The sequence below is a fragment of the Pseudomonas sp. TWP3-1 genome (genome assembly GCF_049896625.1).
Classification (GTDB): domain Bacteria; phylum Pseudomonadota; class Gammaproteobacteria; order Pseudomonadales; family Pseudomonadaceae; genus Aquipseudomonas.
In genome coordinates this window covers 1-54,890 of sequence record NZ_JAFCUQ010000027.1, presented here as the reverse complement: position 1 = coordinate 54,890, position 54,890 = coordinate 1, and the positions used below count along the sequence as shown (strand labels likewise).

Genomic DNA, 54,890 nt, shown 5'->3' with positions numbered 1-54,890 from the left:
CGTACCCGTCAGGCGACGGATGAAATCTCCGGCATGATCCAGAGCATTCAGCAGGAAACCGGTAACGCCATCAGCACCATGGAACAAGGCAATTTGCTGATGCAGGAAGGCTTGTCGCGCAACGCCAACGTCGCTTCGGCACTGGCGCGTATCGATGAGCAAAGCCGTTCGGCCGGTGAGCAGTTTGCCGCGATCACCACCGCGACTCAGGAACAGAGCAGCACTGCGACTCTGCTCAGCAGCAACTTGCAGAGCATCGCCCTGGCCAACAGCGAGCAGCGTGAAGTGGTTTCCAATCTGGCGATTACCGCCAAGGAGCTGGAAAAACTGGCAGCAGATCTGCGCTCCGAGGTTGACCGCTTCCGTTGAAGCGGCGCGCCTGCTTACTGGTAGGCAGAGAGGTCTTCGCTGGAGTCGACCTCTCCCCATTCTCCCGTGTAAGGCACAGCTTCGATCGGCACTCGACCGGCATCGATGACCCGTTGCAGGGTGTTGGTCATGTGCATCTGGTCGCACTGGCTCGGGGTCAATTCGCTGCGTAGGCGAACCACTTCTGCCCAGCCCTCGGGCGTGAAGCGCAGCAGACCCATGTACTGGCCTTCGACTTCATCCACCGTTTGCGGTTTGTTGCCGATTTCCGCCAGCGTCTGGTCGCTGTTCAGACGGAACGTTTCGGCGTCCAGCAATGGATCGCCGAAACGTTGTGTCCACAATGCCAACCAGTTCGGGTCATAGGTCACGGCCAGCGATGCCTGGTTGGTCATCAACGACTGCACAGCCGTCGGGCTGTAGAAAATATCCGAATAACTCACGATGCACGGCTGCCCGGCAAGCCAGGCTTCGGCGCATGCCAGAGACGCGACCATGTTGGTTTCAGCCCAGCGTGGGTTATGAAATTCGCTCAGACCTTTGTCGGCCAGCAACGCGCGCTTGTAGCCTGTGACCACAGCGATTTCGCTGATGCCCGCCGCGCGCAGTGACTCCAACTGCCATTCGAGCAATGGTTTGCCGCGCAATTCGACCAGGCATTTCGGGCGTTCATCGGTGAGACTTTTCATGCGACTGCCACGGCCGGCAGCGAGAATAATGGCTTTCACAACAGGTCTGTTCCGTAAGTGATCAAGTGGGGTCGGATTCGCCAAAAAGCTGCTGGATTCGCTGCACGTCGTGCGGGGCAAAATCGGCCTCGCGTTCCGGGTGCCACATCCAGCCTTGCCAAGGCAGGCGTGAGTGGCGGATGGCTTCGATTTCGCCGTCTTCGCTGCGCGCCAGCACTTCAAATTCTGGCGGGCAACTGGCAAGGCACAGGTTATGAAAGCTGTTCACATCTGCTTTGATCTGGCCGGACAACCGGTGCCGCGTGCGCACATGGCCGGTCACCGGCTGCAACTCCCCGCCCGCCCAGTGCGCGAGCATTTGCATGCCTCGGCAAATACCGAGGACGGGCAGACGCCGGGTGCGGGCATGGTCGAGCAGTTGCTGTTCAGTCAGGTCGCGGGACGGGCATTGGCCGATGTCATTGCCGCCGGACAGCACAATGGCATGGGGCGAAACCGCCGCCAGCCACTGCTCAAGGCAGGCATGATCCAGGCCATTGGGCACCGGCACTGGAATAAAACCGGCCGCCAGCAGAAAAGCGCACAAACGCTGATCCAGCGCATCGCGGATCTCGCCGCGCTCCGGGTGGTTGTCGACCCGCTGGCTGATCGCCACGACTTTCACGTCATCATCTCCACCCTGCGCCCCGGGCAATCCAGATGCAGGATGTCCGCTGTCGACCAGCGACGATAGAGCACTTCACCTGCACCGATCACGGCCGGCAAACCGAGTTCACCGGCACGAATCGCCATATGCGAATTGGCCCCGCCCCACGCCGTGATGAGCCCGGCAATCGGGTAAGCAAACAACCAGTCGAAGCCCGGGTCGGCATTGGGAATGCAGACAATTGCTCCGGCGAGTTTTTCCCGGTCATCGCATTGCACCACGGGCGCAGTCACACGCTTTTGGGTGATGAAATTCGGCGCCGTTTCCGGCCACTCGAAGCTCCACACATCCTCGGGGCAGGTGATCATCGGCGGCAGCGATAACTTCAGCGTTTCGGCGTAGCGCGCCTTGCCTTGTTCGATGCTGCGCAACAGCACCTCTTTGGGATCCGCAGCCGCCACATGCAGCTCGGTGAAGGCGCTGATATCGCAGTAGGCCAGGTCTTCACGCCCGATGCCGTGTTCGGCACCGACTTGTGCAATCAGCGCCAGAGCGTCGGACAGGTTGCGTGTGAAGTGGAACTTGGCCAGCTCGCGAAGCTCGATGCCGTTTTGCAGGAAGTCCAGCAAACCCACCGGATCCGGCTGTAAGCCATGGGCTTCGAGCTGCTTCACGATCTCGCGCATCTGCGGCAGCGTCAGCGAAAACGGCTGAACAGGCTCCGGGGCAGACGGACGTTGATTCCAGTCAAAGTACAGTTCTGGCGCTTCATCGTAACGCGGCGACAGAATGTCGTAGGTGCCCGGACGCAAATGCCCGTAGCGCGACAGGAACGTCGCCTTGTCGAGCATCGCCCGATCACGCGCCAACTGACCGCTGACGGTAGAAACACCGGCCATGAACGCATCGTAGTCAGCCTGCGAAAACACTCCGACGGCCACCAGCGACCTGAGCATCTGCACCGCGACAAAACCCGCGCGGGCCAGGCCGGCGAAGGGCAGGGTGCCGTAGCGTTTCGCGTCCTCCAGAAGCCAGTAGATGCGCTCCAGCGGGTCGGCGTCGGAGGCCAGCAACTCTTCGCGGCGAGCGTTGAGAACGTCGAGTTTGTTGGCATCGCTGCGCCACAAACCGTCTTTCGGGTGGACGATGCGGTTGGTCAACTTACGCAAACTGGTGCTGATGGCTTCCAGTTCATGTTGCTGAAAACCGGCACTGGCCAGGCGTTCCAGCTGTTGTGACAAATCCAGGGTGTAGCAGGAGAAGACGATCTCGAACTCCACCTTGTCGTGCAGCGTCGGTTCCGCCAGCAGCCGCTCGATGTAGTAGTCGACCAGGCGCCCGGCCAGATCTTCGTCGAGGTCTGCCGGAATGAAGGAATTGAACGACAGCCGCACGTCAATGTAGGGCAGGCCGAAAAAGTGCGGCATCAGCGGAAAGCTGCGCAGGTTTCGGTAGCCATAGTTGTGACGCTGATACGCCCAGATCGAATCCGTCACCAGATCCCGATACAGCGAAAGCGCCAGCGGTTTCGGACGAATGCCGATGATCTCGGCCGGGTTCCAGTCGGGCATCACGCCATAGACTGTTCGCTGGCCGATCAGGAACGGATGCGGGCGCATGCCGCGCGCCACTTTGCGCTGGATACTCTGCAGCCGCGCAGCTTGCGCAGCATCCGATTCCGGACGCGCAGGCAAAATCAGTGGTCGAGCCTGGAGCAACCAGAGAACCTCGCCTGTGGCTTCGCCGGTTACCGCAAACTCGCAGTCGACAGGCTGGTCGCCGAACAGACCGAGCAATTCTTCAAGCAAGGCCACCACCGGAGCGAGCGATGCGGGCGGCGCCACTGGGCTGTGCGCCGCCTGCTGCCAGAGTCGCCCACCCATGCCGCCGGTGACCGACGCGGTGTCAGTGCCTTCGGACCAGTTCACCACCCGATACGGCGCGCAGGTGTTGGGGTCGTGAGAAAACGCGACACCGGAACGCAGCACGTTGGCCAGCATCGGCTGGATCAGTATCTCGTCGGCCAGATGCACATCGCCGTAACTGGCGATGACCTGTTCGATCGCGTCGGTCAGACCGGGGTCATCGACATTCGCGAGGGACAGGAAGGCGCCAGCGAACGAGGCATCGGCGCTGTCCTCGCGCGCGCAACTGGAGCGCACGATCCACGGGGCCGCAGACAGCCGACCCTGGATGTCCCGAATACAGGCTGGCCGATCCGCTTGCCAGTCGGCCACGCTGAACGCCAGCAGCGGCGCAATGCGCGCCGACGCGAGTCGCCCTTGCAGGCGCGACAGCGTGCCGGCCTTGGTTGAGAAGTGCAGGGCCATCAGGCTTATCTCAGCTGCGCGACCCAAATGTTCGTCGAGTACGGAATCTGGATCGACGGCGTCTGCAGACTTTGCAGGTAGTCGTCGATGGCGCTGATCACTTCATGGAAGTTCGCACCGGCCTGACGCTCCAGGGTGGCGTGCGAGCGCCAGGCTTCCAGGCATTCGGCGATGGTTTGTTGGTGAATCACTCGCGCATCCAGATGAACCACTGCGCCGAACAGCTCGCTGGCATCGATCACTGCGGTCTGATCTTCGCGACGGGTGCCGTAGCCATAACCTGGCACGCGTTCTTTGATGATGGCTTCGATGCGCGCTTGAATCGGGTCTTCAAGGTTGCGGTGGTTCCACATGCAGGCGAACCAGCCACGCGGCTTGAGAATACGCGCGGTTTCCTTGAGCGCCTGCTGGCGGTCGCAGACGTTGAAGGAACTGCCGAAGGTGACCATGTCGAAGGCTTGCGCGGCCTGGCCGGTGACTTCGCCAGTGCCCTCGTGCCATTTGACGTTGCCCAATGCGGCGGTGCGCTTGATGCCGTTGGCGCGCATTGCATCGTTGGGTTCCACCGCGGTGACATCCAGCTCACGCGCAGCAAGCATCAGCGTCAGGTGCGCAACACCCGCGCCGACGTCACAGAACGCGTCGCCTTTTTCGGCACCGGCGATCGACAGCATCGCGTCGATCGCCGCGTCGGCGTAGTCCGGACGTTTCAGGTAAGCATCAGCCAGCGTGGTGTAGTCCCATTCCGTTTTCATAGCAGATTCCTTGTATAAATTTTATTGAATAGATCATCGGCCAGATGTTGGCCGGAACGCAGCGGATTGAACTCGTCTACCCAGTCCGCTGCTTGTGGTTCATCAATGGCCAGATCGAGTCCGGCGACATTGTGCAATTCACCCGCGTGGTAACGACGGTAGATACCCTTGGGATCGCGGCGACTCAGCTCCTCCACCGGGACTTTCAGGTACACCTCGAAATACCCCGGCTGATGGGCGCGGTTCCACTTATGAACTTCATGAAACAGTGAAATCGTCGCGATCACGACGGTGTGCCCTTGTGCGGCAATCATTCGGCACAGGTGGGCGTATTGCATCGCCAGCGCCAGCCGACCTTCACGGCCATGATTTTGCGAGTTGGCTGCGGTTGCGCCGAACACTTCGCGCAATTCATCGCCGTCCAGCAGCACAACCGATTGGCCGTTGCTGCGCAGTCTGGCCGCAAGCTCGCCGGCCAGCGTTGATTTGCCGGCACCTGAGAGGCCTGTAATCCAGATTACCTGTGCGCCAAGATCGCGTTTCATATCGGTCTGATTTTTTGTTCGGTGTGACTGTAACGGCAGGCTTAACCATTTAATGAGCTCAGCCTGCTCCAAGGGTAGTTTTACTCGCCCATTGCCCGTCCAAAAGAGTCGAGTCTGAGCTGGCTGAATCTCGATTCGTGGCGGTGCTCGATCAGGTCTTTGAACACATCCTGAGAGCGGGGCAATTGGCTGTACTGTGCTTCGTAGAACTTCTTGTAAATGTAGTGGCTGTGCTCGGCCGACAGCATGCTGAACCCCAGTGCAATGTCTTTGAGGTCATTGCTGTTCTTGGCGATCGGCAGCAAGTTTTCCATTTGCTCGCGCCAGGCGTCGACTGTAGGGTTTTGTTCTGCAGTGAGCGGCACGTAGTAAATCGGTAATTTGCCGGTATTGAGCATGAACGAAACACCACCCGTTGAAGCATCGGTAACGATGGTGTCGCACAACTGGTAAAAAGCCGAACTGCTTGTTCCCTGCTCGTCGATGGAGATCCAGTCGTGTTGAGAAAGTTGCTGGCACAAGTCTTTCACGCTGGGGTGTGCGAGATCAGCCATGTACGGACGCAATATAAACTTCGCGTGGGGGATGGTGTCTTTTATCGAGTTAATGACGGTTTGCAGGTTTTCATACAGCGACGCGCCACTTGGGCAAATTCCAAGTTGAGTAGGCAAGAGTCCGACAACATATTGCTCAGAGGTTTTATCTGCAGGGCGAGCGGATTCGAAGAACTGCGGGATTTTCAGCGGCAACGTTGGCACTACACTGATCGGGCGAAGATCGGACCGCAGTGCAATTCCGTCGGTTATCAGGGCCTTCAGGGCTTTCCTGTCGTGTCTGTAAAGTTGCAGCCCTGTTTTAAGCAAGTCAAATCCTGACTGCGAAGAGCAAATAATCGCGTCCCAGTAGGAAGTCAGTTCTGAATAGTAGTATTTGTCCTGGGTCGGCATCCCGACGTTGCCATGGCTGATGAAGATGCCGAAGTTTGAATCGTCAAGTACACGGCCAATCCAGGCGTCATTGGAAAGTACAACTTGCGATTGCAAGTTTGAAATGTATTCCACGTCCACTTGTTGCACAGGGTGGTTGAGAAAATCTTCAGTCTCTTCTCTGCTCAGGCCGGTTTTGTCTGTTTGAAGAACAATGCAGTTATACGTGTTCCGCAGTGAGTTGAGCGCAGGCAACAAATACTCAAGATATGTTTTGCCACCTTGCGCAACGTTGCTGATCAAAAAAATATCTTTCATGGTGAGTGATTACTTCTAAAGTTTTATAGAGAAAATAAATCAAGTCAAGCGGACGCGGGATGGTCTGATATTGGCGACTGCACTCATGCGGATGTTTATTTGTTGAACTGCTGCGCCCGGTGGGCAAAAGAAATCTTATCCATGATGAGTACCGCCTCGATATATGCTGTGTGAAAAGTCGATGCTTAATTAAAAACGCATATTTTATACAGAATGTTGCCGTTATATCACATAACGTCTGCGCACTATCAGTGTGCGAAATTTTTATTTGCGCAGGCTTACGCCGCTTGAGAGTGGCGCGTTGCGTCATCCTTCATTGGGTTGCCGGCCGATACTGCAATGCCTCGGCCAGATGCTCACGAGTGATCATGTCAAGTTGCTCGAGGTCCGCCAGTGTTCGCGCAACCTTGAGCAAACGGTGGGCCGAGCGTAGCGACAGGGTCAGGCGCTCGCATGCCGACTCGAGCCAGGTTTCATCGGCTGTGGATAACTTGCAGTGCTTCTTCAATCCCGGCAAATCGAGAAAAGCGTTGGCGCAGCCCTGGCGTTTCTGCTGGCGCTCTCGGGCGTCGGCCACCAGTGCCGCCGCGCTGGCGCTGTCGTCTCCCGGTTTCACTGCCGGGTTCAACGCCGTCGCCTCGCGCGCCACTGTCAGGTGCAGATCGATCCGGTCGAGCAGCGGGCCTGACAGCTTGTTGCGGTAGCGCTGCACCATGTCGGGTGTGCATGAACAACGCCCGGTCGGCTCGCCAAGATATCCACAGGGGCACGGATTCATCGCCGCCACCAGTTGGAACCTTGCGGGAAAGCGCACCCGTTCCTTGGCCCGGGAAATCACGATCCACCCGGATTCAAGCGGCTCGCGCAGAACTTCCAGTACCTTGCGATCAAATTCCGGCAGCTCATCGAGAAACAACACACCGTGATGGGCGAGGGTAATTTCGCCGGGTTGTGGTTTTGAACTGCCGCCGACCAATGCCGGGCCGGACGCCGAGTGATGTGGTTGGCGAAATGGACGCTGCGGCCAGTGGGTCAGCGGCGCGCCACTGGCGACTGACTGAATCGCTGCCACCTCCAGCGCTTCGCTCTCGGCCAGCGGCGGCAGCAACCCCGGTAACCGACTCGCCAACAACGTCTTGCCGGTGCCCGGTGGCCCGCTGAACAGCAAGTTGTGCGCCCCGGCCGCCGCAATCAGCAACGCGCGTTTGGCGGCTAACTGGCCCTGCACCTCACTCAGATCGGGATAGGGTTTACTGGCATGCATCAGCCCGTCCGAGACATACGGCTCAACCGGCGTATGCCCATTGAAATGCGCCACCGCCTCAAGCAGATGATCCACCGCAATCACCTTCAACCCCGACGCCAGACACGCCTCCTCGGCATTCGCGCGCGGCACCACCAGCGTGCGCCCGGCCTTGCGCGCCGCCAGCGCGGCCGGCAACACCCCGCGCACGGCTCGCACCGCGCCGGACAACGCCAGTTCACCCAGACACTCCACATCATCAAGCGTCAACGTCGGCACCTGCACACTTGCCGACAGAATCCCCAGCGCAATCGCCAGATCAAATCGCCCGCCATCCTTGGGCAGATCCGCCGGCGCCAGATTCAGCGTGATGCGCCGCGCCGGAAACTGCAGCCCGGAATTGATGATCGCGCTGCGCACCCGATCCTTGCTCTCCTTCACCGCGGCCTCGGGCAAGCCGACCATGGTCAGCGAGGGCAGACCGTTGGCCAGATGGACTTCGACGGTGACGGCGGGAGCATCCACACCAATCTGGGCGCGGCTGTGGACGATGGCGAGGGACATGGTCGTTCCTTGAGGTAAATCGGGGGCCGCTTCCTGCGGGTTTTTTAAGGGTAGTTGGGAGAATATATTTGGTGGAGCGGCTGCGGAGGTAAACCTTCTCTGGATGTTGCGGATTATGGTTCGTTGAATTAAGGGGTTGAAGACGAGCTAGCAGAGATGTGATTTCGTACGGTTTTAAGCACTTGCTGCTGATACCTGAACAGGTATAGTGCGGGTCGGAAAGAAATTGCTTTGCCGGAAATCAAATGTGGAGCGGAAATCTGAGAGATATTCCGTCCATTTGCGTACTGGAGCCTAGAGGCGTGAACCCTACCGACGACCGGACGATTCAATGCTATGCCGCAAGAGAGGTGGAACTGACAGTTGTCAGAAGCGGAGTTCGCCGCCGCAGAGCATTCAGAGGGAAATGATGAATCACAATGGCAATGCGCAAGCCACCAGTAGCGATCTGACCAAAAATGGCTTGGATGACGTAGAAGAACTGACAATAAAGGTTGCACTCTCGCTGAAGATCAATGAGTTAATCAATCAGCGCGGGCTAAGCCAGAAGGAAGCTGCGGCTATCATGGGTATGACCCAACCGAAAATTTCTCAAATACACCGCTATAAACTTCAAAATATTTCGTTAGAGCGGTTGATGCAGGCTTTGGTGTCTCTGGATCAACGCGTCGAAATTATAGTGCAGCCTGCACACCGTGCGCTTTGTGCCGGTATTACCGTAGCTGCTTGAGTTGCATAATCCAACGATGAGATTTTAGGGATGAAATTTGCGTACGAGGACATGAGCGATGATCAGTTTGAGACATTGGTCGTACTCATATGCCAGCGCCTGCTGGGCATTGCAGTTCAGGGGTTCGCTAAAGGCCCTGACGGGGGGCGCGATGCAAAATTTGTAGGTACCTCTCAAATGCACCCAAGCACATCGGCACCTTGGGTGGGAACGGTTATCATCCAAGCCAAGCACACAAATGGCTACAACCGTAGTTTTTCGGAACTTGATTTCTACAGCACGGCTAGTGAAAGCACGGTGATTGGTAAGGAAATTCCTCGTATTCAGAAATTGCGGAGCGCCAAGCAACTCGATCACTACATGTTGTTCGCGAACCGCCGCCTGACGGGTAATGCGGAAACAGATATACGCAACCACATTGAAACTGAGTGCGAAGTTCCCGCTGCGTCGCTCTACTTATGTGGCGTGGAACAGTTGGAAATTTTTTTAAAGCGTTTTCCTGAAGTAGCTAAGGAAGCGAATCTGGATGCGTTGGATTCTCCGCTGATCGTCAGTTCGGAAGATCTCGCGGCTGTCGTGGAGGCTCTTGCTCGTCAGATAGATGGCATCACGACGTTACTTGACGATCCGCCAACTCAGCGTGTGACCTATGAAGAAAAAAACGTCCTTAACAACATGACGGCGGAATATGCGAAGGTTCTTCGGCGAAAATATTTGAAGGAGACCGCCCCAATACGTACTTTTCTTGCGGCCCCGGAAAATATTGATTTATTGCGATTGTATGAATCGGTGGCGGATGAATTTCAGCTGAAGATCATAGCGCGGCGTAAGAATTACCATACCTTCGACCAAGTCATGGAGTATTTGGTGGATCTTCTGTTTGGTCGAGATGCTGTGTTGCGACAGCTTGGTCACAAGCGACTAACACGTGCGGTGCTTTTCTATATGTATTGGAATTGCGATATCGGGGAGGTGGAAGATGCTTCGTCCGACAAAACACTCACACCCTGACCGAACAGTGATAAATGTGTCGATGCTTTTATTATCCCGATTGAAGAGTCGTCGCGTGGATGAATACGATGTATTGAGAAAATATGCCAAAAAAACCGTTGTCGGCGGTGATGTGCTATTTTTACCAGCACTTAATTTTCTTTATTTGATGGGCTTGATTGAATATCGTCCGAAAACAGATGCTGTCGAATATGTGGGGCCAAATGAAGCTTTCTAAACTTTATTGCGATAATCCCAGTGCGTTTGAACCTGTGGAATTTGTATCCGGGCTAAATGTGGTGATGGCGGAGATTCGCCTGCCAGAGAATCGCAACAAAGACACCCACAATCTTGGCAAGACGACGCTCGGTCGTCTGCTGGATTTTGGTTTTTTAGCTGGAAAGGATTCAAAGTTTTTCTTATTTAAGCACTTAGAGTTGTTCGAGGATTTCGTGTTTTTTCTCGAAGTTGAACTTGAGGACGCATCGTTCGTTACTATTCGGCGCAGTGTAAAGGATGCGACGAAGATCAGTTTCAAAAAACATGAAGCTGGTCATCAAGACTTTTCGAATTTGTCGCTGGCGGACTGGGATCATCAAAACGTGCCGTTTGATCGCGCTCGTGATCTACTTGACGGTTTGCTCGACTGGCGAGCTCTTAAGCCATTTTCCTATCGGAAGGCTTTGGGTTACCTGCTGCGCTCCCAGGAGGACTTTCGAGAAGTATTTCAACTTCGTAAATTTGCCTCTAAGCATGCAGATTGGAAGCCATTTCTTGCTCATATGCTAGGATTCGATGCGAAGATTATTATTGAGCATTATGAGAAAGAACAGGAGTTGAGCAAAAAGCAAGAAGTCGCTCAAACTATCAAAAAAGAATTGGGTGGTTCGGTAGAAGATAGTAGCAAGATTGAGGGCATGTTGCTGCTTAAGCAGAAAGATGCTGAAAAAAAACAGCAGTTGTTAGATTCGTTTGATTTTCGAGAACATGATAAGGATCGTACCAAGTCATTAGTTGACGATGTTGACGAAGGTATTGCAGCTCTTAATGCTAAGCGTTACTCCCTGAGTCAGAGTAAGAAGAAAATTCAAGTTTCCCTTGGGGAAGATCAGATTCTGTTCAATCCAGACGAAGCGGAGCGACTCTTCTTAGAAGCTGGCGTTCTTTTTCAAGGGCAAGTAAAAAAGGATTTTCAACAGTTGATCGCTTTCAATCGTGCGATTACAGAGGAGCGTCGAGGTTATCTTAAAGAAGAGTTTGCTGAAATCGAGCTTGAACTGAAGGAAGTGAATTCGAAGCTCAATGCTTTAGGGGAAAAACGGTCAGGTATGCTCACTTTTTTGAGTGCAACGGATGTATTCAAAAAGTATAAAGAGGTTTCCGATGATATGGTCAGCTTACGAGCGGATATCAGCTTGTTGGAAAGCCAGCGAGGTCATCTGCATCGACTTCAGGAACTGAGATCCCAAATTCGTGGCCTGACGGAAGAGTGCAGCCATCTTCAGGTTCAAATCGAAGCCGATGTCGAGAAACAAAACTCGGATCCGGATAGCCTATTTTCTTCGATACGAGTGTATTTCAGCGAGATTGTCGAGGAGGTTATTGATCGTAAAGCTTTGCTAAGCGTAGCTCCGAATCAACTAGGCCATTTGGAGTTCAAGGCAGAAATTCTTGATGGTTCTGGCAACGCAACTAGTGCTGACCTAGGTCACACCTATCGCAAACTCCTATGTGTCGCTTTCGACCTCGCCGTCGTGAGGGCACATCTGAACGAAAAGTTTCCACTATTTGTGTACCACGACGGCGTGTTTGAATCTTTAGATGATCGGAAGAAAGAGAATCTGCTAGCGGTGATTAGGCGTTACTCTAATTTAGGACTGCAGTCCATTATAACGTTGATCGACTCGGATCTACCCGTACGCACGGAAGATCCGGATCCTATCTTTAGCCCTGATGAAGTTATTGTTTTGTTACACGACGAAGGCGATCAGGGTAGGCTTTTCAAGCTCAGAGGTTGGTAGATTTGGTCGGAGCTCAGTCCATCTCTGAAGTAGTGTTCCTCGGTTTTCTTTCCGGCTAACCTACCACTTGGTTCGAGTTCTTTACCGTACTTGGACGCTACCTCAATAAAACGACGCTGATTGGCTGAAATACCTCCGGCTAACCGAAGTGCTTCGGTGTGATATCCAACAATCTCCTGCAGCCTTGCCCTTCTCTTTTTGTCTTTCATTAAGGCCTCGATTTTTGAGGTGACAGATGCTTCGTTGGCCACCGTAGTACAAGGAGGAAGGGTCGCGTAATCAGGCGTAGACGCTGATTTTTGTAGGGCCATGCCCTAATAGTTGTAGGACGCCGGCGAAACGGTTTTGATCATCTTGTTTCCCTGAACCGGATGCTCCAGTTTGGCCACTCAACGCAGCCTATGGAGGCGAAAAATGGACCGCAATGGTATGCGCCCGATTCATCCGGGCGAGGTTCTGAATAAGGAATTCATGGAGCCGTTTGGCATGACTGTCATGGATCTGGCCATGCCCACGAAATGGCCCGAAAGTGAGATCGAAAAGCTTGTGAAATGCCAGCTCAGGATCTGCTCCGACCTGGCAATCAGCCTTGCCATTCATCTCAACACTACGCCTGAGTTCTGGATGAGTCTCCAATCGACTTACGATTTGCGCAGAGCCCAGCTCCGGCATGCGGGCTTATAGCGATTGCAGCATCCTCGAAGCCCTTTTCCACCATGGCTCCGCCATTGGGCGCTTGGTCTGTTCCCGTTCCACCATCATCTGCGGCACATCCTGCAACCGTATCCACGGCTGGTTATTCCAGTGCAGCAAACTCAGCGACATGTCCGGCCAGTTGAGCAGGCTCAGCAGTGGGCGTTCGGTTGTGGTCGGTTGTTGTGCGTCGCGCAGCGCGGGGACGATTTCGTGGGTGAGCCATTCGCGTAGCGCGCGGTATTCGGGGCAGTAGTGGTAGACGAGGAGGGCATAGACGCCGGATTCGCTGATCAGCAGGGTGGTTTCGACGTGGCCGTGGATCAGGGTTTTTCGGGTCTGGTATTGGTCGGAGTCGAGTTTTCGCAGGATGCGTTCGTTGAGGTAGATGTGCAGGAGTCGGCCGAGGTCGCGGGCGCTGAACCAGGGTTGGTTTTGCAGGAGGAGGGCGTGGAGGTGGAGTTTGTGGCGGATGAAGACGTTGGGAATTAAATGGTTTTCGTCCATTGGTTTAGTTCTCGAATTCACATGAGAGAAAAACTGCCTCTGATCGTCGCCAAACGAAAAGGGTGGCAGCTCTGCGCAGGTTGGCGAACCGGTGAATTCGAAACCGGCAGACCGTGAGGTCTCCCACGCAAAGCCGCCATAACTCGAGAAGCGGAGAACCTCCTCTTCTGATGTGGCCGCATTGCGTCGAATTCGATCCAGGTCGCCAAACCCAGTGCTGAACATTCAGCATGGGGTGAGCTTAGAAACCTGGACTTCACGACGCAATCGGACGGCGGGGGTAAAGCTTGTAGGAAGTTGCCGGGATTGTTGCGGGGCTGAAGATCAAAAGATCGTCCGAACGCGGCCCGAGCCTGCGGCAGCTCCTACAGATGAAGCTGAAGGTCGTTCCGACCTTTGATCGCTAGCAGGCTAGCTCCCACAGGGGGAAAGAGGTGTTATTCCGCTGGCGGAGTCAGCCTGGCTTCCATCTCGGCCACTTTGGCTTCGAGGCTTTCCAGTCGAGCGCGAGTGCGCGCCAAAACCACCATCTGGCTATCAAACTCTTCCCGGCTCACCAGATCGAGTTTGCTGAATGCACTCTGCAGCAGCATCTTGAACTGGCTTTCGATTTCGGCTTTCGGCAGCGGGGTGTCGCCGTTGAACAGGCGGGAGGCGGTGCCGCTCAGGGCGTCGAGGAAGTCTTTGGGCGCGAGCATGGGAAATGTCCTGAAAACAATGGCCGGCAGTGTATCACGCAGTGTCTATAGTCAATCGCGCAGGCACGGATGCACGCTTTTCGCGCAAGCGGCCGGGCGTCGACGCACCGTTGTTGTGCGTATCCGCTCGGCGGATTTCGTGAAGGCGCCTGCGGCAGCGGCCAAGGGATTGAATTCAGAGGTATTTGGCGAGATGGCAAGCTTTCTGCTTAGTCACCTTCGACCCATGCACTGATGCAGTCGCTGTGACGAATGCAGTGCGGCAGACGGAGCGGGGAGTTTCGTCTGGAGCGGTTAGCTGGCGGCGACATCCAAGCGTTACAAAGCCAGGCACTGCGCTTAGACTTGAGTCGGGTTTGTTTTCCTGGGGCAAGTCCACCAATTCGGGAGAGAGTTTTCATGAAGCTAGTCACTGCCATCATCAAGCCGTTCAAGTTGGACGACGTGCGCGAGTCGCTGTCCGAGATCGGCGTGCAGGGCATTACCGTTACTGAAGTCAAAGGCTTCGGACGGCAGAAGGGTCACACCGAGCTGTATCGCGGCGCGGAATATGTGGTCGATTTTCTGCCCAAGGTGAAAATCGACGTTGCAATTGACGACAAGGATCTGGACCGCGTTATCGAGGCGATAACCAAGGCGGCCAACACCGGCAAGATCGGTGACGGCAAGATCTTCGTGGTGAATCTGGAACAGGCGATTCGCATCCGTACCGGCGAAACCGATACCGACGCAATTTAAGCCGCCACAAACCCCAACGCCCCAGGAGAAAACAATATGACTCTGCGTAAATTCGCAGGGCTTGGAGCCCTGTTGTCTATCGTAATGCCCGGCCTGGCCATGGCGGCAGACGAAGTGGCAGCTCCAGTCCTGAACTCCGGCGACACCGCCTGGATGCTTACCGCTACTGCCCTCGTGCTGTTCATGACGATTCCAGGCCTCGCGCTGTTCTACGGCGGCATGGTTCGTTCGAAAAACATTCTTTCCGTGATGATGCAGTGCTTCGCCATTACCGGTCTGATCAGCGTCCTGTGGGTCATTTATGGCTACAGCATCGCGTTCGACACCACCGGCATGGAGCAGGGCGTCGTCAACTTCAACTCCTTCGTCGGCGGCTTTGGCAAGGCGTTCCTTGCCGGCGTTACCCCGGCGAGCATTACCGGTCCTGCGGCGCTGTTCCCCGAGGCGGTCTTCATCACCTTTCAGATGACCTTTGCGATCATCACCCCGGCGCTGATCGTCGGTGCGTTTGCCGAGCGGATGAAGTTTTCGGCGATGCTGATCTTCATGGCCATCTGGTTCACCCTGGTGTATGCGCCGATTGCGCACATGGTCTGGGCCGGCAATGGTGGCCTGATGTGGGACTGGGGCGTGCTCGATTTCGCGGGCGGCACTGTGGTTCATATCAACGCCGGTATCGCGGGACTGGTTGCCTGCCTGGTGCTGGGCAAGCGTAAAGGCTTCCCGACCACCCCGATGGCTCCGCACAATCTTGGTTACACCCTGATGGGCGCCGCCATGCTCTGGGTTGGCTGGTTCGGCTTCAACGCAGGCTCCGCTGTGGCTGCCAACGGCACCGCCGGCATGGCGATGCTGGTGACTCAGATTGCGACCGCCGCTGCGGCACTGGGCTGGATGTTTGCCGAGTGGGTCACTCACGGCAAGCCGAGCGCACTGGGCATTGCCTCGGGTGTGGTTGCCGGTCTGGTGGCGATTACTCCGGCTGCCGGCACCGTGGGCCCGATGGGCGCACTGGTCATCGGTCTGGCGGCGGGCGTGGTGTGCTTCTTCTGCGCCACCACCCTGAAACGCAAAATGGGTTATGACGATTCCCTCGACGCCTTCGGCGTGCACGGCATCGGCGGTATTCTCGGCGCGATCCTCACTGGCGTGTTCGCTGCACCGGCGCTGGGCGGCTTCGGCACCGTCACCGATATCGGTGCGCAAGTCTGGATTCAAATCAAAGGCGTGGGCTTCACGGTGATCTACACCGCGATCGTCACCTTTATCATCCTCAAGGTGCTGGACGCCGTCATGGGTCTGCGTGTGACCGAGGAAGAAGAAGCGGTGGGCCTCGATCTGGCTCAACACAACGAACGCGGCTACAACCTGTAAGACGCGCAGCAAAAAAACTTGCCCGGTTCGCCGGGCATTTTTTTGCGCGCAATTTGTCATCAACTGACAGGCTGAAAGGATTTTTCGTACTGCTTTAGTCGTGTTTACGACGACGGTTTTTCTACGGCGAAAGGCTTACGCAATGGCAGGAATATTAGGGACTTTGTTTTTTCCCAGAGCGCGCTAGAATGCGCCCCGAACGTGCGGAGAACTGTATGTGGCAACAGACTCTGATTACCCTGCGGGCAAGGCCTCGGGGCTTTCATCTGGTAACGGACGAGTTGATCGAAGGCCTGCCTGAACTCAAGGCGTGCCGGGTCGGTCTGTTGCATTTGTGGCTACAGCACACCTCGGCCTCGTTGACCATCAACGAGAACGCCGACCCGGCGGTACGTCGCGACTTCGAACGATTTTTCAATCGTCTGATCCCACAAGGTACAGACGGCTACGAGCATAACGACGAAGGCCTGGACGACCTCCCGGCGCACTTCAAAGCCAGCGTGCTTGGCTGTCAGTTGAGTCTGCCGATATCGGCAGGGCGGCTGGCACTGGGAACCTGGCAAGGCGTTTATCTGGGCGAGCACCGAGATCATGGCGGTGCGCGTAAAGTCCTTGCCACCGTTTACGGTGAACAGGCATAGCCGCTGGTCTGCAGTGGCGAACGATTTTTTCCGGCAACTTTCGACAGTTGTCAAAGCTGGTCTATAACTAATCTGCTTTTCGCAAGTCATGAGGTAGAACATGAGCGACGATGATCTGGAAACCGACGACCTCGAAGTAGGCGACGAAGACGAGGCCGACGAAGGCCTGGAAGCGGCAGCGGATGACGTTGCCGATGAAGACGGTGGCGATACGCCGGTCCCTGTTGCCAAAGGCAAAGCCAAGGCTGCGGTATCAGTCGATGAATTGCCGAGCGTTGAAGCCAAGAACAAAGAGCGCGACGCCCTGGCCAAGGCCATGGAAGAGTTCCTGTCGCGTGGCGGAAAAGTGCAGGAAGTGGAGGCCAATGTGGTCGCCGATCCGCCGAAGAAGCCGGACAACAAGTACGGCAGCCGCCCTATCTGAGGCGTGCCGCTTGCTTGCTGAGAGAGCCCGCCGCTATTGCGGGCTTTTTCATGGGCGAAAGAAAAATGTGAATGCGATACCGATCCTGTGGGAGCTGGCTTGCCAGCGATGGCGGCCTGTCAGACAACATTGATGTTGAATGTGCAAACCTCATCGCTGGCAAGCCAGCTCCCACAGGGAATGATGTAAATTCAGGGTCAGTGTTGGGCATTCCAGCGGGCGAGGACGGCTGGCAGTTCGGTCAGGCTGCGGATCTCGGCATCCGGCAAGCGCTCTGCTTCCCAGACCTTGCCCGCCGGGTTGAACCACACCGCGCGCAGGCCCGCCTGCTGGGCTCCGGCGATGTCATCGCCGGGATGATCGCCGATATGCACCGCCGCATCCGCACTCACGCCGCCGCGCTGCAAGGCTTCGTGAAAAAGCCGCACATCCGGTTTGGCGATGCCGATGTCTTCGGCGCACAGGGCAAACTTGAAATAATCGGCCAGACCCAAACGGCGCACATCGGCATTGCCGTTGGTGACCACGCCGAGGGCGTAGTGATTGGCCAGTGCTTCGAGGGTTGGTACGACCTCGGGGAACACTTCGATCTGATGTCGCGCATGCAGGAACACTTGGAAGCTTTTGTCGGCCAGATCAGAAGCCTCGCCATGACCGTACCCTGCGTCTTCCAGTGCATGAAACAGCACCCGCCGACGCAGCGCGCTGATGCGGTGCTTGAGCCCCGGCTCGCTGGCCAGCACGCGCTCGCGGATTGCCCACAGGTGTTCCACCGGCACTGCACCGAGATTCGGCGCGTGTTCGCTCAGCCATGCACGCAAAACCGCTTCAGCGCTGACGATCACCGGCCCGGTGTCCCACAGGGTGTCGTCAAGGTCGAAAGTGATCAACTGGATGCTCATGAATCATCGCCTTTGCTGCGTTTGGCCCGTGGGTGGGCGCTGTCGTAGACCGCCGCCAGGTGCTGGAAGTCCAGGTGGGTGTAGATCTGGGTGGTCTTGATGTCCGAGTGCCCGAGCAATTCCTGCACCGCGCGCAGGTCCTGCGAGGACTCCAGCAAGTGGCTGGCGAAGGAGTGCCGCAGCATGTGCGGGTGCAGGTTTTGCCCCAGTTCGCGCTCGCCGGCCAGTTTTACTCGTACCTGAATCGCCCGTGGGCCGAGGCGTCGGCCTTGCTGGCTGACGAATACAGCGTCATCTACCGGGTTGGCCATGGCCCGCAGTGGCAGCCAGTGTTCCAGCGCTTCGCGGGCCTTTTTGCCGACCGGCAGCAGGCGCGTCTTGCTGCCTTTGCCGAGCACCTGAACCATGCCGTCGGCCAGATCCAGCTGATCAAGATTAAGTCCGGTCAGCTCCGAAAGACGCAGCCCGGAGGAATAGAACAACTCGAGAATCGCCTGATCACGGCGCGCCAGAAAATCATCCTCGACCGCGCCTTCCAGCAGTTGCAGCGCACGGTCGGCATCGAGGGTTTTCGGCAGTCGGCGTTCACCTTTGGGCGGCGCTAGGCCGGTTGCCGGGTCGTGATCGCAAAGCCCTTCACGGTTCAGATAGTGATAGAGGCCACGGACTGCCGAGAGCAGCCGCGCAAGGCTGCGCGAGGATTGGCCCTGCCCGTGCAGGCGGGCGATCAGGCTGCGCAGACGTTGAATATCCAGCGCCTGCCAGCTGCCGACGTTCTGCTTGACGCACCAGCCGAGGACTTTATCCAGATCGCGGCGATAGGCCGACAGCGTATGTGGCGACACCTGTCGCTCACTGCGCAGGTGTTCGCAGTAAGCGTCCAGTTGCCGTTGCATGCTCAGCGTACCGAGCGCAGCGAGCTATTGACCCGTGGCAGCACGCGGCCCATGACTTCGGCGATGTAACTGAGGAACAGCGTGCCGACCGAACTCTTGTAATGCTGCGGATCGCGACTGGCGATCGCCAGAATCCCGTGAATGCCCTGGTTGCTCACGGCGACCACGGCGGTGGAACCGATCTGCGTGCGCTGTTCTTCGCCGAACAGGAAGTCCAGCTCATGTTCGCGCAAGACACCGCTGACGCTTTTGCCTTCGGTGAGCAGACCGCCGATGGCAACTTGTGCGTCGGCGTGGGTCTCCCAGCGGCCGACCGGCGCGGGATTGTCACCGAGCAGAATCAGGCTCACGAATGGAACCTGAAAGTCCTGGCGCAGACTGTCTTCAACGCCGATCACCACGTCTTCCAGAGTGGCGGCGTCCATCAGCGTAAGGATCAGGCGACGAGTCTTGTCGAACAGGCGATCGTTGTCGCGCGCGACGTCCATCAGGTGCGAGAGGCGGTGGCGCATCTCGATGTTGCGATCGCGCAGAATGCTCATCTGCCGTTCGACCAGCGAGATGGTGTCACCGCGCTGATGGGGAATGCGCATGGCAGGAAGCAGTTCTTCGTGCTCGATGAAGAAGTCCGGATGAGCCTCCAGGTATGCGGCAACCGCTGCCGCCTCCAGGCTCTCGGACGCTGATTCGTCGGACTCTCGGGCGGGTACCTGGGGCTTATCGGTCATGGCTTCTGCTCACTCAAAGACGCACTTGTCCTTCATATACTCGCACTGCCGGGCCGGTCATCAACACCGGTTGGCCGGGGCCTGCCCATTCAATGGACAAGCGCCCGCCCGGCAGGTCGATCAATAGCGGCGAATCCATCCACCCCTGGCTGATTGCAGCGACAGCTGCCGCGCACGCCCCGGTACCGCAGGCCTGGGTTTCCCCGGCCCCGCGCTCCCAGACGCGCAATTGTGCGCGGTTGCGGTCGATGACTTGCAGAAAACCGACATTGACCCGTGCCGGGAAGCGCGGGTGATGTTCGATTTTCGGCCCCAATTCATGCACGGGTGCACTGTTGATGTCCTGCACGCGCAGCACGGCGTGCGGATTGCCCATCGACACGGCGGCGAGTTCGACGCGGGTGCCGTCGACATCGACCTGATAGCTCAGGGCCTGCTCGGGTGCCTGGAACGGAATATCCGCCGGCACCAGACGCGGAGCGCCCATGTTCACGCCGATCTGGCCGTCGTTACGCACGTCCAGTTCGATGATGCCGCCTTTGGTCTCGACGCGGATCTGCCGTTTGGCGGTCAGACGCTTGTCGAGCACGAAGCGCGCGAAGCAGCGCGCACCGTTGCCGCACTGTTCCACTTCGGAACCGTCGGAGTTGAAGATCCGATAGCGGAAATCCACTTCCGGATTGCTCGGCGCTTCGACGATCAGCAACTGGTCGAAACCGATACCGGTGTGCCGGTCGCCCCATTGTTTGGCGTGCTTGGGCTGAATGTGCGCGTGCTGGCTGACCAGGTCGAGGACCATGAAGTCATTGCCCAAGCCGTGCATTTTAGTAAAACGCAGCAGCATGGGTTACTCCGGCAGCAGGCTTTCGCCGGCAAACAGCTCGGCCACGGTTTCGCGGCGACGCACTTCAAAAGCCTGATCGCCATCTACCAGCACCTCGGCCGCACGGCCGCGAGTGTTGTAGTTGGAGCTCATGACAAAACCGTAGGCGCCGGCCGAATGCACAGCCAGCAGGTCGCCTTCTTCCAGCGCCAGCGCACGATCCTTGGCGAGGAAGTCGCCGGTCTCGCAGATCGGGCCGACGATGTCGTAGTTGCGCGCGGCAGTGTCGCGCGGTTTGACCGCGGTGACGTCCATCCACGCCTGATACAGCGCCGGGCGGATCAGGTCGTTCATCGCCGCGTCGACGATGGCGAAATCTTTGTGCTCGGTGTGCTTGAGGTACTCGACCTGCGTCAGCAGCACGCCGGCGTTGGCGACGATGAAACGGCCCGGCTCGAATACCAGCGCCAGATCACGACCGTCGAGACGCTCGCGCACGGCTTTGATGTAGTCGGCAGCCAGTGGCGGCTCTTCATCGCGATAACGCACGCCCAAACCACCACCGAGATCGATGTGGCGCAGGTAGATGCCGCAATCGCTCAGACGGTCGACCAGTGCCAGCAGGCGATCGAGCGCATCGATGAATGGCGGCAGCGTGGTCAGTTGCGAGCCGATGTGGCAGTCAACGCCGACCACTTCCAGGTTCGGCAACTGCGCGGCACGCACGTACACGTCTTCGGCGTCGGCAATGGCGATGCCAAACTTGTTCTCTTTGAGACCGGTGGAAATGTACGGGTGGGTGCCGGCATCGACGTCCGGGTTGACGCGCAGCGAGATCGGCGCGCGCACGCCGAGTTCGGCGGCAACCACTTGCAGGCGTTCCAGCTCATCGGTGGATTCGACGTTGAAGCAATGCACGCCGACTTCGAGGGCGCGACGCATGTCTTCGCGGGTCTTGCCGACACCGGAGAACACGATCTTGTCCGCGCTGCCGCCAGCGGCCAGAACACGTTCCAGCTCGCCACCGGAGACGATGTCAAAACCGGCGCCAATGCGCGCCAGGACGTTCAACACACCGAGGTTGGAGTTGGCCTTGACCGCAAAGCACACCAGATGCGGCATGCCGGCCAGCGCATCGGCGTAAGCCCGATACTGGGCTTCGATGTGCGCGCGGGAGTAGACGTAGGTCGGCGTGCCGAAGCGTTCGGCGATGGCCGACAGCGCCACACCTTCCGCGAACAGCTCCCCGCCACGGTAGTTAAAAGCGTCCATGGCGATCCCTTAGTAAACGTCGTGCTTGTGTGCTTTGGAGGCAGGTTGTTGTTGCGACGACTTGGCTTGCTCGGCCGGATCCTGAGTGTCATCCGGCAGGTACAGCGGGCCTTTTTGACCGCAGGCCGAAATTAAACAGGCAAAAGCGACGAGCGAAGCGAGCGCAGCAAGGGATGAGATCAGGCGCTTCATGGCGAAATCCTTGAAAATGCGTTAATTGCGCCGGAGTATACCGGCCACCCGGCAGCTTGCCTATGCGACCGGGCACCCGTCCGGCGGGGCTTGTCCGATGACCGGTCAGTAATGTGCAATCCGGGCTCGCGCAGGTTGTTATCCTTTGCAATCGGCTGGCAGCGTCCGTATCTTGCGGCGCTTGTGCCTGATCAGACATTTTTTGAGGTTGCCGCAATGAGTTTGTCCGAAGCCCGTTTCCACGATCTGGTCGATGCCACCCAGCAAACGCTGGAGGACATCTTTGATGACAGCGATCTGGACATCGATCTGGAAAGTTCGGCCGGTGTGCTGACCGTCAAGTTCGAAAACGGCAGCCAGCTGATCTTCAGCCGTCAGGAACCGCTGCGTCAGCTGTGGCTGGCTGCGGTATCCGGCGGTTTCCACTTCGACTACGACGAAGACAGCCAGCGCTGGATGTGTGACAAGAGCGACGAGCAACTGGGCGAAATGCTTGAGCGCATCGTCCAGCAGCAGGCCGGCGCCGAGTTCGACTTCGAAGGTCTGTGACAGCGTGACTGATAGCGCTCCAATCCGTCCGCCAAAGCCGCTCTACAGCAATGTCAGCGCGGCCGTGCCTTCGCCGTGCAGCGGTGTGTGTCGGCTGGATGAACAGAAAGTCTGCCTCGGCTGCTTCCGGCATGTCGAAGACATTCGTGAATGGCGCTCGGCGGATGATCAGCGGCGCAGAGTCATCTGTGAGCAGGCTGCCGCACGCAAATCTCAAGCTTGACTAGAACCTGTGGCGAGGGAGCTTGCTCCCGCTGGGGCGCGCAGCGCACCTGAAAATCTTGACGACTGCTGCGCAGCCGAGCGGGAGCAAGCTCCCTCGCCACAAAGGAATTTGGCGCCACAGGGTGTGACTTGTATATTTTTTGAGCTGTGATAGTGTCCGGGAACGCCTCAACTCATCGAGGCCTGGTGAAAACCCCGCCTTTTTTGGCGGGGTTTTTTGCTTTTTTGTGCAGAAGAAAGGAGTCTGCCCGGATCATGACCGCACCTTCCATCACCCTTACCCGTCTGGACGTGCAACGTCTGGAGCGCCTGATCGACAGCCTGGACGACTCGCTGCCGGGCGTTATTGCGCTGCAAACCGAACTCGACCGCGCCGACACCGTGGTCGGTCACGATGAAGTGCCCGCCGATGTCGTGACGATGAATTCCCGTGTGCATTGCCGCGAAGAAGGCAGTGGCAAGGACTATCACCTGACGTTGGTTTATCCCAAGGATGCCAATGCCGATGAAGGCAAGATTTCGATTCTGGCACCGGTCGGCAGCGCGCTGCTGGGCCTGAAAGTCGGCCAGCATATCGACTGGCCGGCGCCTGGCGGCAAGACCTTGAAGCTGACCTTGCTCGAAGTCGAATCGCAGCCGGCCAACGGCGGCGCCTTCACCGAATAAGCCCTCAGACCTGTTCGAGCGCCTCGTTCAGGGCGCGCTCCAGGTCGGCCTTGTAGCGCAGATACAGATTGCTTGAACTCTGCCCATCACCGAGCAGCCCCGACAAGTCGAGGTCGGTGATGTAGCAGCGATAGCGTTCGGTCTCACGGCGCTGGCCAACGATTTCCCGGGCGACCACGCTGAACAGCTGGTCGCCATATTCCAGCTCGCAGAATTCCCGCTGATTGCAATACAAAGTGACCTGCACCTCGCCCGGTGCGGCTTTGCCGACGATCGCCTGCACGTCGTAGAAGGCTTTGTTTGCCGGCATCTGCGGCGCTGGCCGCGGCTCGACCCGGCGTGCGCGGCCCGGGCCTGACGGCAATAGTTGGTAATACAAAGTGTCGAGACTGGCGGACGGGCTGGCGTCCATCGGCACCAACGCCTCGCGGCGATACTGGATCGATTGCAGGAAACGTTGCAGCGGCACCAGCAGGCTTTGTTCGTCGTGATACGGCAAGTGTTGCTGCCACAGCGCATTGAATTCATCCAGCACGTACAGCTCCGCCTGCTGCTCGGTGACCCGGTAGAACACTTGAATGCACTCGGGCTGACCCATCGGCAGGATCAGCGCGAGGTCGTGGTCTTCCAGCGCCTTCGAGTCCAGATGCAGCGGGCTGTAGCGTGGCTGCTCCTCGCCGAGGTAATCCAGCAACGCCGGCAGCGTAGCGAGGGCGACGTGGTTGACTTGGCCCGGAACCAATTCCAGCACGTGATAGTGCTGCTGCACCTGAATCAGGTAGCGGTGATTGAGTTCGCTGAGCAACAGACTCTGCGCGGTGTCGACGATTTCCTCGACCCTGCGCGCGATGAATTGCGCACGGTTATGGCAGAAACAACGCACGCGCAGCGCCGGCTGATGCGGCCCGCGCGGCAGGTTGTTGAGGTAGTCGCGCACGCAATCAAGCAGCGCGTGCGGGCCGTCGAAGCGGTTGACCAGCACCTCGTTCCAGCTATTGAGCGTGACCTGATCCAGCGTCAGTACGAGGTTTTCGCGTACCCCGGCGTAGCTCAGTGAGTCAGTGCGCTCGGTGGTCATCAGGATGTTCAGATCGCGGTGATGCTTGAGCGGATCGACGCCGACGTTCACCAGAATCAGTACTTCGCTTGGCACGGCGGCGCGCAACAACGATTCTTCGGCAACGGAGGGCAAGGGCAGGGCGATGCTCTGTTGCAGGCTGCCGAGCAGGTTGAACAGCTCGAACTCGCTCAGGTCGCTGGTGCCGGGATGCAAGGCCAGTCGCGTGCTGCTGTCGATCACGCCGTTGCGGTGGCACCAGGTCAGCAGCTTGAGCAAATCGCGGCTGCGCTTGATCGGTGCGAAGTGTTCCCACTCCAGCGCGGTCAGGCTGCCGTTGTACAGGCCCCACTGGGTTTGCCCCGGCTCCTTTTTATTGCGCGCTTGCACCAGCGTCAGGGTGTCTTCGGCCAGATCCGGGGCAATGCCCGGATTGATGAATTCGACTTTGTCGGCCTTGCGCTCGAACGCGGCGTACAAGCGCCGGCCGAGTACGTTGAGGTCGCGTTTGTTGATCAGGCTGACGGTTTGCTCGGTGCGGGCGAACTGGGTCAGGAAGCGGTAGCTGTAATTCAGCTCGTTAACCAGTGCCCGGCGTTCGGCAGCGACCTGGCGCACTTTCCACTGGCTACGACTATCGAGCAGCGCCAATTGCCGCTGATCCCAATGCCATTCATTAGCCAAGCGTTCCAGCAGCGAACGCTGCCAGCTCTGAGTGCGCGTGTTGCCGGTGAGCTTGCGGTTGACCTTGAGGTACAGCGCCCGGCGTACCAGCTCCAGCCGTTCCGGTTCGTTGCGCGCGATGAGGTATTCCTCGATGCGGCGATAGACCACCATGTACGGATCCAGCTCATCCAGATCCAGCTGATTGGCGAACACCGCTTGCTTGAAGCGCAGGCTCAGGCACTGCACTTGCGGGTGTTCGCTGGCGTAGACCTCGGTCAGCAGCAGCTTGAGCACCGACTTGTAGGGCGACTCGATGCCCTTGAACAACTGCCACAGCCCGGCGCCGATGAACTCGCCCGGCGGGATGTGCGCAAGGTGGCCAAGGTCGAGGGTTTCGTCGTTGCGGATGAAGCGCTTGGAGATCAGCGTGTGGGTGTATTGCGCGTAAGTACTTTCTTCGTAGACCGGCACCAGCCACCAGATCGGCGTGCGCCCGGCCAGCCAGATCGCGGTGCGGTAGAACTCGTCCAGCAACAGATAGTGCTGGGTGGTGCCGCAGTCTTCGGAGCTGAGCTGGGAGTCGCGCTCGCCTTTGACGAAACGCAGCGGGTCGATCAGGAAGAAATGAGCCTCGGCGCCTTGGCTCGCGGCCCAGACTTCCAGCAACTGGCATTTCTTGCGTAACTCGGCGAGTTCGCTCTCGCTGAGGTCGGGTGCGTGGCATACCCACACGTCCATGTCGCTTTGATCTGCCTGCGCCAGCGTACCGAGGCTGCCCATCAGGAACAGGCCGTGAATCGGTCGCGGCGGATTGCTGCCATGCCTCGGCTTGTAAGAGAAGGAACGGGTCAGGCGTTGAGCCTCGGCAAGCACGTCGGCGTCCGGCTCATAGTTCGACAGTCCGGCCGGCGTGCTGCCGGAGACATAACCAGGCAACAGCGGATGATTGACGTGAAAGAACAGCGGTAGCAGCGTCAGCACACTTTGCTGGCGGGTCGACAAACCTTCTTGCGCCCGGCTCAGACGACCGTCGTTGAGTTTGAGAAAACGTGCACGCAGTTGGCTGAGAACCTTGCGGTCGATGCCTTCGTCCAGATCAGGGCGGATTTCATGGGTGCGGGTCATGTCGGCTCAAACCGGCTCGCGAGGCGCGGATGCAGAAGGTCACGGAATGCGGGGGAGTTTAGCGGTTGAGCGGGTGGACGTTTAAGCTGAATTTGTTTTTTGACGCCAGATTTGCATCGCGCGGCGACAGCGGGCGATCAAGTTGGCCCGCGGAAATCCCGTGGCAGGAGTTTCCGTGGGCAAGACAGGTGATTCAGGCTGTTTCTTGCTCTTTCAGGATGGTCAGCACGATTTGCACATTTTGCGCAGCGTCGCGACCCAGGCTGGTCAGATAGCCGCCATCAGGCTGGTCGGTCAGTTCTTTATCGAAGAGACGTTGGGCGGCGGCAATGTGTTTCGGGGCAGCGGTCTGATGAATTTTCAAACCTTCCTGGGAACTGTCCAGGGGAAAGAGTGAAAGGACTTCCAGTTCGGCAACCAACTCAGGGCTAAGCGACATAAGGACTCCAGACTTTCTAGGAATTGGAACGAAGCGCCCCTAAGGTGAACCCGCTTTTGCGGCATGTCCAGTGCCTGAACAAGGGTTTTCGCCTCGGAGTGCTTTTTGTGGCGAGGGAGCTTGCTCCCGCTGGGGCGCGTAGCGGCCCCCAAAAGCTTGACGACTGCTGCGCAGCCGAGCGGGAGCAAGCTCCCTCGCCACAGAGTCTAGTCTGGAAAAACGACTTCACTGTTTCTCTGGTGGCAACTCTGGCAGCTTACGCAGTGCGGCTTCGTACCATTCGGTATTGAACGCACGATCCTCATCGAGCATCGCGTCAATCTCAAACGCCAGCACATGCGCCATCAGATTAAGGATTTCCTCGCGCTCGACACCCACCAGCGTGAGCTTGTTGAACGTGGCTTTCGCCGCAGGCGGGTTATCGCTTTCGATCTGGTTCTCGATCGCTTCGATCAGCGTGCTCTCGGTGAACTCTTCTTCGTCGTTGTCGATGTCTGTCGGCTCGCTCATGGCAGGCTCCTCAAGGAAAGCGGCGAGTTTACCCGCATTCAAGTGCGTGATGCTGCTGGCAAGAATCCGCCGGGCGATCTATAAACAGGCACTGCCCACCCCGCACGGCCCGGAGGCTCTGTGATGCTCAAGCTCTACGGATTTTCTGTCAGCAATTACTACAACATGGTCAAACTGGCGCTTCTGGAGAAGGGCGTGCCGTTCGAAGAGGTCATGTTTTACCCGGCACAGACCGCCGAATCGTTGGCGATCAGCCCGCGCGGCAAAGTGCCGGTGCTGGGCACGGATCAGGGCGTGGTCAACGAAACCTCGGTGATCCTCGAATACATCGAGAGCAGCCAGACTGGCAAACCGCTACTGCCCATCGAGCCGTACGAACGCGCGCAGGTGCTGGCGCTGGCCAAGGAAATCGAGCTGTACATCGAGCTGCCGGGCCGCGCCTGTTATGGCGAAGCGTTCTTCGGCGCAGCCGTTCCCGAAGCGATCAAGGAGAAAACCAAAGCCGAGCTGCTGTTGGGTTTTGCGGCGCTGGGCCGGCACGGCAAGTTCGCCCCGTATGTAGCGGGCGACAGTCTGAGCGTGGCGGATTTGTACTTCCTGTACAGCGTGCCGCTGGCCTGCGCGGTCGGGCAGAAGCTGTTCGGTGTGGATTTGCTGGCAGAGATGCCGAAGGCCAAGGCGTTGCTGGAGCGGCTTGAGCAGAATCCGCACGTGCAGAAGATTGCGGCGGACAAGGATGCGGCGATGCCGGCGTTTTTGGCGATGATCGCCGCCAAGAAATAGTTTTTTGTAGTGTCTTGAAGTCAGTCATCGCTGGCAAGCCAGCTCCCACAGGGTTTGAGTCGAACACACGATCGTGTTTCAAAACAGAACCTTGTGGGAGGTGCGGTGCGACGATTCGACTTGCCAGCGATGCTTTTAGCGGCTGGCGAGCAATGCCTTGCCGCGAACCACAGCAGCCTTGACCTGCGCCGGCGCAGTGCCGCCGATATGGTCACGGGCATTCACCGAGCCTTCCAGCGTCAGCACGGCAAACACATCCTGCTCGATCTGATCGCTGAACTTGCGCAGTTCTTCCAGGCTCATTTCCGCCAGATCCTTGCCGGTGTCCACGCCGTATTTCACGGCATGCCCAACGATTTCGTGGCAGTCACGGAACGGCAGGCCACGGCGCACCAGGTAGTCGGCCAGATCGGTCGCGGTAGAGAAACCGCGCAGCGCCGCTTCACGCATGATCGCGTGCTTGGGCTTGATCGCCGGGATCATGTCGGCAAATGCACGCAGCGAATCGCGCAGGGTGTCGGCGGCGTCGAACAGCGGCTCTTTGTCCTCCTGGTTGTCCTTGTTGTAGGCCAGCGGCTGGCCTTTCATCAGGGTCAGCAGGCCCATCAGCGCGCCGAATACGCGGCCGGTCTTGCCGCGAACCAGTTCCGGCACGTCGGGATTTTTCTTTTGCGGCATGATCGAGCTGCCGGTGCAGAAACGGTCCGGCAGATCGATGAACTGGAACTGCGCACTGGTCCACAGCACCAGTTCTTCGGAGAAGCGCGACAGGTGCATCATCGCGATGCTCGCGGCCGAGCAGAACTCGATGGCGAAGTCACGATCGGACACGTTGTCCAGCGAATTGCCGCCGACTGCGTCGAAATTCAGCAGCTGGGCGGTGAATTCGCGATCGATCGGATACGTGGTGCCGGCCAGCGCGGCGCTGCCCAGCGGCATGCGGTTGGTGCGCTTGCGGCAGTCGACCAGACGCTCGTAGTCGCGGCTGAGCATTTCGAACCAGGCCAGCATGTGATGGCCGAAGGTCACTGGCTGCGCGGTCTGCAAGTGGGTAAAGCCGGGCATGATGCTGCCGGCCTCGCGCTCGGCTTGCTCAAGCAGGCCTTGTTGCAGGCGCGTGATCTCGGCCAGGATCAGGTCGATTTCGTCACGCAGCCACAGGCGAATGTCGGTGGCGACCTGGTCGTTACGGCTGCGGCCGGTGTGCAGCTTCTTGCCGGTCACGCCGATGCGATCGGTCAGGCGCGCTTCGATGTTCATGTGCACGTCTTCGAGGTCGATGCGCCAGTCGAACTGGCCCGCCTCGATTTCGCCCTGAATGGTGTTCAGGCCGTCGATGATGCTGTCGCGCTCGGCATCGGTCAGCACGCCGACCTTGGCCAGCATGGTGGCGTGGGCGATCGAACCCATGATGTCGTGGCGATACAGGCGCTGGTCGAAAGTGACGGAGGCGGTGAAGCGGGCGACGAAGGCGTCGACGGGTTCACTGAAGCGGCCGCCCCAGGACTGATTGGTCTTGTCAGTGCTCATGAATTCGCTCGTATCGGCTTGAAAAAAGAAGGCGTGAAACGCTGGCGCGGATAATAACAGGGTTGCCAATCCTGTCGCTGACACTGGTCGATACGTTTTTTTCTCATCGGGTGATCCATAGTCGCCGCAGTGCGCAGCGGTTTTGCGCAAGGATATTTTCCGATTGAGCAATATCGGCCCGACGAACGTCTACAGTTGGACAGAAGGGTGGGCGTGCATGCGGATCGCGCAAAGCGCATGGCGCCGACTATAAGAAGAGAGAGGGGTGTGTGGATTGTCCATTGTCAGACCCTGTGTACCACGCAGAAAACAGCGGGCCTTGAGCAGTACGACCCGGGCATCGGCAAATATTGCTGGCCGACGTACGGCACTTTTTGGCGCTCGCGCTAGTCTTAGCGTGGATCGCGGTGACGGACGTCACTCCACTTGTCTACGCTATCCTTGTGCGAGACTCACGCAGGAATCCAGCGCAATATGAATGTCCTGATCGTTGATGACGAACCACTTGCCCGCGAGCGCCTTAGCCGAATGGTGGGCGAAATCGAAGGCTATACAGTCCTGGAGCCCAGCGCCACGAACGGCGAAGAGGCGTTGGCACTGATCGACAGCCACAAGCCGGATATCGTGTTGCTCGATATCCGCATGCCGGGCCTTGATGGCTTGCAAGTGGCTGCCCGCCTGTGCGAACGCGAAACCCCGCCTGCTGTGGTGTTGTGCACAGGTGCCGATGAATTTTCCGAGGAAGCCCTGCAGGCCAGCGCCGTAGGCTATCTGGTGAAACCCGTGCGAACCGAGCATCTGCATGAAGCCCTGAAAAAGGCTGAACGTCCGAATCGGGGCCAACTCTCGGCCCTGACCCGTCCCGCAGCCGAAAGCGGTACCGGCCCGCGCAGTCACATCAGCGCCCGCACCCGCAAAGGCATCGAACTGATCCCGCTGGATCAGGTGGTGTATTTCATTGCCGACCACAAATACGTGACCCTGCGTCACGAGGGCGGCGAAGTGTTGCTCGACGAGCCGCTCAAGGCCCTTGAGGACGAATTCGGCGAGCGCTTCGTGCGGATCCACCGCAACGCACTGGTCGCTCGCGATCGCATCGAACGCTTGCAACGCACGCCGCTGGGGCATTTTCAGCTGTTCCTCAAAGGCCTGAACGGTGATGCGTTGATCGTCAGCCGCCGGCATGTGGCTGGCGTGCGCAAGATGATGCAGGGGCTTTGACCGGGCAATTCAGGTTCGACCGTTCGCTCATTTACCAGGCATTGCAGGCCAGGGAGGCCACGCCGTTTCTGATTCAAGTCAAAGTGGATTTGACTGAGCTGTTATTATCCGCCGTATCTATTCAGTACGGATTGATCCATGTCCTCTCGCGAAATCCGCATCGCCACCCGCAAAAGTGCCTTGGCTCTCTGGCAGGCCGAATACGTCAAAGCCCGTCTCGAAGCGGCCCACCCGGGTTTGCTGGTAACACTGGTGCCCATGGTCAGTCGCGGCGACAAGCTGCTTGATTCGCCACTGTCGAAGATCGGCGGCAAGGGACTTTTCGTTAAAGAACTGGAAACCGCGTTGCTCGAAAACGACGCCGACATCGCCGTGCACTCGATGAAAGATGTGCCGATGGATTTCCCCGAAGGGCTCGGTCTGTTCTGCATCTGCGAGCGCGAAGATCCGCGTGATGCGTTCGTCTCCAATACCTATTCGAGTCTTGATGCGCTGCCTGCCGGCGCCATTGTCGGCACCTCCAGCCTGCGGCGTCAGGCGCAGTTGCTGACCCGGCGTCCGGATCTGCAAATCCGCTTCCTGCGTGGCAACGTCAACACCCGTCTGGCCAAGCTTGATGCTGGCGAGTACGACGCGATCATCCTCGCGGCGGCCGGGTTGATTCGTCTCGGTTTCGAAGAGCGCATTACCTCGGCGATCAGCGTTGACGACAGTCTGCCGGCCGGTGGCCAAGGCGCGGTTGGCATCGAATGCCGCAGCGCTGACAGCGACATTCATGCCTTGCTCAGCCCCCTGCATCATGCCGACACCGCCGACCGCGTTACTGCCGAACGTGCTCTGAATAAACATTTGAATGGCGGCTGCCAAGTACCAATCGCCTGCTACGCCGTGCTTGAAGGCGATCAACTGTGGCTGCGTGGTCTGGTCGGTGAGCCGAGCGGCGGCAAGCTGCTCAGCGCTGAAGCTCGCGCGCCACGCGCCTCAGCGGAAACCCTCGGCGTGCAGGTTGCCGAAGACTTGCTCAGCCAGGGCGCTGCCGAGATTCTCAAAGCGGTGTACGGCGAGGCTGGTCACGAGTGACTGCCTGGCGCCTATTGCTGACGCGCCCTGCAGACGACTGCGCGGCGCTGGCCGAGGTGCTGGCGGGCGAGGGGATTTTCGGCAGCTGTCTGCCGCTTCTGGAAATCGCCCCGCTGAAAGTCTCTGAGACAATGCGCCGGACATTCGCCGATCCGTCACGCTACAACGCAGTGATCGTGGTCAGCAAACCGGCTGCGCGCATTGCCGTGGATTTGCTTGGCGCAGCGCCTGCGGTAATGCCGTGGTTCAGCGTCGGCGCGGCGACAGCGCAGATTCTTCAGGCTCATGGGCTGGACGCGAGCTACCCCGCTGAGGGCGACGACAGTGAAGCACTGCTGCAATTGCCGCGTCTGCGCGAGGTCGTTGCGAAGCCCGGATCGCAAGTATTGATCCTGCGTGGCGAGGGTGGTCGCGAGTTGCTGGCCGAGCGCTTGCGTGAGCTTGGTGCTAGTGTCGACTATCTGGAATTGTATCGCCGTGACCTGCCGGCCTACCCGCCAGAAGAACTGTTGCGGCGCATCGCAGCGGAACGCCTGAACGGGCTGGTGGTCAGCAGTGGACAGGGTTTCGAGCACTTGCGCCAATTGGCCGGCGATGCCTGGCCGCAACTTGCGCAGGTGCCGCTGTTTGTTCCAAGCCCAAGAGTCGCCGAGCAGGCACGTGCCGCCGGGGCTCGAACAGTTGTGGATTGCCGCGGCGCGAGTGCCGCGGCTTTGCTGACGGCGTTACGGGAATATCCCGGCCCGTTTTCTAATGCAAAGGATGGATACGTGAGCGAAACAGCCCTGCCAAAAGATGACGCCAAGCCTGTGATTGAAGCCCGGGTCGAGCCGTCGCCAGACAAACTCTCCCCGGTCACGCCGGCCCGTCGAGGCAACGGACTGGCCATCGTCGCCTTGCTGCTCGGCGCCGCCGGGGTGGCCGTGGGTGGTTGGGGTGTCTGGCAAGTGCGGCACTTGCAAGCCAACACCGCGCAACAGTTGAACCAAGTGCAGGCGCTGAATGATCAGGCGCAGACCCTCAAACTCAACGAGCAACGGCTGACCGAGCGCCTCGCGCAATTGCCGGGCGCTGATGAACTCGCAGAGCGCCAGCGTCTGGTGGCGCAGCTGCAGGGCGATCAGCAGCGCCTCAATCAACGTCTGGAAACCGTTCTTGGCGCCAGCCGCAAGGATTGGCGTCTGGCCGAGGCCGAGCATTTGTTGCGTCTGGCCAGCCTGCGTCTTTCGGCCTTGCAGGACATCAGCAGCGCTCAGGCGCTGGTGCAGGGCGCCGACGAAATTCTGCGTGAGCAGAACGACCCTGGTTCGTTCGCTGCCCGCGAGCAAGTAGCCAAAACTCTGGTAGCGCTACGCAGCACCGAGCAGCCGGATCGCACCGGGTTGTTCCTGCGTCTGGGCGCGTTGCGCGATCAGGTGATCGACCTCACCGAGCTGGCGCCGGAGTACAAGGATCGCGGTGAATCGCTGCTGGGCCTGACTGCTGATGGTGATGGCGAAAGTCGTTGGGAACAGTGGTGGGACAAGGTTTCGCGCTATATCCGCATCGATTTCAACGCTGACAAGAACGTCCGTCCGCTACTGGCCGGACAGAGCCTGAGCCAGGTGCGTCTGGCGCTGAGTCTGGCACTCGAACAGGCGCAGTGGGCCGCACTCAATGGTCAGGCGCCGGTGTACACCCAGGCCATGGCCGAAGCGCGCGATGTGCTCAAGGGCAATTTCAATCCGGATAATGCGCAGAGCAAAGTCATGCTTGAGCAGGTTGCCGAGCTGAGCAAACAACCGGTGACGGTGGTCACGCCGGACCTCACCACGACCCTGAGTGCCGTGCAAGGGTATCTGGAACGACGCAACGTCAACGCTGAAGAATCGATCAAACCTTTCGCCAAACCTGCCGCCAACACCGCGCAGGAGGCCACGCCATGAAGCGCCTGTATGTGATCGTGTTTCTGGTGATTGCGGCGACGGCGGCGTTGGGCCTGGCGATTGCCGAGCATTCCGGTTACGTGCTGGTGGCCTACAAAAGCTTCCGTTATGAATCGAGCCTGTGGGCGACGCTGGCCTTCATCGCAGTGCTCTGGCTGCTGGTGTGGGGCATCAAGGCGCTGATCGAGTTGGTGATGGCCTCCGGCGGCGTGGTCAATCCATGGTCGCGACGCAACCGCAGTCGGCGTGTGCAGGTTGCCATCGAACACGGTCAGCTGGATCTGGCCGAGGGCCGCTGGGCCAGCGCGCAGCGTCATTTGCATCGCGCCGCTGAAGCCGAGCGCCAACCCTTGCTGTATTACCTCGGCGCTGCCCGTGCGGCCAACGAGCAAGGCAACTACGAAGAAAGTGATCGCCTGCTCGAGCGTGCTCTTGAGCGACAGCCACAAGCTGAACTGGCGATTGCTCTGAGTCATGCCCAGTTGCAAACCGACCGCGGCGATACCGACGGCGCGCTGGTGACCTTGCAAGCCATGCACGAACGCCATCCGCATAACGCGCAGACCTTGCGCCAGTTACAGCGCTTGCATCAGCAGCGCGGCGATTGGTCGGCGGTGATTCGCCTGTTGCCTGAACTGCGTAAGGACAAAGTGTTGCCTCCGGCAGAGCTGACGGAGCTCGAGCGTCGCGCCTGGGGCAAAAATCTGTCGCTGGCAGCGCATCGTGAAGAGGACGGTACGGTCGGTTTGCAGTCGCTCAATCGCGCCTGGCAGCAATTGTCTTCTGCCCAGCGTCAAGAGCCACCGCTGGTGTTGGCTTACGCTGAACAACTGCGGCAACTGGGTGCTCAGGTCGAAGCCGAAGAGGTTTTGCGAAATGCGCTCAAACGCAAATACGACAGCCATCTGGCGCGGCTCTATGGGCTGGTACGCGGCAGCGATCCGGCGCGTCAAGTGCAAACCGCCGAGGGTTGGCTCAAGGAGCATCCGGGCGACGCGAGTCTGCTGCTGACGCTGGGTCGTCTGTGCCTGCAAACCAGTTTGTGGGGCAAGGCGCGGGACTATCTGGAAAGCAGCCTGCGCGTGCAGCGCAACCCGGAAACCTGTGCCGAACTGGCGCGATTGCTTGCTCAACTCGGCGACACCGAACGCAGCAACCTGCTGTTCCAGGAAGGGCTTGGACTGCTTGATGAGCGCCTGCTGGCCGCGCCATTGCCGGTGCCGGTGCGCGCCTGATCTGCTCGGGGGAGGCTGCTCCCCCGTTCACTTCCGTGACTGAATAGTTACCGTAAAAACAACTCCTGGGCAATTTCCTACAGAGGACTACACCGAATCCTCTCGTGCCTGTCGGGTTTTCCCTACACTTCTGGTGAAGTGTCGCCAGCGCCCCGCCTTGAAAGGCCAAGGCGCTTTCCTCTACCGTAACTGCCTGTCTCTAATGTTACGGATTAGCCATGTCGTTGGCCTGCTCACGCTCCCTGTTCTTTATGGCTTTCACTGTGGGGATTCTGGCCCTGGGAGCTTCCTATTACCTCGAATACGCGGTCGGACTGGTGCCTTGCAGCCTGTGTCTGGTGCAGCGCCTGTTCCTCAGTGTGCTCACCGTCAGCTGTGGGATGGCAGCGGTGCACGGGCCGCAGCGGTGCGGCCTGGCGCTGTACTGGCTCACCACTTTGGCCGCGGGGCTCGGCGGCATGACGGCGGCGTGGCGGCAGGTATTGTTGCAGGGCGACTCGATGGAACACCTGGTGCATTGCGTACCCGGCGCCGAGGAGATGTTCAGCAGTCTGCCGTGGGTATGTGCACTGATGCGCATGTTCAATGACACTGCTGATTGTGCGGAATTGTCCTGGACATTGTTTGACCTGAGCATCCCGGAGTGGAGTCTGTTGTTCTTCGTCGCTATGTCGATTCTGGCGGTTTACCAACTGCTGCGTCTGGTCTGGAGCGCTCTGCAGCGACCGCTCAGCGGCGAAGCGTCGCACCGGGAGCTGGTCGGGGATTAAACACTTGTATGAACTTTCTCTCCTGCGTACCTTGAAGCCATAGGCGTGCGGGCATAATCTGGCCCGCACGTGTCATTGGAATTATGTTGCTCGATGACGCTCTGCCTGGCCGACCCCCGCAAAGAGGGGCGCGGGTGTAGAGCAGCATGACCCACAAGGGAAGAGAGATCGCCATGCTCGAAAGTTGTCAGAATGCTCAGGAACGTTGGGGTGGAGTTCATCTGCTGATCGACCGCTGGCTCCAGGAGCGTGAGGAACTGATCGCTGCCTATGACAAGCTGGGCGCCAAGCCTCAATCGTTGTCCGAAGATCGCAAGCCGTTGCAGGAATTCTGCGGCGTGCTGGTCGACTACGTATCTGCCGGGCACTTCGAAATCTACGAACAGTTGACTGGTGAAGCCAAGGCCTTCAACGACAAGCGTGGCCTGGAACTCGCCGAGACGATCTATCCGCGCATCGATGTCATCACTGAAAAGCTGCTGGCGTTCAACGATCTTTGCGATGAAGGCAAATGCGTTGTCGAGAAATTCAAGGAGCTGGGCGGGTTGCTCCACGAGCGTTTCGAACTCGAAGACTGCCTGATCGAAGTGCTGCACACCGCGCACAAGGAAGAGGATTCGGTTCGGGCCTGAGCCGACCCCGCAACACACAAAAACGGTGCGCCCAAAGCGCACCGTTTTTTATTGCCTGATCAGCTGGTCGCGCCGCGCAATTCGACTTCGAATATCAGCGGTGTGAAGGGTGCGATCAGGTCGCCAGCGCCGTCCGCGCCATAGGCCTGATCGGATGGAATCACCAGTCGCCACTTGGCCCCGACGGGCATGTCTTGCAACGCGGTGCGCCATCCGGCGATCACGCTGTCGAGATTGAACCACTGCGGCTGCGTGTTCTGATCGAACACCGTGCCATCCGGCAACCGACCGACGTACAGCACCTGCACTTTTCCATCAGGGCCAGCCTTGGTGCCGGTGCCCGGTGTCAGTTCGGTCATCAGGATGCCGTCGGCCAAAACCTTCACGCCAGGTTTGGCTTTTTCAGCCGTGAGAAAACGCCTCTCGTTTTCCAGGGCGGCGTCGCTCGAAGGCTGCGTTGGATGCTCGGCATTCTGTGCTTCGTGGTCGGCCAGAATCTGCTCGATCCGCGCCTCGCTCAGCGCCAGTGGCTTGCCTTGATAGGCCTGTTGCAAACCTTCAACCAAAGCCTGCAACTGCAATTGCGGCACCTCTTGGCGCAGGCGTTCACCGAGGCTTGCGCCGAGGCTGTAGGCCAGATCGTGAGCATCATTTGCGCTGGTTTTTTCGTCAGCCTGAGCGAGCGAAAAAATCATGCAGAGGGATAAAAAAAGGTAGCGCGACATCGGCACTCTCCGTCCTGAATTGCGCTGGATTATGCCAGCGCAATCGTCTGCAACGGTGAACTGCTTTGGCCAATACGCAGAAGTTTTTCGCAGGCTTACAACCGAGTGCTTTCGATACTGTCAACATGCCCTAGCGGCGGTAGCAGCAGAGGTCTAGTATGAGCCGCACTCACTTCAGCCAGGAGGTAAACCATGTCGGCCACCAAGAAGCCTGTAAATACTCCGTTGCACTTACTCCAACAACTCTCGGGCAGCCTGCTCGAGCATTTGGAAAACGCTTGCTCGCAAGCTTTGGCTGATGCTGAGAAGTTGCTCGCCAAACTTGAGAAGCAACGCGGCAAGGCGCAAGAAAAACTGCACAAGTCCCGTACCAAATTGCAGGACGCAGCTGCGGCCGGTAAAGCCAAGGCGCAGACCAAAGCCAAAGGCGCAGTGAAAGAACTCGAAGAGCTGCTGGATGCGCTGAAGGATCGTCAATCCGATACCCGCAGCTACATTCTGCAACTCAAACGCGATGCTCAGGAAAGCCTGAAACTGGCTCAGGGCGTTGGTCGTGTACAAGAGGCTGTGGGCAAGGCGTTGACCCTGCGTGCAGCCAAACCGGCAGCGGCACCTGCGAAGAAAGCCGCAGCCAAACCTGCCGCTGCAAAAGCGCCAGCCAAAGCAGCGGCCAAGCCTGCTGCCAAAGCACCGGTGAAAGCTGCTACGAAACCTGCGGCGAAGAAACCTGCTGCGGCCAGCGCTGCAAAACCTGCAGCTAAAACTGCTGCTGCCAAACCTGCCGCGAGCAAAGCTGCCGCCGCAAAACCGGCAGCAAAAACCACTGCTGCCAAAGCAGCGCCGGCGAAAACTGCCGCTAAGCCAGTTGCCAAAATCGCAGTTAAACCGGCAGCAAAACCTGCCGCGAAAACCGCCGCTGCAAAACCGGCAGCCAAGACTGCTACCAAGCCAGCTGCAAAAGCAGCAGCTAAACCAGCGGCCAAACCTGCTGTGAAAGCTGCGGCCAAACCCGCTGCTAAACCAGCCGCTGCGGCCAAACCTGCTACCACCGCAGCCAAGCCGGTAGCCGCAAAACCGGCTGCCAAACCAGCCGCTAAAAAACCTGTCGCTGCCAAACCAGCAGCCACCAAGTCGGCAACCCCGCCAGCGGCAAAACCTGCGACCCCGGCATCCCCGGCTCCGTCCGCAGCAGCTGCAACGCCAGCCACCACCTCGACTTCCGCGCCAGCCGCCGCGTCGAGCCCTGCCAGCAACTCGACCAGCGCTTCCTAAGCGCCAGTCGCCGCGGCGCGCAGCACTTGCAGCGCGTCGTGGTTCAGGTGGGTCGCGCTACCCGCCAGTGCCTCCAGCCACCCCCTCATGCCCGCCACATTTTGCGCCCAGCCCTGAGCCACACCTTCAAGTCGTGACAACAGCGCACGCTCGGCCTCCAGCTCCAATCCCTTGATCTGATCACGCATACCTTTGAGCACCGCATCAGTCTCGGCGAGGGTTTTCCAGTGCATGCGCAATTCGCGCAACGGCTGCACCACTTCGGTATCCCACGGTACGGTCAGCTCTTGAAGCTGGCGCACGCGTTGTTCATCGCAATTCACGCCGCGATGTTCCAGCCACGCGCCGCACAGCAGCAGGCACACATTGGCACCCGCCGTCTGCAAGCGCAGGCAAGCGTCTTCCACGCCCGGACGGGCGTAGGTGGCAAGGGCAAAGCTCCACAGGTCAGAGGACATCGTGCTTCTCGCGCCAGTTGTGAGCGAAGCTGGTAGACTCCGCCGCCATTATGATCCGACTTCAGAACCTGACTTTACAGCGTGGCCCGCAACGTCTGCTAGAAGACGCCGAGCTGACCCTGCACGCCGGCCACAAAGCTGGCCTCATCGGTGCCAACGGCGCCGGCAAATCGAGCCTGTTCGCCTTGATTCGGGGTGAACTGCACCCAGACTCGGGTGATTGCTTCTTGCCGGCTGACTGGCGCATCGCCCACATGCGCCAGGAAATCGAGACGCTCGAGCGCCTTGCCGTCGACTATGTGCTCGATGGTGACCTGCGCCTGCGCGAGGTGCAACGTGACCTCGCTGCCGCCGAAGAGGCACACGACGGCACCGCTCTGGCGCGTCTGCATGTTGAACTCGACAGCGCTGACGGCTACACCGCCGATGCGCGTGCGCGCAAACTGCTCGCCGGTCTGGGATTCACCAACGAACAGATGGATCGTCAGGTAGGAGATTTCTCCGGTGGCTGGCGGATGCGTCTGAATCTGGCGCAGGCATTGATGTGCCCGTCCGACCTGTTGTTGCTCGACGAACCGACCAACCACTTGGACCTCGACGCCATCATCTGGCTCGAAGACTGGCTGAAAAGTTACCCCGGCACCTTGCTGCTGATTTCCCACGACCGTGATTTCCTCGACGAAGTCGTCGATCACGTCGCGCATGTCGATCAGCGCAAGATCACTTTGTATCGTGGCGGCTACACCGCGTTCGAACGCGCCCGTGCCGAACGTCTGGCCCAGCAGCAACAGGCCTACGAGAAGCAGCAGGTGCAGCGCGCGCACATGGAAAGCTACATCGCCCGCTTCAAGGCGCAAGCGACCAAGGCCCGTCAGGCGCAGAGCCGGATCAAAGCGCTGGAGCGTATGGAAGAGCTGTCGGCGGCCCACGTCGATTCGCCGTTCGACTTCGTGTTCCGCGAATCAACCAAGATCTCCAGCACGCTGATCGATCTGTCCGATGCGAATCTGGGTTATGGCGACCGCACCGTGCTGGAGAAGGTCAAGCTGCAACTGACCCCCGGCGCGCGGATCGGTCTGCTCGGCCCGAACGGCGCGGGTAAGTCGACCTTGATCAAGAACCTCGCTGGCGAGCTTGAGCCGCTGTCCGGGCGTCTGACCCGTGGCGAGAACACCGTGGTCGGCTATTTCGCCCAGCATCAGCTCGACTCGCTGGACGCCAAGGCCAGCCCGCTGCTGCACTTGCAGCGTCTGGCGCCGACCGAGCGTGAGCAGGCGCTGCGCGATTTCCTCGGCGGTTTCGACTTCCGGGGTGCGCGGCTCGATGAGCCGGTGTTGAATTTCTCCGGTGGCGAAAAGGCGCGGCTGGCCCTGGCGTTGATTGCCTGGGAAAAACCCAACCTGTTGCTGCTCGACGAACCGACCAACCACCTCGACCTGGAAATGCGCCTGGCGCTGACCATGGCGTTGCAGGAATTCAGCGGCGCGGTTCTGGTGGTTTCCCACGATCGGCACTTGCTCAAGAGCACTACCGACAACTTCTATCTGGTCGCGGACGGCAAGGTCGAAGAGTTCGATGGTGATCTCGAAGACTACGCGCGGTGGCTGGTGGAATACCGCCAACGCAACGCCCCGGTCAGTAATAACCCGGTGAACCCGGACAAGACTGACAAGAAAGCCCAGCGTCAGGCTGCCGCCGCGTTGCGTCAGCAACTGGCGCCGCACAAGCGCGAGGCCGACAAGCTCGAGGCTGAGCTGGGCAAGCTGCACGAGAAACTGGCGAAGATCGATGCCAGCCTCGGCGACAGCGACATCTATGAGCCGGCGCGCAAGAACGAATTGCGCGACCTGCTGGCCGAACAGGCCAAGTTGAAAGTTCGCGAAGCCGAGCTTGAAGAGTCTTGGATGGAAGCACTGGAAACCCTGGAAAGCATGCAGGCGGAGCTGGAGGCGCTGTCCTGATGGATGCGTTCAAGCTGCCGCTGCCGGCGATGTGGGCCGAGCCAATCTGGCTCGGCGTGCAAATCCTGCTGATCCTGCTGGCCGGCTACGTGGCGCAACGCTGTGTTGCCAGAGGCCTGACGCGTTTGGGCGAACGTTATCCGTTTCCGCCGCAGTTGTTGATGCCGCTGCGTGGCGGGCTGCGCTGGCTGATCATGGGCAGTGCGCTGATCTTTGTGCTGGAACGGCTCGGGGTCTCGGCCACGGTGTTGTGGACGGCGCTGTCGGGTTTCGTTGCGGTCGCAGCGGTGGCGTTCTTCGCCATGTGGAGCGTGTTGTCGAACCTGCTGTGCGCGATTCTGATCTTCACCGTCGGGCCGTTTCGCCTCGGCGATGTGGTCGAGCTGGTGGACACCACCGACAAGCCGGGCGTCAAAGGTCGGGTGGTGGCGATCAATCTGCTCTACACCACGTTGATCGAAGCGGAAGAGCTCGGCACTGGCAGCGCGATGGTGCAGGTGCCCAACAGTTTGTTTTTTCAGCGCTCGGTACGGCGCTGGCGCAGCAACGAAGTTTTCCCTTCCAGCGGTTTCGAAAAGTGACGGAGGCCGGCCACCATGGGTCGGCGTCCGCAACATTCTGCAAGAAATCGATAGTCACCGGCCCAAAGCCGCATTAGCTTAGACGTCTGTAACGAGTCTGAGTCGAGGTGTGCAATGGAGCTTCAAACATGGCTGGCGTTCTTTGCCGCCTGCTGGGTCATCAGTCTGTCTCCGGGTGCTGGCGCGATCGCGTCGATGTCCAGCGGTCTGCAATACGGTTTCTGGCGCGGCTACTGGAATGCCCTCGGCCTGCAAGTCGGTCTGGCCGTGCAGATTGCGATTGTCGGCGCTGGTGTCGGCGCGATCCTCACCGCCTCGGCCACCGCTTTCCATGCGATCAAATGGTTTGGTGTCGCCTACCTGGTTTATCTGGCGATCAAGCAATGGCGCGCACTGCCAATGGACATGAGTGACGACGCTGCCGTGCGCCCGATCGGTAAGCCGCTGGCGCTGGTGTTCCGTGGTTTTCTGGTGAACATCAGCAACCCCAAGGCTCTTGTATTCATGCTCGCGGTACTGCCGCAGTTCATCAATCCGCATGCGCCATTGTTGATTCAGTATCTGGTGATCGGCGCGACCATGGTCGCGGTCGACCTGATCGTGATGGCGGGTTACACCGGGCTGGCCTCGAAGGTACTCCGCCTGCTGCGCACACCGAAGCAGCAGCAGCGCATGAACCGCACTTTTGCCGGGCTGTTCATCGGTGCGGCGGCGTTCATGGCGACATTGCGCAAAGCGGCGGCGTAAATCTCCCAGCTACAAAAAAGGCGACCTCACGAGGTCGCCTTTTTCATTGCCGAGACATCGGAGTGACAATCAACTGTGGCGAGGGAGCTTGCTCCCGCTGGGCTGCGAAGCAGACCCAAAAGCTTATGAGCGCTGCGCACTCAAGCGGGAGCAAGCTCCCTCGCCACAGAAAAATCGTAAACCAGCACTCAGCGCAAAATCACCGGCGCAGTATCACGCGGCAAGTTGTTGCGTTGCTGCGGTTCACGCGGCTGTTCGTAACCGCCACCGCCGAGCTGTTGGCTCAGTTGGCCGGCTACGTCTTCGCCCAGCGCTTTCGACACGTCACGCACCACCCGTGGGCGGTTCAGCGAGATCTTGATGTCGCGGTGGTTCACCAGTTTGGTGTCCTGACCTTCGCCCATCGCCGTGAAGGCCGAGGTGATTTCGAAAGTCTTGGTGTTGATCAGACTGAAATCCGCCACCAGCGTCAGGCCCAGTACCGCCGAATAGCTGTCGGTATTCGCCAGCTCGTTCACGTCCTGGGTGAAGTCGATGTCCGACACCGTACCGAACAACACGTAGTCGGCACCTTTGAAGTTGCCGGCCTTGATCCGCTTGATCACGTCATAGACGTCACCCTTGGACGCAGCTGTGTACGGCGTGCCCTGCACCAACTGGAACATGCCGGTACGCAGGATTTCACCTTTGATGTCGCCGGTGAATTTGCGCAGTTCGGTCTGCTCGATGTAGCTGGTGGTGGCTTCGATCTCGTTATAGCTCGAAGAACCACTGGCGCTGTAGTAGCCCTCGCGGTAATTGCTCTTGGCCGAAACGATGTGGATGTATTGCTCCACACGTTCCTGATACGCCAGATCCGTGACGGCGACCTTCGGAGCCGCTTGCGCGCCAAACGCGCAAGCCAGGGCCATGATGCCAATCCATGTGCGCATCAATTAACGCTCCGTGGTTTTGCGGATCTCTTTTTCGTCCATCCACTCGGCCAGACCGCTTTCAACGTCGATCAATTGCAGGCTGAATTTGTAGAAGACGTCTTTGTAGTCGCTGCTGCGTTTGACGATCGAGCTGATCGAACCTTCGATGCGGTACTTGGCGGCAACCATGTTACCGGTCTTGGCCACGGTGCTCTTCTTGTACAGACCGCTCTGGTTTTGCAGCTTGAGCTGATCAACCTGGCTCTGCATCGCGGTGTTGTCGCTGGCGAAGCGCGCAACACCGGTCTTCATCAGCTGAGTCTTGATGCTGGTGGTGATTTCGCGGGTATCGATGTACTCGCTGGTCTTGTTCTTCACGTCGTAGACCTGAACCACCGGACGGCCCTGCAGAATGCCGGACTGGGCCAGGGAGCGGGTCATCGATTCGGCGATCATTTGCAGATCGGTCGAACCGAATTCGTTGGTCACGGTTTCAACCGCTTTGGTGTCGCCGTAGCTGATGTTCTTGCTGCCCAGGGTCGGCGAAGTGTTGGCGCAACCACTGGCAAGCAGGGCGAGGACGGCGATGCAGGAAAAGCGTGCAAACATGGGAATGCTCTCTAAAACAGAAAATAGGGTGGTCGGGCTTAAGGCGTCTTGAGTTCCAGACGGAAATCCACGGCTTTGGCGGTCGGTGCGATGGCCTGAATGAAGCTGGTCTGGGCGCCGTACATCATTTGGCTCTTCCAGACTTCTTCTTCGGCAATCGGGAAGCCTTCGGGGCCGAGCCAGGCGAAGCGGTAGTAGAACGTCTTGTTGCTGTTGAGGGTGTTGCTCAACTGCACGTTGACGGTCATGAAGCCGTTTTCGCGAGCCACGCGCATGGCGCCGACCACGATGTGTTTCTGCGGACCCATGGCCACGACTTTGCTCGCGGCGCTGCCCGGCTCAGGTGGTGGCGGGGTAGCACAGCCGCTCGCCAACAAGGCGAGGGCGGCGACGGCGATGAATTTGAAGCGCATGCAAAGACTCCGTTCTTAAGGTTGTTTGAGACTGGCGACGGCGGTCGGGCTGGCGCTCGGGATCACGTGGGCGGCGAGGCCGCCGGCGTACACCTGATTGCCCACGGCGCGCAGCGTGATTACCTGGAAACGCTGATCAATGGTGACCTTGACCACCGAGCCGCCGACGGCGCTCGGCAGGGTGACCTGGTGTTCACCCTTTTTCAGGCGCAGACGCACCACTTGGGTGTTGTCTGGCAGGGTGCGCCACGTACGGGTATCGGCACCTTCGAGCACAGCTGAAGAGATACCGACTGCCAGACCCGCCAGCGGATTGGTTTCGTTGATCTTCTTCTGCGCCACGCCTTTGGTGATTGCGCGCACCGTGGTGCGCAGGATGATCCCCGGCATGTCATCACGCAGCGCGCGACGGGACATGGCGGTGGTGCTGTTCAGTGCCGTCAGATTGAGCTGCTGACCATCTACACCGATCTGCGCGAACAGCGCGGTGGAGGTGTCCGGCTTGATGATCGGGAACGACAGCGGGGTGATCACCACACTGTTGGAAATCGGCAGCGGCAGCGGCACGCGGATCGAATCGCGCGCCGGCGCCAGGCCGCTTTGCACCACGATCAGGATGTCGCTGTCGTCGCTCTTGGTCGGCTTGTCGAGGTTGACCAGCGCTTGTTCCAGCAGCGGCGTGTTCGGACGCAGCTCGGCAGCCTTGCGGTAGCCCGGTGCAGCCAGATCCTTTTCACCCAGCGCTTCGTAGACGAAACCGGCCAGGTAATGGCTGAACGCACTCTGGTAACTGTTTTTCAGGCCAACCACTTCCGGCGCATCGAGGCTGGCGACCGGGTAGCCTTGCAGATCTTTGTACTGGGTCTTGATGCCTTCTTTCTCGGCTTCTTCTTCGCTCTTCAGGTATTCCTTGTCGCGCAGATCGGCGATCACCGCTTCACGTTCGTGAGTGCGTTTGATCGCGGTGCGCGCGCCGTCGAAATCGTTGACCGCCAGCAAGTTGAGGGCCATCTGCGTGGTCAGCATGACTTTTTCGTAGTCGTAGCCTTCGTAGCGGCGCACCTTGTCGTTGACCAGGAAACTGCCGAACTGCGCGAGGTATTTACCGGTATCGAGCTTGACCGAATCCTCCCACTTGCCCACCACCTGATCGGCGCTGGTCCAGGCGTTCTGGCTGCCGGACAGGTCGCCCTTGGCGCGCAGCAGTTCACCTTTCTCGAAGTAATAGAGCAGGTCTTTGTCGGTGCCGGTGTTGTTCTTTTCCAGCAGGGTCAGCGCGGCGTCGACGTTGCCGGTGGCCAATTGCTGGTTGGTCTGGGCGAGTTCGGAATCGTAGTTGCGAAACGCCGAACAGCCGGACAACAGGGTGACAGCGCTGAGCGCGATCAGAGTGGGAGCGCGGAATGCCATAGGGGGTACTTCTTCCCTGAATTACTGCAGCCGCGTGTGCGGGTCGGGCTGCTGGGACCGTTCGACAGAGGCGCTGGCCTCCTGCCAATTCCTCATAACCAGAGGAGCTTTAATGCCGTTTCGCGATAGCGAGGGCGCGGCATTATAAGCAAGCAATGCTGGCTATGTAATAGCTTTTTAATTGCGCGTCGGGTGGAAGGGGCCATCATCCATTCCGATGCGCCCTAGTGGGCGAGCGACGGATTCTAAGCGTGCGAAATGCCAAATGCTGTCAGGCAAACCTGCGAGCAGGAACGGAAACGCAGACAACGCTTGAGGGAATCTTCGTCGAAGTGAACAATATGTAACTTCGCATTTCCATTTGAGACTCATTCATGACTGCCTCGTCCCGATTCCTGGCCTGGCTGGTGTTCCCGCTGTGCGCCCTGAGCAGCTTCAATCTGCTGGCCGACACCGTGGAAGGCGCGCCGCAAGCGCTGCACCTGCTCGATTACATCAGCGCCGACTATCCGCCGACCGTGCAGGGCGGCAAAGTCATTGATGAATCCGAATACCGCGAGCAGCTGGAATTCACCCAGGCGCTGCAAGGGCTGATCGCCGGCATGCCGGTCAAACCGGAGAAAGCCGCGCTGGAGCAGGGCGTCAAAACCTTGCACGCGGCAATCACTGCCAGGCAGGACGGCGCGGATGTTGCGCGTCAGGCGCGCCAGCTGGGGGCAAAACTGGCGGTGGCGTATGAAGTCAGCCAGGCGCCGATCATCACCCCCGATCCGACTCGCGGCGCGCCGCTGTATGCGCAGAATTGCTCAGTCTGTCATGGCGACGCTGGCGCCGGTGATGGCCCGGCCGGTGTAGGCCTTACGCCGCCGCCCGCCAATCTGCGCGATGCCGCACGCATGGACCACCTGAGTCTGTACGCGATCTACAGCACCCTCGGCCAAGGCGTCGAAGGTACCGACATGCCGGCGTTTGCCGATCAGCTCGATGATCGTCAGCGCTGGGATCTGGCGACTTACATCGCACAGTTCAGCGCCGATCCGGCCACAGCCAAATCCGCCAAGACCTACAACATCGCCGACCTCGCGCGTCAGACGCCAGCCGAAGTGCAGGCCGCTGAAGGTTCTGAGTCTGCCGCAACGTTCCGCGCACAACGTGCACAGCCGCCGCAGGTCAAGCGCGGCCCGGCGCAGTTGCTCGATTACACCGCCGCGACACTGGACAAGAGTCTCGCGGCGTACCGTGCCGGTGAGCACGATCAGGCCTATGACCTGTCGGTAGCGGCGTATCTGGAAGGCTTCGAACTGGTCGAAAGTTCGCTGGATAACGTCGACGCCAATGTGCGCAAGGACACCGAAAAATCCCTGATGGCCTATCGGCAGTCGTTGCAGGACGGTTTGCCGGTGGCGCAGGCCGAGCAGCGTTTGGACGCGGCGAAAGCCAAACTCAAGGAATCCGCAGGTCTTTTGGGCAGCGATGGTCTGAGCTGGTCGCTGAGCTACATCTCGGGATTGCTGATCCTGCTGCGCGAAGGTCTGGAAGCGATTCTGGTGCTGGCGGCGATTCTCGCGTTCCTGCGCAACACCGGCCAGCAATCGGCGGTGCGCAGCGTCAACGTGGGTTGGGGCCTGGCATTGTTGGCCGGTCTCGGCACCTGGGCATTGGCGGCGTATGTGATCGATGTCAGCGGTTCGCAGCGCGAATTGCTTGAGGGCGCGACGGCGCTGTTCGCCAGTGTCATGGTGCTGTGGCTCGGCGTGTGGATGCACGATCGCCGGCACGCAGCGGCCTGGCAGGATTACATCAAGAAAAGTCTGGTTGGCGGCAGTGGTCGTTTCGGTTTCGCGATCCTCGCGTTCTTCTCGGTGTATCGCGAGCTGTTCGAAGTGATCCTGTTCTACGAAACCCTGTGGTTGCAGGCCGGTCCGGCCGGACACAACGCCGTATTGGCGGGTGGCGCGACTGCGCTGGTGCTGTTAGTGGGTCTGGCGTGGGTGATTCTGCGCGGCTCGGCGAAACTGCCATTGACGCTGTTCTTCAGCATCAACGCGGCGCTGTTGTGTGCGCTGTCGGTGGTGTTTGCCGGGCATGGCGTCAAGGCGTTGCAGGAAGCCGGAATCTTCGGCACACGGCCGGTGGCGTTCTTTGACTTCGACTGGCTGGGGATTCATGCCGATGCTTATTCGCTGACGGCGCAGGCCGTAGCAATCATGGCGATCATTGTGTTGTATGGCCGTAGCTGGGTGGCGGAGAAACGCCGAGTGGAGGCTTGAGATAATGCGTGTATGGATCGATGCCGATGCCTGTCCGAAGATGGCCAAGGAGCTGGTGGTAAAATTCGCGCTCAAGCGTCGCTTTGAGGTGGTGCTGGTGGCCGGGCAGCCGCAGACCAAGCCGGCGCTGGCCATCGTCAAACTGATCGTGGTGCCGAGCGGCCCGGATGCGGCGGACGATTATCTGGTGGAGCACGCGGTACCCGGTGAACTGGTGATTTGCAGCGATATCCCGCTGGCCGATCGCTTGGTGAAGAAGGGTGTCGCAGCGCTGGATCCGCGCGGCAAGGAGTTCGATGAGCAGAACATGGGCGACCGATTGGCGGTGCGTAATCTGTTCACCGATCTGCGTGAACAGGGCCAGGTCAGCGGCGGCCCGGCACCGTTTGGCGACCGCGAGAAGCAGGCGTTCGCCAATGCGCTGGACCGGATCCTGACCCGACTTACCCGTAACGCCTGATTCAACTCTGTCTCTGTGGCGAGGGAGCTTGCTCCCGCTGGGCTGCGCAGCAGCCCCAAAACCATTCGACCTTATCGTGTCAGGTAGATCCGGATTGCAGGGTTTACGACGGCTGCGCCGCCGAGCGGGAGCAAGCTCCCTCGCCACAAGAGCTTTGCAGCAATCAGGCATCGTTCTCGTGGGTCAGTTCGAGTACGCGGTCTACCAGTTTATTGATCCCCGAAGCCGCCTCACTGATGGTCTGCGCCAGCATATACGCCGGGGTCGTCACCAGTTTGCGTGCCTTGTCTTCAATGATCTCGGTGACTGCGCAGTCTTCGTGGGTCGCGCCCATCTTGTTCATGGCCGCTGCCGTGTCGGCATCGTTGCCGATAGTGCAGATCACGCCTGGGCCGTAGATCTTGGCGGCCAGCGCCGGCGAGATGCAGATCAATCCCACCGGTTTACCGGCTTCGGCAAATGCCTCGGCCAGCGCCAGCACGTCCGGTTGCACGCTGCAGCCGGCACCCTCTACGGCGAAGTTCGACAGATTCTTCGCCGCACCGAAACCGCCGGGCACGATCAACGCGTCGAAGTCTTCGGCATTGGCTTCGCGGATGTCTTTGACGTTACCGCGGGCAATGCGCGCCGATTCCACCAGCACGTTACGCGACTCGGGCATTTCTTCACCGGTCAGGTGATTGATCACATGTAATTGCGCAATGTTCGGCGCGAAGCACTGCACCTGGGCGCCGCGCTGGTCGAGGCGCAGCAGGGTGATGACGCTCTCGTGGATCTCGGCGCCGTCGTACACGCCGCTGCCGGACAGGATCACTGCAACTTTTTTGCTCATGGGTTTCTCTCCTGATTCATGGCGTCAAATGTCCACTAAATTGTCGCTGGTTGCCATAGGGTTAATCCGCGGTTACGCCTAGGATCTGTTCATAGAATCCGATCAGGGCGCGTCATGGACTTCATTCTGTATGCGGTGCCGTTTTTCTTCGTATTGATCGTGGTGGAACTGATCGCCGACCGTTGGCGCGGGGTCAGCAACTATCGCCTGGCGGATGCGGTGAACAGCATCAGCACCGGCGTGTTATCGACCACCACCGGGCTGCTGACCAAGGGCGTCGGGCTGCTGAGCTATGCCTTTGCGCTGGAGCATCTGGCGCTGGTCAAACTGTCGGCGGACAGTGTCTGGGTGTGGATTCTCGCCTTCGTCTTCTATGACTTCTGCTACTACTGGCTGCACCGCATGGGCCATGAACGCAACATTCTCTGGGCCGCACATTCGGTGCATCACCAGAGCGAGGACTACAACCTCTCCACCGCATTGCGCCAGACCAGCACCGGGTTTCTCCTGAGCTGGATTTTCTACCTGCCGATGGCGGTGTTCGGCGTGCCGTTGCTGGTGTTCGTCAGCGTCGCGGCGCTGAACTTGCTGTATCAATTCTGGGTGCATACCAAGCACATTCCCAAACTCGGCTGGTTCGAGTGGTTCTTCGTCACGCCGTCCAATCATCGGGCTCACCATGCACAGAACGCTCTCTACATGGATCGCAACTACGGCGGGGTGTTCATTATTTGGGATCGGCTGTTCGGCTCGTTTCAGGAAGAGGACGACAACGAACCGGTGATTTTCGGCGTGACCACACCGCTGGCGAGCTGGAATCCACTGTGGGCCAACCTGCAGTTCTACGCACAGTTGTGGGACGACGCGCGGCGCGCCGAGAGCAAGTGGGACAAGCTGCGGATCTGGTTCATGCGCACCGGTTGGCGTCCGGCGGATGTGAAGGCGAAGTATCCGCTGAGCAAACGGGATCTGCGCCAGTTCCGCAAATTCCATGTGGACATCGACAGCCGCCAGCAGTGGTACGTCGCGGCGCAGTTCTGCGTGTACATCGCGCTGGGCAGTTACTTGATGAATCTGGAGCGCAGCCTGTCGACCGGCGCGTTGCTGCTTGGCTGGGGGGCGGTGGCGTTGGGTTTGTTTGTGTTAGGCGTGGCGTTGGAAAATCGCCCGTGGGCGAGGAGGCTGGAGTTGCTGCGGCTGGCGTCGAACCTGGCGCTGGTGTGGCTCGCGCCGCTGGTTGGGCTATGGCCGGCCAGCCCGTTGGCGTGGGTTGGCCTGCTCGGTTATAGCCTGCTCAGCGGCGTTGGGCTGTATTGCTGTCGCCAGAGATTTACTCGGCTGGCGACTTAGGCTCGACGGTTTTGGCCTGTGCAGCTTGTTCGGCCTTGAGAATCTGCTCGTCCTCGTAAACCTTCTTTGCCAGACGCGCGTTCTTGAACCGGCGGCGGATCCACAGGCCGACGCCGAGGATCAGCAGCGCGCCCAGCACCCACAATTCATATTTCTTGATGCTGCCGAGCATGCCTTCCAGCACTGCGCCGAAGTGGTAAGCGGCGGCGGCCAGCGCGGTGGCCCAGATCGCCGCGCCAATCCCGTTCAGCAACAGATAGCGGCCCGGCGGATAGCCCGACAGGCCGATCGCCACCGGCATTACCGTGCGCAAACCATAGACAAAGCGGAAGCTCAGCACCCAGATGTCCGGGTGCTTGCGGATGTGTTCCAGCGCGCGATCGCCCATCAATTGCCAGCGTGGTTTGCGCGCGAGCAATTTGCGCCCGTGCTTGCGCCCCAGGAAGTACCACAGCTGATCGCCGGCATAGCTGCCGCAGAACGCCACGACCACCACAATATTGATGTCCATGTAACCACGGAACGCGAGGAAGCCCGCGAGCACCAGGATGGTTTCGCCTTCGAAGAACGTGCCGAGGAACAAGGCAAAGTAGCCGAAGTCATGCAGAAATTGTTGGAGCATTGTCTGGGTGCTGGCGAAATGAACGCGCAGCCTAACCCTTCAGACACATTCATGAAAGTGTCGAAATGTGTCTCGACGTGAACATTTCCTACACGGACAATGGAAAGCGACTACGTGTCGCGGGGGTGCACACAACTGTCATACGACCGTCATAATGGCCGTCTATAACTGTCACGCTCGCTCGCCAGCGCGGGCTCAGGAGTCCGCCGTGAGCTTTACCCCAGCCAATCGTCTGTTCCCAGCCACCCGCCTGCGGCGCAATCGTCGTGACGATTTTTCCCGTCGGCTGGTGCGCGAAAGTCTCCTGACAGTCGATGATCTGATCCTGCCGGTGTTCGTGCTCGACGGTGAAAACCGCCGCGAAGCCGTGGCCTCGATGCCCGGCGTAGAGCGCTTGACTATCGACCTGCTGCTTGAAGAAGCGGCGAAATGGGTCGAACTTGGGATTCCGGCGCTGGCGCTGTTCCCGGTGACACCGCCAGAACTCAAATCCCTCGACGCCGCCCAAGCCTGGAACCCTGAAGGCATCGCCCAGCGCGCCACCCGCGCCCTGCGTGAACGCTTTCCTGAACTGGGCGTGATCACCGACGTCGCCCTTGATCCGTTCACCACTCACGGTCAGGACGGCATCCTCGACGAAGACGGCTACGTGCAGAACGACGTCACTGTCGACGCACTGGTCAGACAGGCTCTGTCGCATGCCGAGGCTGGCGCCCAAGTGGTCGCGCCGTCGGACATGATGGACGGGCGCATCCAGGCAATCCGCGAAGCGCTGGAGATCGCCGGTCACGTCAATGTGCGGATCATGGCCTACTCGGCCAAGTACGCCAGCGCCTATTACGGCCCGTTTCGTGACGCCGTAGGTTCGGCGGCGAACCTCGGCAAAGCCAACAAAGCCTCTTACCAGATGGACCCGGCCAACAGCGACGAAGCCCTGCACGAAGTCGGTGCGGACTTGTCTGAAGGCGCGGACATGGTCATGGTCAAACCGGGCATGCCTTATCTGGACATTCTTTTCCGGGTAAAAGATGCCTTCAAAGTGCCGACCTTCGTCTATCAGGTTAGCGGCGAATACGCCATGCACATGGCGGCGATCCAGAATGGCTGGTTGAGCGAAGGCGTAATCCTCGAATCCCTTACCGCCTTTAAACGTGCCGGCGCTGATGGCATCCTGACTTACTTTGCTGTCCGCGCCGCTCAATTGTTACGAGAGCAGAAATAGCCCTCCCAGGAACACTCAATGAATACCGAAGGACTGACTGAAGTTGCCGTAAAAGACGCTCAACCTGTGGTTGAGCAGATTGACGAAACCCCGCCGGAACTCGAACCGGCGCCACCCGCGCCGGTCACCGAACCTGCTGCGGCGGCGCCAGCAATCGCAATTCCCGGCCTGGATGACAGCAGCCTGTATATCCACCGCGAATTGTCGCAACTGCAGTTCAACATCCGCGTGCTGGAACAGGCGCTGGACGAGTCCTATCCGTTGCTGGAGCGGTTGAAGTTTCTGCTGATCTTTTCCAGCAACCTCGACGAATTCTTTGAAATCCGCGTCGCCGGCCTGAAGAAACAGATCACCTTCGCCCGTGAGCAGGCCGGCGCCGATGGCCTGCAACCGCATCAGGCACTGGCGCGTATCAGCGAGCTGGTACATGGTCACGTGGATCGCCAATACGCGATCCTCAACGACATCCTGCTGCCGGAGCTGGAAAAGCATCAGGTGCGCTTCATCCGTCGCCGCAACTGGACGACCAAGCTCAAGACCTGGGTGCGCCGCTATTTCCGTGACGAGATCGCGCCGATCATCACCCCGATCGGCCTCGACCCGACTCACCCGTTCCCGCTGCTGGTGAACAAGAGCCTGAACTTCATCGTCGAGCTCGAAGGTATCGACGCCTTCGGTCGCGACTCCGGTCTGGCCATCATCCCGGCCCCGCGTCTGCTGCCGCGCATTATTAAAGTGCCGGAAGAAGTCGGCGGCGCCGGCGACAATTATGTGTTCCTGTCGTCGATGATCCACGCCCACGCCGATGACCTGTTCCAGGGCATGAAGGTGAAAGGCTGCTACCAGTTCCGCCTGACCCGAAACGCCGACCTGGCACTGGATTCCGAAGACGTCGAAGACCTTGCGCGCGCTCTACGTGGCGAGTTGTTCTCGCGTCGTTACGGTGACGCAGTGCGTCTGGAAGTCGCTGACACCTGCCCGAAACTGCTGTCGGATTACCTGCTCAAGCAGTTCAACCTGAGCGAGACCGAGCTGTATCAGGTCAATGGCCCGGTCAACCTGACGCGTCTGTTCAGCATCACCGGTCTGGACAGCCATCCGGAGCTGCAATACACGCCGTTCACGCCGCAGATCCCGAAACTGCTGCAAAACAGCGAAAACATTTTCAGCGTGGTCAGCAAGCAGGACATCTTGCTGCTGCACCCCTTCGAGTCGTTCACACCGGTAGTCGATCTGCTGCGCCAGGCGGCGAAAGACCCGCATGTATTGGCCGTGCGCCAGACGCTGTACCGCTCGGGCGCGAACTCGGAAATCGTTGATGCGCTGGTCGACGCTGCGCGTAACGGCAAGGAAGTTACCGCCGTCATCGAGCTGCGCGCACGCTTCGACGAAGAGTCCAACCTGCAACTGGCCAGCCGTCTGCAAGCGGCGGGTGCGGTGGTGATCTACGGCGTGGTCGGCTTCAAGACCCACGCCAAGATGATGCTGATCCTGCGTCGCGAGCAGGGTGAGATCGTGCGTTACGCGCACCTCGGCACCGGTAACTACCACGCGGGTAACGCCAAGCTTTACACCGACTACAGCCTGCTGACCTCTGATGACGCCTTGTGCGAAGACGTCGGCAAACTGTTCAGTCAGTTGATCGGCATGGGTAAAACGTTGCGCATGAAGAAGCTGCTGCACGCGCCGTTCACCCTGAAGAAGGGCATGCTCGACATGATCGCGCGCGAAACCCAGTTCGCCCTCGACGGCAAACCGGCGCACATCATCGCCAAGTTCAACTCGCTGACCGATCCGAAGATCATCCGCGCGCTGTACAAGGCCAGCCAGTCCGGCGTGCGCATCGATCTGGTGGTGCGTGGCATGTGCTGCCTGCGTCCGGGTATCGCCGGGGTTTCGCACAACATCCATGTGCGCTCGATCATCGGCCGCTTCCTTGAGCACACCCGAGTGTTCTACTTCCTCAATGGTGGCGAGGAACAGATGTTCCTCTCCAGCGCCGACTGGATGGAGCGCAACCTCGACAAACGCGTGGAGACTTGCTTCCCGGTGGAAGGCAAGAAGCTGCTGACGCGGGTCAAGAAAGAGCTGGAGCTGTATCTGACTGACAATACCCATAGCTGGAGTTTGCAGTCGGACGGTCGCTACATCCGCAACACACCGACCGGCAATCAGAACCCGCGCAGTGCGCAGGCGACGTTGCTGGAGCGCTTGGGCAGCCCGATTCTGCCGGTGAGCAGTTAAGGTCAAGAGCAAGAGCCCCTCACCCTAACCCTCTCCCAGAGGGAGAGGGGACTGACCGGGGTGCCTTACGCTATACGCCGACCTGAACTACCGAGTTGAGCTCAGGATTTGAAAAGCCCACAAATCGGCTCCCTTTCCCCTCTACCCCTTGGGGGAGAGGGCTGGGGTGAGGGGGATGGATCTCAAGCGCCCCACAAAACTTAAGCCGAATGCCCAACAAAAAAGGCGACCCGAGAGGATCGCCTTTTTCACACGTGCGCCAGGCATGGCGCGTTGCGCGCAAGCGCAACCAGCTTGGCTGTGGTGGCCTCGCTGGTGACTTGGAGGTGAAAGTCCTCTACACACCCGGCAAGGGGAAGTGTTAGCCAGAGGC

56 protein-coding genes and 2 pseudogenes (1 of these 58 running past the window's edge) are annotated in these 54,890 nt (G+C 59.2%); 31 read left to right on the top strand and 27 right to left on the bottom strand.

Features of this window, described 5'->3' with window-relative positions:
* Window positions 1–369, top strand: the final stretch of a protein-coding gene (locus ACP7BN_RS26010) for a methyl-accepting chemotaxis protein (RefSeq protein WP_426206659.1). Its footprint begins 1,608 nt before the window's first position; the window shows 369 of its 1,977 coding nt (coding positions 1,609–1,977); its start codon lies beyond the left edge, outside the window; its stop codon occupies window positions 367–369.
* Window positions 370–383: 14 nt separating this feature from the next.
* Here ACP7BN_RS26010 and ACP7BN_RS26005 read toward each other — a convergent pair whose 3' ends face one another.
* From ACP7BN_RS26005 to ACP7BN_RS25975, 7 genes are all read right to left on the bottom strand, one after another.
* The gene (locus tag ACP7BN_RS26005; protein WP_426206658.1) at window positions 384–1,097 is read right to left on the bottom strand and encodes a phosphocholine cytidylyltransferase family protein; all 714 of its coding nucleotides are present in this window, start codon (window positions 1,095–1,097) and stop codon (window positions 384–386) included.
* 22 nt (window positions 1,098–1,119) lie between these two features.
* Complete coding sequence (locus tag ACP7BN_RS26000) at window positions 1,120–1,722, bottom strand: gamma-glutamyl-gamma-aminobutyrate hydrolase family protein (protein ID WP_426206657.1); 603 nt, start codon at window positions 1,720–1,722, stop codon at window positions 1,120–1,122.
* Window positions 1,719–4,034, bottom strand: coding sequence for a PEP-utilizing enzyme (locus ACP7BN_RS25995; RefSeq protein WP_426206656.1), 2,316 nt, complete (start codon window positions 4,032–4,034; stop codon window positions 1,719–1,721). Before ACP7BN_RS25995 ends, ACP7BN_RS26000 begins: the two co-directional genes overlap by 4 nt.
* A 5-nt stretch (window positions 4,035–4,039) precedes the next feature.
* A complete protein-coding gene (locus tag ACP7BN_RS25990; RefSeq protein ID WP_420649221.1) occupies window positions 4,040–4,789 on the bottom strand; it encodes a class I SAM-dependent methyltransferase in 750 nt (249 codons plus the stop codon).
* Window positions 4,786–5,334, bottom strand: coding sequence for an adenylyl-sulfate kinase (locus tag ACP7BN_RS25985; RefSeq protein ID WP_426206655.1), 549 nt, complete (start codon window positions 5,332–5,334; stop codon window positions 4,786–4,788). The genes ACP7BN_RS25990 and ACP7BN_RS25985 overlap by 4 nt, the downstream gene beginning before the upstream one ends.
* 80 nt (window positions 5,335–5,414) lie before the next feature.
* Window positions 5,415–6,578, bottom strand: a complete 1,164-nt coding sequence (locus ACP7BN_RS25980) for a hypothetical protein (protein WP_426206654.1) — start codon at window positions 6,576–6,578, stop codon at window positions 5,415–5,417.
* 313 nt (window positions 6,579–6,891) lie between these two features.
* Entirely contained in the window at window positions 6,892–8,385 is a 1,494-nt protein-coding gene (locus ACP7BN_RS25975) for a YifB family Mg chelatase-like AAA ATPase (RefSeq protein ID WP_426206653.1), read from the bottom strand.
* A 409-nt stretch (window positions 8,386–8,794) separates the two neighbouring features.
* On the opposite strand from ACP7BN_RS25975, the gene ACP7BN_RS25970 reads away from it, so the two are divergent.
* The 5 genes from ACP7BN_RS25970 to ACP7BN_RS25950 all read left to right on the top strand — a co-directional run bounded on the left by ACP7BN_RS25970 (window position 8,795) and on the right by ACP7BN_RS25950 (window position 12,810).
* A complete protein-coding gene (locus ACP7BN_RS25970) occupies window positions 8,795–9,115 on the top strand; it encodes a helix-turn-helix domain-containing protein (RefSeq protein ID WP_252875301.1) in 321 nt (106 codons plus the stop codon).
* A 30-nt stretch (window positions 9,116–9,145) separates the two neighbouring features.
* Window positions 9,146–10,126, top strand: a complete 981-nt coding sequence (locus ACP7BN_RS25965) for an ABC-three component system protein (protein ID WP_426206652.1) — start codon at window positions 9,146–9,148, stop codon at window positions 10,124–10,126.
* A 55-nt stretch (window positions 10,127–10,181) separates the two neighbouring features.
* Entirely contained in the window at window positions 10,182–10,343 is a 162-nt protein-coding gene (locus ACP7BN_RS25960; RefSeq protein WP_426206651.1) for an ABC-three component system middle component 8, read from the top strand.
* Window positions 10,330–12,126: a DUF2326 domain-containing protein gene (locus ACP7BN_RS25955; RefSeq protein WP_426206650.1), complete on the top strand. Its 1,797-nt coding sequence runs from the start codon at window positions 10,330–10,332 to the stop codon at window positions 12,124–12,126. The genes ACP7BN_RS25960 and ACP7BN_RS25955 overlap by 14 nt, the downstream gene beginning before the upstream one ends.
* Window positions 12,127–12,540: 414 nt before the next feature.
* Window positions 12,541–12,810 (top strand): HigA family addiction module antitoxin, encoded by a 270-nt coding sequence (locus ACP7BN_RS25950; protein WP_426206649.1) that lies wholly within the window; start codon window positions 12,541–12,543, stop codon window positions 12,808–12,810.
* Here the strand turns inward: ACP7BN_RS25950 and ACP7BN_RS25945 are convergent.
* Window positions 12,805–13,326, bottom strand: coding sequence for a BRO-N domain-containing protein (locus ACP7BN_RS25945; RefSeq protein WP_426206648.1), 522 nt, complete (start codon window positions 13,324–13,326; stop codon window positions 12,805–12,807). The two genes, ACP7BN_RS25950 and ACP7BN_RS25945, sit on opposite strands and share 6 nt — an antisense overlap.
* A gap of 437 nt (window positions 13,327–13,763) precedes the next feature.
* Window positions 13,764–14,024 carry an accessory factor UbiK family protein gene (locus ACP7BN_RS25940; RefSeq protein ID WP_420647505.1) on the bottom strand — a complete coding sequence of 87 codons (261 nt, stop codon included), beginning with the start codon at window positions 14,022–14,024 and terminating at the stop codon, window positions 13,764–13,766.
* Between the two features lie 399 nt (window positions 14,025–14,423).
* Between ACP7BN_RS25940 and glnK the strand changes: the two genes are divergently transcribed.
* The 4 genes from glnK to sutA all read left to right on the top strand — a co-directional run bounded on the left by glnK (window position 14,424) and on the right by sutA (window position 17,201).
* The gene (gene glnK / locus ACP7BN_RS25935) at window positions 14,424–14,762 is read left to right on the top strand and encodes a P-II family nitrogen regulator (RefSeq protein ID WP_002555808.1); all 339 of its coding nucleotides are present in this window, start codon (window positions 14,424–14,426) and stop codon (window positions 14,760–14,762) included.
* Between the two features lie 36 nt (window positions 14,763–14,798).
* Entirely contained in the window at window positions 14,799–16,136 is a 1,338-nt protein-coding gene (locus ACP7BN_RS25930; RefSeq protein ID WP_420647504.1) for an ammonium transporter, read from the top strand.
* Between the two features lie 215 nt (window positions 16,137–16,351).
* Window positions 16,352–16,777: a secondary thiamine-phosphate synthase enzyme YjbQ gene (locus tag ACP7BN_RS25925; RefSeq protein ID WP_420647503.1), complete on the top strand. Its 426-nt coding sequence runs from the start codon at window positions 16,352–16,354 to the stop codon at window positions 16,775–16,777.
* 100 nt (window positions 16,778–16,877) lie between these two features.
* Window positions 16,878–17,201, top strand: a complete 324-nt coding sequence (gene sutA / locus ACP7BN_RS25920; protein ID WP_426206647.1) for a transcriptional regulator SutA — start codon at window positions 16,878–16,880, stop codon at window positions 17,199–17,201.
* 197 nt (window positions 17,202–17,398) lie between these two features.
* Here the strand turns inward: sutA and ACP7BN_RS25915 are convergent, their stop codons facing one another.
* From ACP7BN_RS25915 to lptM, 6 genes are read right to left on the bottom strand one after another with little or no spacing between them, the layout of a single operon-like run.
* Complete coding sequence (locus ACP7BN_RS25915) at window positions 17,399–18,103, bottom strand: HAD family hydrolase (RefSeq protein ID WP_426206646.1); 705 nt, start codon at window positions 18,101–18,103, stop codon at window positions 17,399–17,401.
* Window positions 18,100–18,999: a tyrosine recombinase XerC gene (xerC, locus tag ACP7BN_RS25910; RefSeq protein ID WP_426206645.1), complete on the bottom strand. Its 900-nt coding sequence runs from the start codon at window positions 18,997–18,999 to the stop codon at window positions 18,100–18,102. Before xerC ends, ACP7BN_RS25915 begins: the two co-directional genes overlap by 4 nt.
* A 2-nt stretch (window positions 19,000–19,001) precedes the next feature.
* Entirely contained in the window at window positions 19,002–19,727 is a 726-nt protein-coding gene (locus tag ACP7BN_RS25905) for a DUF484 family protein (protein ID WP_426206644.1), read from the bottom strand.
* A 13-nt stretch (window positions 19,728–19,740) separates the two neighbouring features.
* Complete coding sequence (dapF, locus tag ACP7BN_RS25900) at window positions 19,741–20,571, bottom strand: diaminopimelate epimerase (RefSeq protein ID WP_426206643.1); 831 nt, start codon at window positions 20,569–20,571, stop codon at window positions 19,741–19,743.
* Between the two features lie 3 nt (window positions 20,572–20,574).
* Window positions 20,575–21,822, bottom strand: coding sequence for a diaminopimelate decarboxylase (gene lysA / locus ACP7BN_RS25895; protein WP_426206642.1), 1,248 nt, complete (start codon window positions 21,820–21,822; stop codon window positions 20,575–20,577).
* 9 nt (window positions 21,823–21,831) lie between these two features.
* Window positions 21,832–22,014 (bottom strand): LPS translocon maturation chaperone LptM, encoded by a 183-nt coding sequence (gene lptM, locus ACP7BN_RS25890; RefSeq protein ID WP_420647496.1) that lies wholly within the window; start codon window positions 22,012–22,014, stop codon window positions 21,832–21,834.
* A 216-nt stretch (window positions 22,015–22,230) separates the two neighbouring features.
* On the opposite strand from lptM, the gene cyaY reads away from it, so the two are divergent.
* From cyaY to rnk, 3 genes are all read left to right on the top strand, one after another.
* Entirely contained in the window at window positions 22,231–22,563 is a 333-nt protein-coding gene (cyaY, locus tag ACP7BN_RS25885) for an iron donor protein CyaY (RefSeq protein WP_420647495.1), read from the top strand.
* A gap of 4 nt (window positions 22,564–22,567) precedes the next feature.
* Window positions 22,568–22,786 (top strand): DUF1289 domain-containing protein, encoded by a 219-nt coding sequence (locus ACP7BN_RS25880; protein ID WP_426206641.1) that lies wholly within the window; start codon window positions 22,568–22,570, stop codon window positions 22,784–22,786.
* Between the two features lie 257 nt (window positions 22,787–23,043).
* The gene (gene rnk / locus ACP7BN_RS25875; RefSeq protein WP_420647493.1) at window positions 23,044–23,454 is read left to right on the top strand and encodes a nucleoside diphosphate kinase regulator; all 411 of its coding nucleotides are present in this window, start codon (window positions 23,044–23,046) and stop codon (window positions 23,452–23,454) included.
* A gap of 4 nt (window positions 23,455–23,458) precedes the next feature.
* Here the strand turns inward: rnk and ACP7BN_RS25870 are convergent, their stop codons facing one another.
* The 3 genes from ACP7BN_RS25870 to ACP7BN_RS25860 all read right to left on the bottom strand — a co-directional run bounded on the left by ACP7BN_RS25870 (window position 23,459) and on the right by ACP7BN_RS25860 (window position 27,251).
* A complete protein-coding gene (locus ACP7BN_RS25870; RefSeq protein ID WP_426206640.1) occupies window positions 23,459–26,302 on the bottom strand; it encodes a class I adenylate cyclase in 2,844 nt (947 codons plus the stop codon).
* A 193-nt stretch (window positions 26,303–26,495) separates the two neighbouring features.
* Entirely contained in the window at window positions 26,496–26,741 is a 246-nt protein-coding gene (locus ACP7BN_RS25865; protein WP_420647491.1) for a TIGR02647 family protein, read from the bottom strand.
* Window positions 26,742–26,966: 225 nt separating this feature from the next.
* Window positions 26,967–27,251: a hypothetical protein gene (locus tag ACP7BN_RS25860; protein ID WP_426206639.1), complete on the bottom strand. Its 285-nt coding sequence runs from the start codon at window positions 27,249–27,251 to the stop codon at window positions 26,967–26,969.
* 123 nt (window positions 27,252–27,374) lie between these two features.
* Here ACP7BN_RS25860 and ACP7BN_RS25855 point away from each other — a divergent pair, with 123 nt between their 5' ends.
* A complete protein-coding gene (locus tag ACP7BN_RS25855) occupies window positions 27,375–28,034 on the top strand; it encodes a glutathione S-transferase (protein ID WP_426206638.1) in 660 nt (219 codons plus the stop codon).
* Between the two features lie 135 nt (window positions 28,035–28,169).
* Here ACP7BN_RS25855 and argH read toward each other — a convergent pair whose 3' ends face one another.
* A complete protein-coding gene (gene argH, locus ACP7BN_RS25850) occupies window positions 28,170–29,564 on the bottom strand; it encodes an argininosuccinate lyase (RefSeq protein WP_426206637.1) in 1,395 nt (464 codons plus the stop codon).
* 337 nt (window positions 29,565–29,901) lie between these two features.
* Here argH and ACP7BN_RS25845 point away from each other — a divergent pair.
* The 8 genes and pseudogenes from ACP7BN_RS25845 to rsd all read left to right on the top strand — a co-directional run.
* Window positions 29,902–30,042: pseudogene (locus tag ACP7BN_RS25845) on the top strand (sensor histidine kinase); the annotation flags it as partial.
* Window positions 30,039–30,785 (top strand): LytR/AlgR family response regulator transcription factor, encoded by a 747-nt coding sequence (locus ACP7BN_RS25840; RefSeq protein WP_426206636.1) that lies wholly within the window; start codon window positions 30,039–30,041, stop codon window positions 30,783–30,785. The pseudogene ACP7BN_RS25845 and the gene ACP7BN_RS25840, both read left to right, overlap by 4 nt.
* Window positions 30,786–30,923: 138 nt before the next feature.
* Window positions 30,924–31,865, top strand: coding sequence for a hydroxymethylbilane synthase (gene hemC / locus ACP7BN_RS25835; protein ID WP_426206635.1), 942 nt, complete (start codon window positions 30,924–30,926; stop codon window positions 31,863–31,865).
* A pseudogene (locus ACP7BN_RS25830) lies at window positions 31,862–32,599 on the top strand (uroporphyrinogen-III synthase); the annotation flags it as partial. The gene hemC and the pseudogene ACP7BN_RS25830, both read left to right, overlap by 4 nt.
* 36 nt (window positions 32,600–32,635) lie before the next feature.
* Window positions 32,636–33,790, top strand: coding sequence for a uroporphyrinogen-III C-methyltransferase (locus ACP7BN_RS25825; RefSeq protein WP_426206661.1), 1,155 nt, complete (start codon window positions 32,636–32,638; stop codon window positions 33,788–33,790).
* Window positions 33,787–35,025 (top strand): heme biosynthesis protein HemY, encoded by a 1,239-nt coding sequence (locus ACP7BN_RS25820; RefSeq protein ID WP_420647485.1) that lies wholly within the window; start codon window positions 33,787–33,789, stop codon window positions 35,023–35,025. Before ACP7BN_RS25825 ends, ACP7BN_RS25820 begins: the two co-directional genes overlap by 4 nt.
* A gap of 218 nt (window positions 35,026–35,243) precedes the next feature.
* The gene (locus ACP7BN_RS25815; RefSeq protein WP_426206634.1) at window positions 35,244–35,795 is read left to right on the top strand and encodes a disulfide bond formation protein B; all 552 of its coding nucleotides are present in this window, start codon (window positions 35,244–35,246) and stop codon (window positions 35,793–35,795) included.
* Window positions 35,796–35,968: 173 nt separating this feature from the next.
* A complete protein-coding gene (gene rsd, locus ACP7BN_RS25810; protein WP_426206633.1) occupies window positions 35,969–36,427 on the top strand; it encodes a sigma D regulator in 459 nt (152 codons plus the stop codon).
* Between the two features lie 59 nt (window positions 36,428–36,486).
* Here rsd and ACP7BN_RS25805 read toward each other — a convergent pair whose 3' ends face one another.
* Entirely contained in the window at window positions 36,487–37,152 is a 666-nt protein-coding gene (locus ACP7BN_RS25805; RefSeq protein ID WP_426206632.1) for an FKBP-type peptidyl-prolyl cis-trans isomerase, read from the bottom strand.
* Window positions 37,153–37,344: 192 nt separating this feature from the next.
* Between ACP7BN_RS25805 and ACP7BN_RS25800 the strand changes: the two genes are divergently transcribed.
* On the top strand, window positions 37,345–38,424 hold the full coding sequence (locus tag ACP7BN_RS25800; RefSeq protein WP_426206631.1) for an AlgP family protein: 1,080 nt from the start codon (window positions 37,345–37,347) through the stop codon (window positions 38,422–38,424).
* Here ACP7BN_RS25800 and ACP7BN_RS25795 read toward each other — a convergent pair.
* Entirely contained in the window at window positions 38,421–38,882 is a 462-nt protein-coding gene (locus ACP7BN_RS25795) for a TIGR02444 family protein (RefSeq protein WP_426206630.1), read from the bottom strand. The genes ACP7BN_RS25800 and ACP7BN_RS25795 overlap by 4 nt on opposite strands.
* 50 nt (window positions 38,883–38,932) lie before the next feature.
* On the opposite strand from ACP7BN_RS25795, the gene ACP7BN_RS25790 reads away from it, so the two are divergent.
* The 3 genes from ACP7BN_RS25790 to ACP7BN_RS25780 all read left to right on the top strand — a co-directional run bounded on the left by ACP7BN_RS25790 (window position 38,933) and on the right by ACP7BN_RS25780 (window position 42,171).
* Window positions 38,933–40,843 carry an ATP-binding cassette domain-containing protein gene (locus tag ACP7BN_RS25790; protein ID WP_426206629.1) on the top strand — a complete coding sequence of 637 codons (1,911 nt, stop codon included), beginning with the start codon at window positions 38,933–38,935 and terminating at the stop codon, window positions 40,841–40,843.
* On the top strand, window positions 40,843–41,424 hold the full coding sequence (locus tag ACP7BN_RS25785) for a mechanosensitive ion channel domain-containing protein (protein WP_426206628.1): 582 nt from the start codon (window positions 40,843–40,845) through the stop codon (window positions 41,422–41,424). The genes ACP7BN_RS25790 and ACP7BN_RS25785 overlap by 1 nt, the downstream gene beginning before the upstream one ends.
* 114 nt (window positions 41,425–41,538) lie before the next feature.
* On the top strand, window positions 41,539–42,171 hold the full coding sequence (locus ACP7BN_RS25780; RefSeq protein WP_426206627.1) for a LysE family transporter: 633 nt from the start codon (window positions 41,539–41,541) through the stop codon (window positions 42,169–42,171).
* Window positions 42,172–42,359: 188 nt separating this feature from the next.
* Here the strand turns inward: ACP7BN_RS25780 and ACP7BN_RS25775 are convergent, their stop codons facing one another.
* From ACP7BN_RS25775 to ACP7BN_RS25760, 4 genes are read right to left on the bottom strand one after another with little or no spacing between them, the layout of a single operon-like run.
* On the bottom strand, window positions 42,360–43,103 hold the full coding sequence (locus ACP7BN_RS25775; RefSeq protein ID WP_426206626.1) for a penicillin-binding protein activator LpoB: 744 nt from the start codon (window positions 43,101–43,103) through the stop codon (window positions 42,360–42,362).
* A gap of 3 nt (window positions 43,104–43,106) precedes the next feature.
* A complete protein-coding gene (gene lpoB, locus ACP7BN_RS25770) occupies window positions 43,107–43,694 on the bottom strand; it encodes a penicillin-binding protein activator LpoB (RefSeq protein ID WP_420647475.1) in 588 nt (195 codons plus the stop codon).
* A 38-nt stretch (window positions 43,695–43,732) separates the two neighbouring features.
* Complete coding sequence (locus tag ACP7BN_RS25765; protein WP_420647474.1) at window positions 43,733–44,107, bottom strand: YcfL family protein; 375 nt, start codon at window positions 44,105–44,107, stop codon at window positions 43,733–43,735.
* Between the two features lie 15 nt (window positions 44,108–44,122).
* Complete coding sequence (locus ACP7BN_RS25760) at window positions 44,123–45,517, bottom strand: COG3014 family protein (RefSeq protein ID WP_420647473.1); 1,395 nt, start codon at window positions 45,515–45,517, stop codon at window positions 44,123–44,125.
* Between the two features lie 374 nt (window positions 45,518–45,891).
* On the opposite strand from ACP7BN_RS25760, the gene ACP7BN_RS25755 reads away from it, so the two are divergent.
* Together ACP7BN_RS25755 and ACP7BN_RS25750 are read left to right on the top strand one after the other, a co-directional pair.
* On the top strand, window positions 45,892–47,787 hold the full coding sequence (locus ACP7BN_RS25755; RefSeq protein ID WP_426206625.1) for an FTR1 family protein: 1,896 nt from the start codon (window positions 45,892–45,894) through the stop codon (window positions 47,785–47,787).
* 4 nt (window positions 47,788–47,791) lie between these two features.
* Complete coding sequence (locus ACP7BN_RS25750; RefSeq protein ID WP_426206624.1) at window positions 47,792–48,247, top strand: YaiI/YqxD family protein; 456 nt, start codon at window positions 47,792–47,794, stop codon at window positions 48,245–48,247.
* Window positions 48,248–48,410: 163 nt separating this feature from the next.
* On the opposite strand, the gene elbB is transcribed toward ACP7BN_RS25750, so the two are convergent.
* Window positions 48,411–49,079 (bottom strand): isoprenoid biosynthesis glyoxalase ElbB, encoded by a 669-nt coding sequence (gene elbB / locus ACP7BN_RS25745; RefSeq protein ID WP_426206623.1) that lies wholly within the window; start codon window positions 49,077–49,079, stop codon window positions 48,411–48,413.
* Between the two features lie 114 nt (window positions 49,080–49,193).
* Here elbB and ACP7BN_RS25740 point away from each other — a divergent pair, with 114 nt between their 5' ends.
* The gene (locus ACP7BN_RS25740) at window positions 49,194–50,429 is read left to right on the top strand and encodes a sterol desaturase family protein (RefSeq protein WP_426206622.1); all 1,236 of its coding nucleotides are present in this window, start codon (window positions 49,194–49,196) and stop codon (window positions 50,427–50,429) included.
* Here the strand turns inward: ACP7BN_RS25740 and ACP7BN_RS25735 are convergent.
* A complete protein-coding gene (locus ACP7BN_RS25735) occupies window positions 50,410–51,051 on the bottom strand; it encodes a DedA family protein (RefSeq protein WP_426206621.1) in 642 nt (213 codons plus the stop codon). The genes ACP7BN_RS25740 and ACP7BN_RS25735 overlap by 20 nt on opposite strands.
* Window positions 51,052–51,259: 208 nt before the next feature.
* On the opposite strand from ACP7BN_RS25735, the gene hemB reads away from it, so the two are divergent.
* Both hemB and ppk1 read left to right on the top strand, forming a co-directional pair.
* On the top strand, window positions 51,260–52,273 hold the full coding sequence (hemB, locus tag ACP7BN_RS25730; RefSeq protein WP_426206620.1) for a porphobilinogen synthase: 1,014 nt from the start codon (window positions 51,260–51,262) through the stop codon (window positions 52,271–52,273).
* 18 nt (window positions 52,274–52,291) lie between these two features.
* Entirely contained in the window at window positions 52,292–54,517 is a 2,226-nt protein-coding gene (gene ppk1 / locus ACP7BN_RS25725; protein ID WP_426206619.1) for a polyphosphate kinase 1, read from the top strand.
* Window positions 54,518–54,890: the final 373 nt, after the last annotated feature.

Coding starts and splice junctions, on each gene's coding strand:
- ACP7BN_RS25735 (WP_426206621.1), bottom strand. CDS start 51,051: ATGCTCCAACAATTTCTGCATGACTTCGGCTACTTTGCCTTGTTCCTC.
- ACP7BN_RS25940 (WP_420647505.1), bottom strand. CDS start 14,024: ATGCTCGCGCCCAAAGACTTCCTCGACGCCCTGAGCGGCACCGCCTCC.
- lpoB (WP_420647475.1), bottom strand. CDS start 43,694: ATGTTTGCACGCTTTTCCTGCATCGCCGTCCTCGCCCTGCTTGCCAGT.
- ACP7BN_RS25805 (WP_426206632.1), bottom strand. CDS start 37,152: ATGTCGCGCTACCTTTTTTTATCCCTCTGCATGATTTTTTCGCTCGCT.
- ACP7BN_RS25740 (WP_426206622.1), top strand. CDS start 49,194: ATGGACTTCATTCTGTATGCGGTGCCGTTTTTCTTCGTATTGATCGTG.
- ACP7BN_RS25930 (WP_420647504.1), top strand. CDS start 14,799: ATGACTCTGCGTAAATTCGCAGGGCTTGGAGCCCTGTTGTCTATCGTA.
- elbB (WP_426206623.1), bottom strand. CDS start 49,079: ATGAGCAAAAAAGTTGCAGTGATCCTGTCCGGCAGCGGCGTGTACGAC.
- ppk1 (WP_426206619.1), top strand. CDS start 52,292: ATGAATACCGAAGGACTGACTGAAGTTGCCGTAAAAGACGCTCAACCT.
- ACP7BN_RS25795 (WP_426206630.1), bottom strand. CDS start 38,882: ATGTCCTCTGACCTGTGGAGCTTTGCCCTTGCCACCTACGCCCGTCCG.
- ACP7BN_RS25985 (WP_426206655.1), bottom strand. CDS start 5,334: ATGAAACGCGATCTTGGCGCACAGGTAATCTGGATTACAGGCCTCTCA.
- xerC (WP_426206645.1), bottom strand. CDS start 18,999: ATGCAACGGCAACTGGACGCTTACTGCGAACACCTGCGCAGTGAGCGA.
- ACP7BN_RS25800 (WP_426206631.1), top strand. CDS start 37,345: ATGTCGGCCACCAAGAAGCCTGTAAATACTCCGTTGCACTTACTCCAA.
- ACP7BN_RS25970 (WP_252875301.1), top strand. CDS start 8,795: ATGAATCACAATGGCAATGCGCAAGCCACCAGTAGCGATCTGACCAAA.
- ACP7BN_RS25990 (WP_420649221.1), bottom strand. CDS start 4,789: ATGAAAACGGAATGGGACTACACCACGCTGGCTGATGCTTACCTGAAA.
- rsd (WP_426206633.1), top strand. CDS start 35,969: ATGCTCGAAAGTTGTCAGAATGCTCAGGAACGTTGGGGTGGAGTTCAT.
- ACP7BN_RS25945 (WP_426206648.1), bottom strand. CDS start 13,326: ATGGACGAAAACCATTTAATTCCCAACGTCTTCATCCGCCACAAACTC.
- cyaY (WP_420647495.1), top strand. CDS start 22,231: ATGAGTTTGTCCGAAGCCCGTTTCCACGATCTGGTCGATGCCACCCAG.
- ACP7BN_RS25870 (WP_426206640.1), bottom strand. CDS start 26,302: ATGACCCGCACCCATGAAATCCGCCCTGATCTGGACGAAGGCATCGAC.
- ACP7BN_RS25790 (WP_426206629.1), top strand. CDS start 38,933: ATGATCCGACTTCAGAACCTGACTTTACAGCGTGGCCCGCAACGTCTG.
- ACP7BN_RS25780 (WP_426206627.1), top strand. CDS start 41,539: ATGGAGCTTCAAACATGGCTGGCGTTCTTTGCCGCCTGCTGGGTCATC.
- ACP7BN_RS25905 (WP_426206644.1), bottom strand. CDS start 19,727: ATGACCGATAAGCCCCAGGTACCCGCCCGAGAGTCCGACGAATCAGCG.
- ACP7BN_RS25860 (WP_426206639.1), bottom strand. CDS start 27,251: ATGAGCGAGCCGACAGACATCGACAACGACGAAGAAGAGTTCACCGAG.
- ACP7BN_RS25855 (WP_426206638.1), top strand. CDS start 27,375: ATGCTCAAGCTCTACGGATTTTCTGTCAGCAATTACTACAACATGGTC.
- ACP7BN_RS25750 (WP_426206624.1), top strand. CDS start 47,792: ATGCGTGTATGGATCGATGCCGATGCCTGTCCGAAGATGGCCAAGGAG.
- ACP7BN_RS25775 (WP_426206626.1), bottom strand. CDS start 43,103: ATGCGCACATGGATTGGCATCATGGCCCTGGCTTGCGCGTTTGGCGCG.
- ACP7BN_RS25925 (WP_420647503.1), top strand. CDS start 16,352: ATGTGGCAACAGACTCTGATTACCCTGCGGGCAAGGCCTCGGGGCTTT.
- sutA (WP_426206647.1), top strand. CDS start 16,878: ATGAGCGACGATGATCTGGAAACCGACGACCTCGAAGTAGGCGACGAA.
- ACP7BN_RS25765 (WP_420647474.1), bottom strand. CDS start 44,107: ATGCGCTTCAAATTCATCGCCGTCGCCGCCCTCGCCTTGTTGGCGAGC.
- ACP7BN_RS25865 (WP_420647491.1), bottom strand. CDS start 26,741: ATGTCGCTTAGCCCTGAGTTGGTTGCCGAACTGGAAGTCCTTTCACTC.
- ACP7BN_RS25760 (WP_420647473.1), bottom strand. CDS start 45,517: ATGGCATTCCGCGCTCCCACTCTGATCGCGCTCAGCGCTGTCACCCTG.
- ACP7BN_RS25915 (WP_426206646.1), bottom strand. CDS start 18,103: ATGAGCATCCAGTTGATCACTTTCGACCTTGACGACACCCTGTGGGAC.
- ACP7BN_RS25840 (WP_426206636.1), top strand. CDS start 30,039: ATGAATGTCCTGATCGTTGATGACGAACCACTTGCCCGCGAGCGCCTT.
- lysA (WP_426206642.1), bottom strand. CDS start 21,822: ATGGACGCTTTTAACTACCGTGGCGGGGAGCTGTTCGCGGAAGGTGTG.
- rnk (WP_420647493.1), top strand. CDS start 23,044: ATGACCGCACCTTCCATCACCCTTACCCGTCTGGACGTGCAACGTCTG.
- ACP7BN_RS25965 (WP_426206652.1), top strand. CDS start 9,146: ATGAAATTTGCGTACGAGGACATGAGCGATGATCAGTTTGAGACATTG.
- ACP7BN_RS25785 (WP_426206628.1), top strand. CDS start 40,843: ATGGATGCGTTCAAGCTGCCGCTGCCGGCGATGTGGGCCGAGCCAATC.
- argH (WP_426206637.1), bottom strand. CDS start 29,564: ATGAGCACTGACAAGACCAATCAGTCCTGGGGCGGCCGCTTCAGTGAA.
- lptM (WP_420647496.1), bottom strand. CDS start 22,014: ATGAAGCGCCTGATCTCATCCCTTGCTGCGCTCGCTTCGCTCGTCGCT.
- ACP7BN_RS25995 (WP_426206656.1), bottom strand. CDS start 4,034: ATGGCCCTGCACTTCTCAACCAAGGCCGGCACGCTGTCGCGCCTGCAA.
- dapF (WP_426206643.1), bottom strand. CDS start 20,571: ATGCTGCTGCGTTTTACTAAAATGCACGGCTTGGGCAATGACTTCATG.
- ACP7BN_RS25955 (WP_426206650.1), top strand. CDS start 10,330: ATGAAGCTTTCTAAACTTTATTGCGATAATCCCAGTGCGTTTGAACCT.
- glnK (WP_002555808.1), top strand. CDS start 14,424: ATGAAGCTAGTCACTGCCATCATCAAGCCGTTCAAGTTGGACGACGTG.
- ACP7BN_RS25975 (WP_426206653.1), bottom strand. CDS start 8,385: ATGTCCCTCGCCATCGTCCACAGCCGCGCCCAGATTGGTGTGGATGCT.
- ACP7BN_RS25815 (WP_426206634.1), top strand. CDS start 35,244: ATGTCGTTGGCCTGCTCACGCTCCCTGTTCTTTATGGCTTTCACTGTG.
- hemC (WP_426206635.1), top strand. CDS start 30,924: ATGTCCTCTCGCGAAATCCGCATCGCCACCCGCAAAAGTGCCTTGGCT.
- ACP7BN_RS25820 (WP_420647485.1), top strand. CDS start 33,787: ATGAAGCGCCTGTATGTGATCGTGTTTCTGGTGATTGCGGCGACGGCG.
- ACP7BN_RS25755 (WP_426206625.1), top strand. CDS start 45,892: ATGACTGCCTCGTCCCGATTCCTGGCCTGGCTGGTGTTCCCGCTGTGC.
- ACP7BN_RS25950 (WP_426206649.1), top strand. CDS start 12,541: ATGGACCGCAATGGTATGCGCCCGATTCATCCGGGCGAGGTTCTGAAT.
- ACP7BN_RS25980 (WP_426206654.1), bottom strand. CDS start 6,578: ATGAAAGATATTTTTTTGATCAGCAACGTTGCGCAAGGTGGCAAAACA.